Source organism: Streptomyces sp. TRM49041 (genome assembly GCF_008271805.1).
GTDB lineage: Bacteria > Actinomycetota > Actinomycetes > Streptomycetales > Streptomycetaceae > Streptomyces.
The window spans coordinates 1-56717 of record NZ_VSRY01000040.1 but is presented as its reverse complement, the minus strand read 5'-3'; the positions used below and the strand labels follow the sequence as shown (position 1 = coordinate 56717).

Annotated in this window: 50 protein-coding genes (1 of these 50 running past the window's edge); 8 read left to right on the top strand and 42 right to left on the bottom strand. The window is 72.3% G+C overall.

Annotated features, from left to right (window positions below; genetic code table 11):
* Positions 1-1355 carry the 3' portion of an NADH-quinone oxidoreductase subunit N gene (locus FVS66_RS02070; protein WP_149179215.1) on the top strand. Its footprint begins 70 nt before the window's first position, so 1355 of the gene's 1425 nt are visible here — the last part of the coding sequence; the start codon falls outside the window, past its left edge; its stop codon occupies positions 1353-1355.
* Between the two features lie 9 nt (positions 1356-1364).
* Here the strand turns inward: FVS66_RS02070 and FVS66_RS02065 are convergent, their stop codons facing one another.
* Complete coding sequence (locus tag FVS66_RS02065; protein WP_399224682.1) at positions 1365-2012, bottom strand: maleylpyruvate isomerase family mycothiol-dependent enzyme; 648 nt, start codon at positions 2010-2012, stop codon at positions 1365-1367.
* Positions 2013-2254: 242 nt separating this feature from the next.
* Here FVS66_RS02065 and FVS66_RS02060 point away from each other — a divergent pair, with 242 nt between their 5' ends.
* Entirely contained in the window at positions 2255-2755 is a 501-nt protein-coding gene (locus FVS66_RS02060; RefSeq protein ID WP_149179214.1) for a hypothetical protein, read from the top strand.
* A gap of 127 nt (positions 2756-2882) precedes the next feature.
* Here FVS66_RS02060 and FVS66_RS02055 read toward each other — a convergent pair whose 3' ends face one another.
* The 14 genes from FVS66_RS02055 to FVS66_RS01990 form a co-directional block, all read right to left on the bottom strand.
* Positions 2883-3872: a cytochrome d ubiquinol oxidase subunit II gene (locus FVS66_RS02055; RefSeq protein WP_149179213.1), complete on the bottom strand. Its 990-nt coding sequence runs from the start codon at positions 3870-3872 to the stop codon at positions 2883-2885.
* A gap of 45 nt (positions 3873-3917) precedes the next feature.
* Positions 3918-5285: a cytochrome ubiquinol oxidase subunit I gene (locus FVS66_RS02050; protein ID WP_149179212.1), complete on the bottom strand. Its 1368-nt coding sequence runs from the start codon at positions 5283-5285 to the stop codon at positions 3918-3920.
* Between the two features lie 62 nt (positions 5286-5347).
* The gene (locus FVS66_RS02045) at positions 5348-6229 is read right to left on the bottom strand and encodes a LysR family transcriptional regulator (protein WP_149179211.1); all 882 of its coding nucleotides are present in this window, start codon (positions 6227-6229) and stop codon (positions 5348-5350) included.
* A gap of 100 nt (positions 6230-6329) precedes the next feature.
* The gene (locus FVS66_RS02040) at positions 6330-8084 is read right to left on the bottom strand and encodes a fatty acyl-AMP ligase (protein WP_149179210.1); all 1755 of its coding nucleotides are present in this window, start codon (positions 8082-8084) and stop codon (positions 6330-6332) included.
* Positions 8081-9340, bottom strand: coding sequence for a crotonyl-CoA carboxylase/reductase (gene ccrA, locus FVS66_RS02035; protein WP_149179209.1), 1260 nt, complete (start codon positions 9338-9340; stop codon positions 8081-8083). The genes FVS66_RS02040 and ccrA overlap by 4 nt, the downstream gene beginning before the upstream one ends.
* 24 nt (positions 9341-9364) lie before the next feature.
* Positions 9365-11857 (bottom strand): type I polyketide synthase, encoded by a 2493-nt coding sequence (locus FVS66_RS02030; protein ID WP_149179208.1) that lies wholly within the window; start codon positions 11855-11857, stop codon positions 9365-9367.
* Between the two features lie 51 nt (positions 11858-11908).
* On the bottom strand, positions 11909-12964 hold the full coding sequence (locus FVS66_RS02025) for an aldo/keto reductase (protein WP_149179207.1): 1056 nt from the start codon (positions 12962-12964) through the stop codon (positions 11909-11911).
* 13 nt (positions 12965-12977) lie between these two features.
* Positions 12978-13751, bottom strand: a complete 774-nt coding sequence (locus FVS66_RS02020) for a thioesterase II family protein (protein WP_149179206.1) — start codon at positions 13749-13751, stop codon at positions 12978-12980.
* Positions 13748-16624 (bottom strand): type I polyketide synthase, encoded by a 2877-nt coding sequence (locus FVS66_RS02015; RefSeq protein ID WP_149179205.1) that lies wholly within the window; start codon positions 16622-16624, stop codon positions 13748-13750. The genes FVS66_RS02020 and FVS66_RS02015 overlap by 4 nt, the downstream gene beginning before the upstream one ends.
* Entirely contained in the window at positions 16617-16982 is a 366-nt protein-coding gene (locus FVS66_RS02010) for a phosphopantetheine-binding protein (protein ID WP_149179204.1), read from the bottom strand. The genes FVS66_RS02015 and FVS66_RS02010 overlap by 8 nt, the downstream gene beginning before the upstream one ends.
* A gap of 129 nt (positions 16983-17111) precedes the next feature.
* Positions 17112-18002 carry a methylenetetrahydrofolate reductase [NAD(P)H] gene (gene metF / locus FVS66_RS02005; RefSeq protein WP_149179203.1) on the bottom strand — a complete coding sequence of 297 codons (891 nt, stop codon included), beginning with the start codon at positions 18000-18002 and terminating at the stop codon, positions 17112-17114.
* A complete protein-coding gene (locus FVS66_RS34755; protein WP_187645348.1) occupies positions 17989-18516 on the bottom strand; it encodes a PfkB family carbohydrate kinase in 528 nt (175 codons plus the stop codon). Before FVS66_RS34755 ends, metF begins: the two co-directional genes overlap by 14 nt.
* 42 nt (positions 18517-18558) lie before the next feature.
* Positions 18559-19932: an aldehyde dehydrogenase family protein gene (locus tag FVS66_RS01995; protein WP_149179202.1), complete on the bottom strand. Its 1374-nt coding sequence runs from the start codon at positions 19930-19932 to the stop codon at positions 18559-18561.
* Positions 19932-21032, bottom strand: a complete 1101-nt coding sequence (locus FVS66_RS01990; RefSeq protein WP_187645347.1) for a phenazine antibiotic biosynthesis protein — start codon at positions 21030-21032, stop codon at positions 19932-19934. The genes FVS66_RS01995 and FVS66_RS01990 overlap by 1 nt, the downstream gene beginning before the upstream one ends.
* Positions 21033-21204: 172 nt before the next feature.
* On the opposite strand from FVS66_RS01990, the gene FVS66_RS01985 reads away from it, so the two are divergent.
* Positions 21205-21549: a hypothetical protein gene (locus tag FVS66_RS01985; protein WP_149179200.1), complete on the top strand. Its 345-nt coding sequence runs from the start codon at positions 21205-21207 to the stop codon at positions 21547-21549.
* 82 nt (positions 21550-21631) lie between these two features.
* Here FVS66_RS01985 and FVS66_RS01980 read toward each other — a convergent pair whose 3' ends face one another.
* From FVS66_RS01980 to FVS66_RS01945, 8 genes are all read right to left on the bottom strand, one after another.
* Positions 21632-23008 (bottom strand): FAD-binding oxidoreductase, encoded by a 1377-nt coding sequence (locus FVS66_RS01980; protein ID WP_149179199.1) that lies wholly within the window; start codon positions 23006-23008, stop codon positions 21632-21634.
* 76 nt (positions 23009-23084) lie between these two features.
* Entirely contained in the window at positions 23085-24704 is a 1620-nt protein-coding gene (locus FVS66_RS01975) for an amino acid adenylation domain-containing protein (RefSeq protein WP_149179198.1), read from the bottom strand.
* Between the two features lie 65 nt (positions 24705-24769).
* Positions 24770-25420 carry a phenazine biosynthesis FMN-dependent oxidase PhzG gene (gene phzG, locus FVS66_RS01970; protein WP_149179197.1) on the bottom strand — a complete coding sequence of 217 codons (651 nt, stop codon included), beginning with the start codon at positions 25418-25420 and terminating at the stop codon, positions 24770-24772.
* 54 nt (positions 25421-25474) lie between these two features.
* Positions 25475-26338: a PhzF family phenazine biosynthesis isomerase gene (locus FVS66_RS01965; protein ID WP_316248159.1), complete on the bottom strand. Its 864-nt coding sequence runs from the start codon at positions 26336-26338 to the stop codon at positions 25475-25477.
* Complete coding sequence (locus FVS66_RS01960; RefSeq protein WP_149179196.1) at positions 26335-28323, bottom strand: anthranilate synthase family protein; 1989 nt, start codon at positions 28321-28323, stop codon at positions 26335-26337. The genes FVS66_RS01965 and FVS66_RS01960 overlap by 4 nt, the downstream gene beginning before the upstream one ends.
* Entirely contained in the window at positions 28320-28943 is a 624-nt protein-coding gene (locus FVS66_RS01955) for an isochorismatase family protein (RefSeq protein ID WP_149179195.1), read from the bottom strand. Before FVS66_RS01955 ends, FVS66_RS01960 begins: the two co-directional genes overlap by 4 nt.
* Before the next feature lie 46 nt (positions 28944-28989).
* Entirely contained in the window at positions 28990-30165 is a 1176-nt protein-coding gene (locus FVS66_RS01950) for a 3-deoxy-7-phosphoheptulonate synthase (protein ID WP_149179194.1), read from the bottom strand.
* Between the two features lie 35 nt (positions 30166-30200).
* The gene (locus FVS66_RS01945; protein WP_149179193.1) at positions 30201-30686 is read right to left on the bottom strand and encodes a PhzA/PhzB family protein; all 486 of its coding nucleotides are present in this window, start codon (positions 30684-30686) and stop codon (positions 30201-30203) included.
* 453 nt (positions 30687-31139) lie between these two features.
* Between FVS66_RS01945 and FVS66_RS01940 the strand changes: the two genes are divergently transcribed.
* The 3 genes from FVS66_RS01940 (at position 31140) to FVS66_RS01930 (ending at position 34648) form a co-directional block, all read left to right on the top strand.
* Positions 31140-32321: a nucleotide disphospho-sugar-binding domain-containing protein gene (locus FVS66_RS01940; protein ID WP_187645346.1), complete on the top strand. Its 1182-nt coding sequence runs from the start codon at positions 31140-31142 to the stop codon at positions 32319-32321.
* A gap of 138 nt (positions 32322-32459) precedes the next feature.
* Positions 32460-33098 (top strand): SDR family oxidoreductase, encoded by a 639-nt coding sequence (locus FVS66_RS01935; RefSeq protein ID WP_149179191.1) that lies wholly within the window; start codon positions 32460-32462, stop codon positions 33096-33098.
* A gap of 155 nt (positions 33099-33253) precedes the next feature.
* Positions 33254-34648, top strand: coding sequence for an MFS transporter (locus tag FVS66_RS01930; protein WP_149179224.1), 1395 nt, complete (start codon positions 33254-33256; stop codon positions 34646-34648).
* Here FVS66_RS01930 and FVS66_RS01925 read toward each other — a convergent pair.
* The 18 genes from FVS66_RS01925 to FVS66_RS01840 form a co-directional block, all read right to left on the bottom strand.
* On the bottom strand, positions 34597-35544 hold the full coding sequence (locus FVS66_RS01925; protein WP_149179190.1) for an alpha/beta fold hydrolase: 948 nt from the start codon (positions 35542-35544) through the stop codon (positions 34597-34599). The genes FVS66_RS01930 and FVS66_RS01925 overlap by 52 nt on opposite strands.
* A 32-nt stretch (positions 35545-35576) precedes the next feature.
* Complete coding sequence (locus FVS66_RS01920; protein ID WP_149179189.1) at positions 35577-36974, bottom strand: NDP-hexose 2,3-dehydratase family protein; 1398 nt, start codon at positions 36972-36974, stop codon at positions 35577-35579.
* Complete coding sequence (locus FVS66_RS01915) at positions 36971-38011, bottom strand: NAD-dependent epimerase/dehydratase (RefSeq protein WP_262386753.1); 1041 nt, start codon at positions 38009-38011, stop codon at positions 36971-36973. Before FVS66_RS01915 ends, FVS66_RS01920 begins: the two co-directional genes overlap by 4 nt.
* Entirely contained in the window at positions 38002-38613 is a 612-nt protein-coding gene (locus FVS66_RS01910) for a dTDP-4-dehydrorhamnose 3,5-epimerase family protein (protein WP_316248158.1), read from the bottom strand. The genes FVS66_RS01915 and FVS66_RS01910 overlap by 10 nt, the downstream gene beginning before the upstream one ends.
* Complete coding sequence (locus tag FVS66_RS01905) at positions 38610-39737, bottom strand: DegT/DnrJ/EryC1/StrS family aminotransferase (RefSeq protein ID WP_149179187.1); 1128 nt, start codon at positions 39735-39737, stop codon at positions 38610-38612. Before FVS66_RS01905 ends, FVS66_RS01910 begins: the two co-directional genes overlap by 4 nt.
* A 53-nt stretch (positions 39738-39790) precedes the next feature.
* Positions 39791-41275: an FAD-dependent monooxygenase gene (locus FVS66_RS01900; RefSeq protein ID WP_149179186.1), complete on the bottom strand. Its 1485-nt coding sequence runs from the start codon at positions 41273-41275 to the stop codon at positions 39791-39793.
* Positions 41276-41301: 26 nt separating this feature from the next.
* Entirely contained in the window at positions 41302-42258 is a 957-nt protein-coding gene (rfbB, locus tag FVS66_RS01895; RefSeq protein WP_149179185.1) for a dTDP-glucose 4,6-dehydratase, read from the bottom strand.
* On the bottom strand, positions 42255-43142 hold the full coding sequence (gene rfbA, locus FVS66_RS01890) for a glucose-1-phosphate thymidylyltransferase RfbA (protein ID WP_149179184.1): 888 nt from the start codon (positions 43140-43142) through the stop codon (positions 42255-42257). Before rfbA ends, rfbB begins: the two co-directional genes overlap by 4 nt.
* Positions 43139-44713, bottom strand: a complete 1575-nt coding sequence (locus tag FVS66_RS01885; RefSeq protein ID WP_262386752.1) for an FAD-dependent monooxygenase — start codon at positions 44711-44713, stop codon at positions 43139-43141. The genes rfbA and FVS66_RS01885 overlap by 4 nt, the downstream gene beginning before the upstream one ends.
* A 2-nt stretch (positions 44714-44715) precedes the next feature.
* A complete protein-coding gene (locus tag FVS66_RS01880) occupies positions 44716-45663 on the bottom strand; it encodes an aromatase/cyclase (protein ID WP_149179183.1) in 948 nt (315 codons plus the stop codon).
* Positions 45664-45697: 34 nt separating this feature from the next.
* Positions 45698-46483: a 3-oxoacyl-ACP reductase FabG gene (gene fabG / locus FVS66_RS01875; protein ID WP_149179182.1), complete on the bottom strand. Its 786-nt coding sequence runs from the start codon at positions 46481-46483 to the stop codon at positions 45698-45700.
* 105 nt (positions 46484-46588) lie between these two features.
* Complete coding sequence (locus FVS66_RS01870) at positions 46589-46852, bottom strand: acyl carrier protein (protein ID WP_149179181.1); 264 nt, start codon at positions 46850-46852, stop codon at positions 46589-46591.
* A 151-nt stretch (positions 46853-47003) separates the two neighbouring features.
* A complete protein-coding gene (locus FVS66_RS01865) occupies positions 47004-48215 on the bottom strand; it encodes a ketosynthase chain-length factor (RefSeq protein ID WP_149179180.1) in 1212 nt (403 codons plus the stop codon).
* The gene (locus tag FVS66_RS01860) at positions 48212-49492 is read right to left on the bottom strand and encodes a beta-ketoacyl-[acyl-carrier-protein] synthase family protein (RefSeq protein WP_149179179.1); all 1281 of its coding nucleotides are present in this window, start codon (positions 49490-49492) and stop codon (positions 48212-48214) included. Before FVS66_RS01860 ends, FVS66_RS01865 begins: the two co-directional genes overlap by 4 nt.
* Positions 49489-49818, bottom strand: coding sequence for a TcmI family type II polyketide cyclase (locus tag FVS66_RS01855; protein WP_149179178.1), 330 nt, complete (start codon positions 49816-49818; stop codon positions 49489-49491). The genes FVS66_RS01860 and FVS66_RS01855 overlap by 4 nt, the downstream gene beginning before the upstream one ends.
* Positions 49819-50141: 323 nt before the next feature.
* Entirely contained in the window at positions 50142-50855 is a 714-nt protein-coding gene (locus FVS66_RS01850) for a response regulator transcription factor (RefSeq protein WP_149179177.1), read from the bottom strand.
* Positions 50856-51290: 435 nt separating this feature from the next.
* On the bottom strand, positions 51291-52916 hold the full coding sequence (locus FVS66_RS01845; RefSeq protein WP_262386751.1) for an FAD-dependent monooxygenase: 1626 nt from the start codon (positions 52914-52916) through the stop codon (positions 51291-51293).
* Position 52917: 1 nt separating this feature from the next.
* A complete protein-coding gene (locus FVS66_RS01840; RefSeq protein ID WP_262386750.1) occupies positions 52918-53523 on the bottom strand; it encodes a flavin reductase family protein in 606 nt (201 codons plus the stop codon).
* A gap of 422 nt (positions 53524-53945) precedes the next feature.
* Here FVS66_RS01840 and FVS66_RS01835 point away from each other — a divergent pair, with 422 nt between their 5' ends.
* Both FVS66_RS01835 and FVS66_RS01830 read left to right on the top strand, forming a co-directional pair.
* Entirely contained in the window at positions 53946-54977 is a 1032-nt protein-coding gene (locus FVS66_RS01835) for a ketoacyl-ACP synthase III family protein (protein WP_149179176.1), read from the top strand.
* A 31-nt stretch (positions 54978-55008) separates the two neighbouring features.
* On the top strand, positions 55009-55254 hold the full coding sequence (locus FVS66_RS01830; RefSeq protein ID WP_149179175.1) for a phosphopantetheine-binding protein: 246 nt from the start codon (positions 55009-55011) through the stop codon (positions 55252-55254).
* Between the two features lie 121 nt (positions 55255-55375).
* On the opposite strand, the gene FVS66_RS01825 is transcribed toward FVS66_RS01830, so the two are convergent.
* Positions 55376-56717, bottom strand: a 1342-nt coding sequence (locus FVS66_RS01825; RefSeq protein ID WP_149179174.1) for a helix-turn-helix transcriptional regulator, incomplete at its 5' end; no start/stop codon positions are given.

The window sequence follows — 56717 nt, the reverse complement described above, 5'->3', positions numbered from 1 at the left end:
CGGGCTCGTGGCTGCCGCGTGGCCGTCAGTGGGCCGTCGGCGTCCTGGCGGCCGCCGCCTGTGCGACCGGCCTTGCCGCCACGGCGGTCACGCTCGCCACCGGCCGGGAACGTGCGGTCTTCTCCGACGCCTTCACCGTGGACACCGCGACGAGCGTGGGGCGCCTCGTCGTGCTGGGGGCACTGCTGTTCGTCCTGGCCATGTCGGTGGAGACGGTACGCGGCGACCGGCGGGAGACCGAGTACTACGTACTGCTGCTCCTGACCGGCCTCGGCACTCTCGCCATGATCGGCGCGAACGATCTGCTGACGCTCTTCGCCGGTTACCTCCTCGCCAGTGTGCCCGCGTACGCCCTGGCCGGCTTCGCCAAGGACGCGGCGGGCACCGAGGCGGCCCTGAAGTACTACCTGATGGGTGCGCTGCTGGGCGTCGTCCTGCTCGCCGGCACGGCGATCCTGTACGGCGCGGGCGGCGCCACCCTGTACGGGGAGCTCCGCGCCACGCTGCCGGACGCCCCGTACGGGCTCGTCGCGGTCGGGCTCGTCGCGGTCCTGGCGGGGCTGCTGTTCAAGGTCGGCGGAGTGCCGGCGCACTACTGGGTGCCGGATGTCACCGACGGTGCGACAGCGCCCGTGGCGGCGTACGTCACCACGCTGCCGAAGGTCGGCGGACTGATCGCCGCGTACCGTCTGCTGCACCAGGCCCTCCCCGCGAGCGACGTCGACTGGCCGCTGCTGGTGGCGGTCCTCGCGGCCGCGTCCATGACGCTGGGGAACCTGGCGGCCTTCTTCCAGACGTCGGTGAAACGACTCCTGGCGTACTCCACCATCAGCCAGGTCGGCTATCTGCTGATGGCCGTGGCCGTCGCCACGCGCGCCGAACTGGCCCAGAGCGGACTGCTGTTCTACCTCGCGGCGTACGCGGTCACCAACCTCGGCGCGTTCGCCGTCGTCACCGAACTCCCGCACGCCCGGACCCTGGACGACTACCGGGGTCTCGCCGCGCGCCGCCCCGCCCTGGCGGCCGTCCTGGTGGTCTGCCTGCTCGGTCTGGTCGGTACGCCGCCCACCGGGGTCTTCCTCGGCAAGCTGCTGGTCTTCAGCGCCGCGATCGACGGGGGTTACGGCTGGCTGGCCGCGCTCGCCGTCGTCAACACGGTCGCGTCGCTCTTCTACTACCTGCGCTGGCTCGGGCCCCTCTTCCGGACGGCGCCCGCCGGACCGCCCGCCGTGGCCCACACGGTGCTCGGGACGTGGTCGGCCGCCACCGCCTGCACCGCCGCGGCCGTGTCGCTCCTGCTGGGCGTGGCGGGCGGGGCGGTCCTGCCGCTGACCGCCGGGGCCCTGCTGCCGTGACGCCGCCGGTCAGCGCAGTGTGAAGCGTGTCTGGTGCTCGCCCTCGAGGTGGCCGGCGGGGAGGCGGCGGCCGTAGGCCAGCAGGAGCAGGTCCTGGGCCGTGCCGGACAGCGGCGCTCCGGTGCCGTACGACCAGTCGAGGTCGGTGGCGCGGAGCCGGACACCGCCGAGGTCAGCCTTGAAGAACCTGGCCGTGCGGGGAGTGACCGTGCCGAGCAGGACGCGCAACCGGTCTTCGGGCACCCGGCGGTCCATGCCCAGCGCGACCGTGATGTCCAGGCCGTGGATGACGTCGTGCCCCAGCGCCGCGGCGATGCCGCCGACCGGTGGCTTCCACGGGTGGTGGGCGTTGTCCCGCAGGAAGGCGGCCAGTTCGGCCGTCGAGTGGGCCGCGGCGTCCGCGCGTGCGCAGTGGTCCGTCATGCGGTCGAGGCTGCCGCGCGCCCTGACCAGTTCGCGGGCCATCTTGGGCAGGGAGTAGCGGAATCCCATCGTCATGTGGGCGGCGACCTCGCGGACCCGCCAGCCGCCGCAGAGCGAGGGGGCGTCCCACTTTTCGGCGGGCAGAGCGTCCAGCAGCTCCGCGAACTCACGCCGCTCGGCGGCGATCGCCGCCCTGACCTGATCCGTGCTGTGCCGATCCGCCGTGTTGGACATGATCCCCATCATGTCGCGGCGGGACCACGAGTCCAAGTGGTGTCGGTTCCCGTGTCCGGAAACGATCGCCACGGATTGTGCCGCTCTCGGACCGGAGGGTCCGAATCCGCTGCATTCCTCTGTCCTCCACCTTGCATTTCCCGACATTCCTGCGGGGAATTCTGACGGAGTTTTTCAGGACAGCCGTCGTACGATCCTGTGGCCCCGGACGGGGGCCGGAGACGGAAATTCAAGGGGGAGACATGGAACTGACCTCTGCGCACAGGAAGCTGGGGGCAGCCGTGTGGAGACGGGGTCTCGGGGCGGCCACGGCGGCCGCACTGGCGGTCGTACCGATGGCAGGCGTCGCGGTGGCACGGGAGGGGGCCGGCGCGCAGCCGCAGCGCGCCACGCCGATCGCCGCCGCGCCGACCGCGGTGGGGACCTGGTCGGTGCGCGCGACGGGTGACGACGGCAACGTCATCGACTCGGTCCTGACGGTCGCCGCGGACGGCACGCTGGCCAACAACGTCGGCGGCACGGGCACATGGACGGCCACCGGGCGGACCACGTTCACGTTCCGCATGACGGAGCGGTTCCACGACGCCGACGGCAATCTGGTGGCCCGCATCGAGATCGGCCAGAAGGCCGTCCTGTGCCACGGCGGCAGGACGTTCACCAGCTCGGGCACCGCCGTCACCTACGACGGCGCGGGTCTCCTGGTGGCGACCAACCAGGTGTCGGCCACCGGCACACGCGGCTGACACGGCATCCCGGGCGGCGGGACGGGCGCCGAAGCCCGCGCCGCCGCCCGGGAGCGCCTCGCCCGGAGCGCCTCACCCGGGGGCACCCGGCCCGGGAGGCGCCTCGCCCAGCGGCTCCCCGCCGCCGCTACGGCGTCCGCTGCCGCACCTGCGGCCGTACGAAGACGCGCCACATCCACACCTGTCCGAAGGCCACCGCGATCAGCGCGGGGAGCACCGTCATCGACAGCAGCGTCAGCGAGGCCGGGTCGGCGACCGCGTCGGACAGTACGAGCGCGCCCTCCCCGGAACGGGTGGCCAGCACGGTGGTGCCGTTGGCCAGGCCCACCGTCACCGGCAGGGCGAGCAGCGGGGCGGCCCCCAGCAGCAGGGCGGTGCCCGGCCGGCCGGCCGCCGCGGAGCGCTCGGAGGCGTACACCCCGGCGGCCGCGAGGACACCGACGAGCAGTACGGTCACCGGGGCGTCGGTGACACCGGCCGCCCGTACGGCGGCGAGGAGGACCAGCCCGAGCAGACACCGGGTGAGCGGCCGGGAGAACCGGTTCAGCCGGCCGAGGAGGGGGCTGTCGTGCGGCAGACGCCGGGCGGTGAAGAGGGTGCCCTGGCGCAGGCAGGCCGCCACCACCAAGGCCGCGCCGAGAAGCGCGAGCGGGTGCGCCACATCGCCGGCGGCGGCGACCGCGTGACCGTGGCCGTCCGTGGAGAGCCCGCGGATCAGCGCGGCGAGGACGGCGCCCCACCCGGCGGCGAGCACCAGACTCGCGGCGGGCAGCACCACGTCCCAGGTACGCCGCCAGCCCGCCCCCGGATGCGCGGTGCGGAACCACAGGGCGGCGTCGCGCAGGTACCAGGCGCTCAGCAGCAGGACGACGGGCGTGCGCAGGGCGTGCAGCAGCTCGCCCTCCAGCAGCGGGAGCGCCCCGAACAGCAGGCCCACGGTGGCGACCAGCCACACCTCGTTCGCGAGGAACAGCGGTACGACGCCGCGGCGCAGCCGCTCGCGGTCCCGCTCCTCGCGGGCGAGGAGGAAGAGCAGGCCCACGCCGAAGTCGATGCTTTCCAGGGCCAGATAGCCGGTGAAGAGCAGCCCGATCAGGGCGTACCAGAAGATGTCCACAGCGGAGTCCTGTCGAGTCCTGTCGGCTGTGCGCGGTCGGCCGGGTCAGTAGGAGAACGGAGCGTCGGCGTCGTCGGTGGGGTCGTCGGTGCGGTCGTCGGTGCGGTCGTCGGTGGGGTCGGCCGCCCGGGCGCGGTCCGGGTCCGGCTGCTGCTCCGGGCCGGGGAACATGCCGGGGTCGCCGATGAATCCGCTGTCCGGTCCCAGGCGGGCGAAGCGGGAGATCAGCGTCCAGTCGACGACTGCGAGGGTGAGCAGGACGGCTGTGAAGGCGATGAAGGACAGCAGCATCCCGCCGGTGGAGACGTCGCTGACGGCCTTCTCCACGGTGAGCTCGCCGGTCACCATCCACGGCTGGCGTCCGACCTCACGGCTGAGCCAGCCGAGGACCAGGGCGGCGAACCCGAACGGCAGCAGGACCATGGCCAGCCGGAGCCGGAAGCGTTTCCGGGACAGCGGTACACCCTTCCCGCCCGCCGCGGCGGTCGCCGGGATCCAGGCCAGCAGGAGCAGGAACACGCCGATGGCGAGCATGGCCAGGGAGGCGATGCCCACCCAGGCCGGCGGCAGCCACTCCCCCGGGCCGTACCGGGCCGCCGCGGCGGCCCTGGCCGCGTCCAGCCGCGCACCGGACTCGCCCATCAGCACGGCGTACTTCTCGGGCTGGTAGTCCTTCAGCGCGACGAGGTGGGCGCCGCCCGCGGTCACGGTGACGAACGCGCCGATACCCGCCACCACCGATCCCTGCGCCAGCGTGGGCTGGAAGAAGGCGACCTCCTGGTCGCGGCGGAGGTGGTACGCGCTGACCGCGGCGAGGAACATGCCGGCGAGCAGGGCCACGGCGCCGGCGATGTGCACGACCGCGTACCAGGTCGCCTCGTTGGCGAAGACCGCGCCCCAGTCGACGACGCGGGCGACCCCACCGGTCGTCTCGTAGCCGACCGGCTTCTGCATGAAGCCGTTGACCACCATGATCAGGAACGTGGAGGCGTAGGCGGTGAGGGTGACCAGCCAGATCAGCACGAGGTGTGCGCGGGCGGGGATGCGGTGGAAGCCGAAGGCCCACATGCCGAGGAACGTGGACTCCAGGAAGAACGCGACGATGGTCTCGATGGCCAGCGGTGCGCCGACGATGTTGCCCATGACGTGCGAGAGTCCGGACCAGTTGAGCCCGAACTGGAACTCCTGGGCGAGCCCGCTGACGATACCCAGCGCGTAGTTGATGACATAGAGCCCGCCCCAGAAGCGGACGCGGCGCATCCGTGTCGCCTTCGTCTCCGGGTCACGGGTCCGTACGGCCCGGGTCTGCATCAGTACGACGACCGTGACCAGCCCGAGGGTGAGGGCGACGAAGAGGAAGTGCAGCGTCGCCGTGGTGGCGAACTGGAGCCGGGCGAGGTCGACTGCGTTCACGGTCGCTTTCCAGGGTGAGGTGTACGGGGAGCGCGGAGGCGCGTGTCCGTGCCGGACACGACCTAGGCCAGCACCGAGCGCGCGTGCGCCACCAGGGCCCGGGCGGCCGGGCCGATCCGGTCGCCGGACCGCCAGGCGAGTGCCAGCCGTCCGCGCAGCCGCGGGCTGAGGATCTCGACCGGGTGCAGCCGGCCCGCGTGGCCGCGGACGAACCGCTCGGGAAGGATCGCCACGCCGAGGCCGCGCGAGGCGAGCTGTGCCAGCACGCGTGGGTCGCCCGCCTCGAACGCGATCCGGGGCCGGACGCCGGCGGCTGCCCATGCCGCGTCGGCGGCGGCCCGCAGACCGCTGCCGACGGGCAGGCACATCAGGGCGTGGCACTCCAGGTCCTCGAGAGGAACGCTGGTCCGCCGTGCCAGAGGGTGGTCGTGGCTGACCGCGCCGATGAGGGACTCGTCGGCGATGACCTGGGTCTCCAGTCCGGCCGGGGGTTCGGCGGAGACGCCGATGATCGCGACGTCGGTCCGCCCGGCCCGTACGGAGTCCGCCAGCTGGTCGGTGGTCCCTTCGGAGAGAGAGATCTCCACCGCCGGGTATTTCTCGCTGAAGTCGGCTATGAGTTCGGGGAGTTCCACGGAGAGGGACGAGGCGACCGAGCCGATGACGACCTGCCCTCGGACGAGTCCGGTGAAGTCGTCCACGGCATTGCGGACACCGTCCATCGCCGCGAGTACGGCGCGGGCGTGGGGCAGGGCCGCGGCACCGACCTCCGTCAGCTGTACCGTCCGGCCGCCGCGGTCGAGCAAGTCCTGTCCGAGTTCTCGCTCAAGCCGCCTTATCTGAGCACTCACACAGGGCTGCGTCACGAATACGCGGGCGGCGGCTTTGGTGAAGCTCGCCTCTTCGGCGACGGCCACGAGGTACTCCAACTGGCGTAACTCCATGTGCCTCATCGTACCGGCGTAGAACGTCAACATCCCTTCGCGAGCGGACAATTGGCGGTCATTTACGGCAGCGTTCCTTCACGTTCGTGTCCGGTGGACGTCAAATCCGCGTGAGGTGCGCGAGCGACCCCGATTCGTACCGTTCCCGGCAGCTGCGGCGGCGCACCTTTCCGCTCGTGGTCTTCGGCAGCGTGCCGCGGCGGATCAGCACCACCTCCTCGACGTCGACGCGGTGGTCGCGGCGTACGGCGTCGCGGACGGCCGCCGTGACCTCCTCCGCGCCGGCGTAGCGCAGCAGCCGGCTGTCGCCCTCCACCACGACGACCAGCGCCTCGCGTTCGCCGGTGTCCACCGCGAACGCGGCGGCGGACGAAGTGCGCAGGAGGGGGTGACTGGTCTCCACGGTGTACTCGAGGTCCTGCGGGTAGTGGTTGCGGCCCTTGACGACGATGAGGTCCTTCAGCCGCCCGGTGACGTACACCTGGCCGTCCCGGACGAAACCCATGTCGCCGGTCCGCAGGTGGGGCCCGGACGCCTCGTCGCCGGCGACGCGGGCGCGGAAGGTGCCCTCGGTCTCGTCCTCGCGTCCGATGTACCCGGCCGTCACACACGGCCCCGACACCCAGATCTCGCCCACCTCGTCGGGGCCGACGGCCCTCCGGGTACGCGGGTCCACGATGCGTACCCGGGTGTCTCCCACCGTGCCGCCGCAGCTCATCACCGTGGCGGCGCCTGCGGTGTCTTCACGGTCCTCGGGGAGCCGGACGACCCTGCCGCGGCCCAGCTCGGCGGCGTCCAGCAGGAGCGCCGCCGGTTCGGTGCCGCCGGGGCTGCCGCTGACCTTCAGGGTGTTCTCGGCGAGTCCGTAGGCCGGTGAGACCGCGCGCGGGTCGAGGCCGTGCGGAGCGAACTTCCCGATGAAGTCGCGCACCGTGTGTGTGCGCACCGGCTCGGCGCCGTTGATGGCCACACGCCACCGCGACAGGTCGAGCGGGCCGCGGACACCGTCCCCGCGGACGCACAGGTCGTAGGCGAAGTTGGGGGCGGACGAGTGGGTTCCGCCGTACCGGGACAGGGCCTCCAGCCAGCGGGCCGGGCGGCGGATGAATGCCTCGGGGCCCATCAGACAGGCGGGGCGGCGGGCCCAGAGCGGCAGGACCACGCCGAGCATGAGGCCCATGTCGTGGAAGAACGGCAGCCACGAGACGATGGTGCCGTCGTCGCCGAGCGGCCACAGTTCGTCGGTCTCCCGGGCGTTGGCCCAGAAGTTGGCGTGGGTGACCATGACGCCCTTGGGCGAGCCGGTGGAGCCGGACGTGTACTGGAGCAGCGCCACGTCCGAGAGGCGGGTCTCGGGCAGCGGGGTGCCGGGGGCCGTGTCGGCCGGGAGTTCGTCGCTGGCGACGAGGTCGAGCCCGGCCAGCTCGGGGAGGCCGCCGAAGTCGGCGAGCACCTGGTCGCGGACCTCCCCGGTGGTGAGCACCAGGGTGGTGCCCGCGTCGTCGGCGACGGTGCGCAGGCGGCGCACGGCGTGCCGGCGCGTGGGTACCTGGAGGGGGGCTCCCATGATCCCGGCGGTGGTGCAGGCCAGCCAGCTCCGGACGAACTCCAGGCCGTTGGGGTACAGCAGCACGGCGCTGCGGGCGCCGGCGGCCGCCCGGGCGAGCGCCGTCCCCCGGGTCCGGACGTCGGTGTGGAGCCTGGCGTACGTGGTCCGCTCGCCGACTTCCTCGCCGTTGCGGAGGTAGACGTACGCGACCTGGTGCGGGGTCTCCTCGGCGTGTCGGGCGAGCAGGGCGGGCAGGGTCGACGGGCGTCGTTGCGCATCGCCCGGAGGCCGTGGCGCGGTGCTCATGGCCGGCCGTCCGTCTCCAGGGTGGTGAGCCCGGGCCGGGGGGCGTTGACGAGGGCCGCCATGTTGCCGGGCGGCTGGTCGTTCTCGTGCATCAGCTGGTGGGCCTCCCCTATCTCGTCGAAGGTGAACATCCGGGAGAGGCAGGGGTCGACGAGTCCGGAGGCGACGAGCTTGATGATCGCGCGGCACTGGGCGGGGTTGAAGCCGTGGGAGCCTTGGAGCCGCTTCTGGCGCATCCACAGGAAGCGCAGGTCGACGTCGGCGGCGTATCCGGAGGTGCCTCCGCAGATGGTGACCATGCCGCCGGTGTCGCAGAGATACATCGAGGTGGGGATGGTGTCCTGGCCGCTGTGCTCGAAGACGATCTTCGGTGCGCGTCGTGCCCCCACGGCTTCCCAGAAGCTGCGGCCGAAGGCGCGGACCTGCGCCATCCAGGCGGCGTAGGCGGCGGGGTCGCCGAGGTCGGGCATACGGCCCCAGTGGGTGAAGTCACGGCGGTTGATCACGCCCGCGGCGCCCAGGCGACGGCAGTACTCCCCCCGTTCCTCGCTGGAGACGACGGCGACGGGAATGCCGCCCGCGTTGCGCACCAGCTGGATCGCCATGGAGCCGAGGCCGCCCGCGCCGCCCCAGATCAGCACCGGGTCACCGGGCTGGACGGTGTTGGGCGCCCAGCCGAACAGCTGGCGGTACGCGGTGGCGCCGGTGAGGATGAAGGCGGCCGCGGCCTCCCACGTCAGGTTCTCGGGCTTGGGGTGGCACTGGAAGTCCTGGACCAGGGCGAACTGTGCGAAGGAGCCGTAGTTCGACTCGTACCCCCAGGCCTGGAGGCTGGAGGCGAAGGTCGGGTCGCCGCCGAGGCGGATGTCCTCGGAGTGCTCGTCCCACTGGCCGCCGGAGAGCATGACCTCGTCGCCCACGGACACCCCTGAGACGCCCTCGCCGACGGCGAACACGACTCCGGAGCCCTCCGACCCGCCGATGTGGAAGTCCTCCGTCTCGCCGCGCTTCTGCCGGGCGGCGATGACGTCGAGCGGGAAGCCGAGACCGGCCCATACGTTGTTGTAGTTGATGCCGGCGGCCATCACCCAGACCAGGACCTGGCCGCGGCCGGGCCTGGGCGTGTCGATGACCTCCGTGGCGAACGCCCTGCGGGGTTCGCCGAACCGCTCCCGGCGGATCAGGCTGGCGTACATCTTCTCCGGCACGGAGCCGAGGGGCGGCATCTCGCCCAGTTCGTACAGCGTCTTCCCCATGGTCACTGGTCTCCTGGTCTCTCGTCAGTTCGCGGGCAGGGGGAACTGGGCGCGCTGGAGGGGGTGTCCCGGCAGGCCGGTCCTCCGGGGCGTCCCATCCGTGGGGAGCGCGGCCCAGGTCACGTCGGCTCCGGCCGCCCACAGCGCGCCCAGAGCGGACAGCAGGATCTTCATGTCGGGCGTCGGGTCGGTCGGGTGGGGCAGCGCCTGCAGGATGGCGTGCCGGCCGTGCCGCAGCCCCCCGTGGCGCCGGGCGAGGGCGGTGAGCGTGGTACCGGGGCCGACCTCGAGCAGGGCGCAGCGCTCGTAGGCGCTCAGGGTCTCCAGCACGTCGTGGTAGCGGACGGTCCTGCGCATGTGGGCGCACCAGTACGCGGGGGTGGTGATCTCGTCGGGGCTCGCCCAGGTGCCGGTGGTGTCGGAGATCACCGGGATGCGCGGCGCGTGGAACTCCACGGTCTCCAGGAAGGCGGCGAAGTCGCCGAGGAGCGGTTCGACGAGGGACGAGTGTCCGGCTCCGGGGATCTTCAGGAGCCGCGCTTCGAGACCCTCGGCGGTCGCCTCCTCGACGAACCGCTCCACCGGGGTGCGCGGTCCGGAGATGGTGACCTGGTCGGGCCCGCTGATCGCGCCGATGTCGACGCCCGCCGGCAGCAGCGGCAGCAGTTCCTCCTCGGGCATGCGTACGGCCGCCATGGCTCCGGGGGCGAGGCTCAGCAGCAGCCGGGTGCGGCGTACGACCATCCGTAGGGCGTCCGGGAAGGAGAAGACACCGGCGACGCAGGCGGCCGCGTAGCCGCCGAGGCTGTGGCCCACGACCGCCGCCGGCCGCACCCCCCAGCGGATGAACGCGCGGGCGAGCGCGTGCTCCAGGACGAACACGGCGAGCTGGGCGACGGCCCCGTCGGACAGCGCGTGCCGCGCCTGCTCCTCGGCCTTCTCGCCCTCCGGGTCGAGTACGGCCCGCAGGTCCAGGCCCGCCTCGGCCCTCGCATGCCGGGCGCCGGCGTCGACGTCCGCCCGGAACAGCGGGTCGGTGCGGTAGAGCTGCCGGGCCATGCCCATGTGCTGGCCGCCGTGCCCGGGGAAGGTGAAGACCACGGGGGGCGCGTCGCGGCCGGGGTCATGCGCGCTCCGCTCCTTGATCTTCAGGCCGGCGAGCGCTTCGGCGGCCTCGGCGGCGTCACGCGCCACGACCCAGGCCCGGTGGGCGTGCGCGGTGCGTCCGGTCTGCAGGGTCCGGGCCACGTCGCGCAGCGGGGCGCCGCCTCGCCGGGGGTCCTGGAGGTGGTGTGCCAGGCGCGCCGCCGTGTCCGCGAGGGCGGTGGGGGTCTTGGCGGAGAGCGGCAGCAGCTGCCATGCCGCGCCGCGCTCCGGGGACTCCTCCGGCTCCGGCGGGGACGGGTAGCTCCGCGGGGCGGGGGGCTGTTCGACGACGACGTGGGCGTGGAGGCCGAAGGGGGCGGAGACGCTCAGCCCTGCCCGCCGCGGACGGCCCGCGCCCGACCGGCCGGTGTCGGACCCGTCCGCCTCCGACCCCTCCGCGTCCGACCCCTCCGCGTCCGACCCCTCCGCGTCCGACCCCTCCGCGTCCGACCCTTCCGCGTCCGACCGGTCGGCGTCCGGCGGTGGTGTGCCGTCCGCCGGTGGTGTGCCGTCCTGTACGCAGAGCACGGCGCGTACGAAGGCGGCCATGGCGGGTGCGACGTCCGTGACCCCGTCGCCGGGTGGTGTGTCGACGGCGGCGACCGTCCCCGGTGCCACGTCGCCCACGCGCCGGGCGTCCCGGGCGATCCGGGCGCGCCCGTCCGGGCCGGACTCCCCAGGGCGGGACCTGCCGACGGCGGTACCGCGCACGACGGCGTGGATCCGGTCGCCGTCCTCCAGGGCATCCGCCAGTGGCTTGAGCACGACGACGGCGCAGCCTCCGGTGGCGCCCCGGGCGTCGGCGTCCGCGCGTACGGTGACGGCTCCGGCCAGCGCGACATCGCACTCGCCGCCGAGCAGGGCCTGCACGGCGGTGTGCACCGCCACGAGCGCGGTCGCCCCCGCGGCCTGCACGGACACGGCCGGTCCCGTCAGGCCCAGCTTGTAGGCGGCCCGGGCGGCCAGGAAGTCGGCGCCGGTCGCGGCCCGCACCTGGCGGTCGTCGACATGCGCGAGCAGGTCGGCCCGCTCCCGCAGGAGCGCCGCGTGGGAGGTGGTGCTGCCGCCCGCGTAGATCCCGACGACCTGGTCCTCGCGCGACGGGTCGTGCGCGGCGTCCTCCAGCGCGTGGTGCGCGCACTCCAGCAGGACCCGCTGCTGCGGGTCCAGGACCGTGGCCTCGCGCGGCGAGATGCCGAAGAACCGGCTGTCGAACGCGTAGGGGTCGGCCAGCGGCCGGCGGGTGTCCGCGCCGCCGGGTGTGCGCAGCTGTTCCCGGTACGCATCGGGACCGGCGGCTTCTCCGAACCGCACCGCCATCCCGATGACGGCGACATGGGCCTCGCCGTCGGCCGGTTCCGTCGCGGTCATGCCGCTCCGCCCCTCCTGTTCACGGTCGACTCCTCGTACTCGGTGGTGGGTTCACGCCACAGGTGTGGCCGGGTGGACGAAGCGGTCCGCCACGCCGCCCAGCGCCGCGTCGCGGTGTCCGGCGATCAGCTCGTACGGCTGGCCAAGGCGGATGGCGCTGGCCTTGTCGAGCCGGGCCACCTGCTCGTCGTCGAGGGTGAGTTCGAGGGCGGCGAGGTAGTCGTCCAGCTGGTCGACGGTGCGCGGCCCGATGACGGGGACCATCGCCGTGGCGGAGCGGGCGGCGCGGGCACGGAGCCAGGCGATCGCGACGCGGGCGGCGGACACTCCGGTCTCCTCGGCGACGGCGAGCAGCGTGTCGAGGATCTCGGTGCGCTGCTCGCTGTCCTCCACGCGGATGGCGAGGCCGTCCCAGTCGCTGAGTCTGCCGCGGCGGCTCTGCCGGTACTTGCCGGTGAGGAGCCCGCCGCCCAGCGGCGACCACAGGGCCGTGCCCAGGCCCAGGCCCTCGGCCATGGGCAGCAGTTCACGGTCGGCGCCCCGCTCGGCGAGGCTGTACTCGAACTGGACGCCCACCAGCCGGGTGAGGCCCCGCAGTTCGGCGGTCGTCACCGCGCGGGAGGTCCGCCAGGCGGGGAAGTTCGACAGCCCGGCGTAGAGGATCTTGCCGCTGTGGACGAGGTCGTCCAGTGCCTCCAGGATCTCCTCGACGGGGGTGACGCCGTCGGGGAGGTGGGCCCAGTACACGTCGATGTAGTCGGTGCGCAGCCGCTTGAGGCTGGCTTCGACGGAGCCGCGGATGTTCTTGCGGCTGTTGCCGGTGCCGGAGACCCGGGGGCGGCCCGCGCCGAGCGAGAACTTGGTGGTGACGACATACTGGTCGCGGTCGGCGGCGATGAACTCGCCGAGGAGCCGTTCCGATTCGCCGATCTGGTAGTTGTCGGCCGTGTCTATGAGGGTGCCGCCGGCCTCCGAGAAGCGCTCGAAGATCCTGCGGGCCTCGTCCCGCTTGGCTCCGCCGCCCCACAGCGTGCCGAAGTTGGCGGTGCCGAGCGCGTACTCGGAGACGCGCAGGCCGGTGTTGCGGCCGAAGGTCGTGTAACGCACAGCTCGGTCTCCCTCACTTCTCCGCGCTCAGCGCGCGGCCGATGAGACGCAGCAGTTCGCGCTGCTGCTCCGGGTCGCGGAAGTAGAAGTGGCCGCCACGCAGGACGTGGGTGTCGCACTCCGCCCGGGTGTGGACGTGCCAGCCGAGCTGGTCGCGGTCCTCCTGGTCGCCGGCGAACACGGTGACGGGGACGTCCAGCGGATCCTCGGGCACGTACGCGTACGTCTCCGCGAGTTCGGCGTCGGCGCGGAAGTAGCCGAGGACGATCTCCCTCAGCTCCGGGTCGTCGTGGATGGCCCGCGGCAGGGCGCCCCAGCGGCGTTCCACCTCGGCGAGCAGCTCGTCGCCGGGCAGCCGGTGTGCGGCCTGCCGGGTGGTGATGGGCGGCGGCTGCATGGAGGAGAGCAGCAGCCGGCTCGGCTGTCGGCGGCCGGCCCTGCGCAGGGCACGGGCGGCCTCGAAGGCCACCAGGGCGCCGAGGCTGTGGCCGAAGAAGGCGAAGTCCCTGCGGCCGAACTCGACCTGTGCCACGAGGTCGTCGACCAGGGCGGTCATCCGGGTGTAAGGCGGCTCGTCCTGGCGCGGGGCGCGGCCGGGCAGCTTCACCGCCCAGAGCCGTACGCCGGGCAGGCCGCCGGACCAGCGCAGGAACTCGCCGGCCGATCCGCCCGCGTGGGCGAAGCAGAACAGATCCAGTGCGGTGTCCGTCTTCTGGCGTCGGCTGGAGAGCCAGCGGCTCTCGGGGGTCTTCACCGCGTCGGACGCCGGGTCCGGGGTGTCCGTCATGAAGGCTCCTCGTCCGTGCCGGTCCCCCGGTCGGGGTCGGCGAGCTGCCGCTCGATCAGTGCGGCGAGGTCGGCGGCCGTGGCGGACGAGAAGAGCGACCGCATCCTGATCTCCACGGGGTACGTCTCGCGGATCTGTGCCAGCAGCCTGGCCGCGATCAGTGAGTCCCCGCCGAGTTCGAAGAAGCTCTCGTCCGGTTCGATGTCCGGCAGTCCGAGGGCGTCCCCGAAGAGGCGCAGGACCAGGGCCAGGGGCGTGTCGTCGGCCGGTCCGGCGTCCGGGCGGGATGTGTCGTCCGCCGCCGGGCCGCCGCTCGTCGGCGGCTCACCACCGGCGGTTTCCGTCCCGGTGACCTCACCGTGCCCCGCCGTGGCGGCGGGCGTCGCGCCGCCGAGGGGCCGCGGGTCCGGGGCTGTGGCGGTCGCGGTCCGGGACCCCATGGCGCGGGCCGTCTCGTCGTCCGCTTCGTCGGGGTGCCGCAGCAGGAAGGGCAGGCGCTCGAACGGGTAGGCGGGCAGCGGCACTTTGGCGCGGTGCTCGCCGTCGTGGACGCCTTCCCAGGAGACGGCCGTGCCCGCGGTCCACAGCCGCCCGAGGGCGCTGTACAGGGCGGGCAGTACGTCGGCGCCGTCCTCCTCCAGGTCCGGGAGGGTGCCGAGCAGGAGGTGGCGGCCGGTGTGGGCGGGCTGCCGCCGGGCCAGTGACGTCAGGCTCGTACCGGCGCCGACCTCCAGCAGGATGCGGTCGGGCCCGGCCAGGACGGTGCCGAGCGCGGCGTCCGCCGGCGGCCGCCCGCGCAGGGCCCGCCACCAGCGTGCGGCGCCGAGGACCGTACCGGTGTCGTGCCATGTGCCGTCGTCGGGAAGGACGACCGGAACCTGGAGCGGCTGCGGCGTGGTGCCGTCGAGCTGCTCCACGGGCGCGGCCCGTTCCGCGTCCGCTCCGGCGCGGGCGCGCTCGGCCACCAGGCGCAGCGCGTCCGGCACGGTGTACGCCCCGGCGACCGCGGCCGCGGCCAGTGTCCCCGCCCCGGTGCCGAGGACGGCGGCGGGGCGGATCCCCCAGCGCCGCCACAGGGCCGCGAGGGAGTATTCGAGGGCGAAGACGTATGTGTCGTGCACGACAGGGTCGTTGGGCGAGGCGAGGCCGCGTGCGACGTCCTTCACGGACTTGGCGGTCCGGGGCTCCAGGGCCGCCGTGCACGCCTGGAACGCCTCCTGGAAAGCGGGTTCGGTGGAGTGCAGCCGCCATGCCCCGGCGGGGCCGACCTGCCCGGGGAAGAGGAACACCACGGGCCGCTCACGGGCGGGAGCGACGCCGGAGAGGACCGGCTGTGCCGCGCCCTCCTCTGCCGGTGTTCCGTCCGGCCCCACGACCTGGAAGGCGCGGTAGGCGTGCTCGCGGCGCCCGGTCTGCAGGGTCCAGGCGACGTCGGCCGGCGCGAGCGCCGGGTCGCGGACCAGATGCTCCGCCAGGCGGCGGACCCGGGCGCGGAGCGCGGACTCGGTCCGCGCCGAGTGGATGTACAGCTGGGCGGACCGGTCGCTGTCCTGTGCCCGGCGGGCGGGCGCCTCTTCGAGGACGAGGTGGGCGTTGACGCCGCCGACCGCGAAGGAGCTGACCCCGGCGCGCCGTGGGGTGCCCTCGGGCCGCCAGTCGCGTAACCGGGTGGCGACCCGGAACGGGCCGGACTCGAAGTCGATCCGGGGGTTGGGCTCGGTGTGGTGGAGGCTGGGCGGGATCTCGCCGTGCTCCAGCGCCAGGACGGTCTTGATGAGTCCGGCGGCTCCGGCGGCGGCGTCGGCGTGGCCGATGTTGCTCTTCACGGAGCCGATGGCGCAGAAGCCCCGGTTGTCGGTGTCCTCACGGAACGCCTCGGTCAGGGCGGCGATCTCGATGGGGTCGCCCAGCGGGGTCGCCGTGCCGTGCGTCTCGACATAGGTGATGGTCCTGGCGTCCGTGCCGGCGGCCAGCTGCGCCTCGCGGACGGCGGCCGCCTGGCCCCGCACGCTGGGCGCGGTGAAGCCGATCCGGGCGGCGCCGTCGTTGGTGACGGCCGATCCGCGCAGTACGGCACGGATGTGGTCGCCGTCGGAGCGGGCGTCGGCCAGCCGTTTCAGGACGACGACGCCGACACCGTTGCTCGCCACGGTGCCCTCGCCGCGCGCGTCGAACGGGCGGCAGGTGCCGTCGGGCGCGAGGGTGCCGTCCGCACCGGTCCAGGTGATCTTCTTCGGCGGGACGTGGACGGCCACTCCGCCCGCGAGTGCCATGTCGCAGTCGCCGGACAGGAGGGCCCGGGCTGCCGTGTGGACGGCCACGAGCGCGGTTGCGCAGGCGGACTGCACGGCGACCGCGGGGCCGTGCAGGCCCAGGCGCTCGGCGGTGCGGGAGGCGAGGAAGTCAGGTGATGTGGCGAGCAGGACGTCGTCCTCGGTGAGGTCGCCGAGCCATGGCCGCTGGGCCAGCAGGGTCCGTGCGTAGGGCGTCTCGGTGGAGCCGCCGTAGACGCCGACGGCCCCGGGGAAGCGGTCCGGGTCCTGTCCCGCGTTCTCCAGCGCCTCGACCGCGCACTCCAGGAAGACCCGGTGCTGCGGGTCGATGAGCAGGGCCTCCCTCGCGGAGTACGCGAAGTAGCCGGCGTCGAACCACTCGGGCCGGTCCAGGAGCCCCCGGGCGGGGACATGGGTCTGGTCGGAGCCGTCGGGAGCGCCGCCCGGGAAGAGCTGAGGGGTGCCGCGGGTGACGGTGTCGCGCCCCTCGGTCAGATTGCTCCAGAACGCGTCGGTGTCCGGGGCACCGGGGAAGCGTCCCGCCATACCGATGACGGCTATGAACGCGCTGTCGTCGGTGCGGTCGTCGAAGTCACTCACCGAAGTCTCCTCGGGCCTGCGAGCCGTTGCCGCCGAGCCGTGCCCGGCGGCTGCCCAGGCGGTTGGCCCGTCCGCCCGCCCGGCGCCCACTCCGCGGGCCGCCACTGTCCGTCCCGCCGCCCGTCCCGCTGTCGAGGTGGCGGGCGAGCGTCCGCACGGTGGGGTGGTTGAACAGTTCGATGAGTGCGACGTCCTTTCCGGTGCGCTCGGCGACACGGCTCTGGACCAGCTGCAGCAGAATGGAATGCCCGCCGAGATCGAAGAAATTGTCGTCGGGCCCCACTTCGGAGAGCTCCAGAACATCGCGCCAGATTTCTGCGACCATGTCCGCGGTGGCCGAATCCGCTGCGTAGTCCACTCCGTTCCTCCCCCTCGGGCTCGCCTTGCGCGCCTTTCGCCGCGACTTTCCGGCGGCTTCCCGAGAATCATCTGCCTCCCCTCCGGGAGGCGTCCAATAAAAACCCTCCCCGGTGGGCAGAAGCGTTGTTTATGACGCGGCCGTCGCGTACCGCGAGGCCAGCACGGCGCGGTGGATGTCCCGGGTCGCCGTGGACCGGTTGAGGGTGATGTAGTGCAGCCCGGGAGCGCCCTCGGAGAGGAGCCGTTCGGCCATGGCGGTCGCGTACTCCACGCCGATGCGGTGGCTGTCGGCCGGTCTGTCGCGGGCCGCGTCGAGCCGCCGGGCGAGCGCCTCGGGGAAGGCGGCGTCGCTGAGTTCGGCGAAGCGGCGGATCTGGCGTACGTCCGTGGCGGGCATGATCTCGGGGATGATCGGGATGGCGCAGCCCGCGGCCGCCACCCTGTCGCGCAGCCGCAGATAGTCCTCGACGTGGAAGAACATCTGCGTGACGGCGTAGTCGGCGCCGGCCCGGCACTTGTCGACGAAGTGGCGGATCTCGCTGTCCCAGTCGGGTGAGCGGGGGTGTCGCTCCGGGAAGGCCGCCACACCGACGCTGAAGTCGCCCATGGCCCGTACCAGTGAGACGAGTTCATGGGCGTATGCGAAGCCCTCGGGGTGCGGCACCCACGGGCCCCGCGGGTCTCCGGGCGGGTCGCCGCGCAGTACGAGGACGTCCCGGACGCCCGCGTCCGCGTACTGGCCGATGATGTGGCGGAGTTCGGCGGCCGAGTGGCCGACGGCGGTCAGATGGGCCACGGGGCACAGGGTGGTGTCCGCCGCGATGCGCTTGGTGAGGCCGACCGTGCGGTCCCGCGAGGAGCCGCCGGCGCCGTAGGTGACGGAGACGAAGGTGGGTGCCAGGGCCTCGATACGGCGTACGGCGTCCCACAGAGTGCGCTCGCCCTTCTCCGTCCGTGGCGGGAAGAACTCGAAGGAGAAGGAGGGGGTGCCGGTGGCGAGTACGTCACGCAGGCTCATGTACGGCCTCCAGGGCCGGCGCGAGCTGGGCGGCCGCCTCCGCGCCGTATGTCTCCCGTACGCTCGCGCGCAGTCGCGCCGGGTCCGCCGGGTAGCCCTGCGTGCCGACGGTGTCCAGCACGGAGGAGGCGAGGGCGCAGCCGAGCCGGGCGGCCGGGGTGAGGGGCAGGCCGTGGGCGACGGCGGCGAGGAACCCGGCGCGGAAGGCGTCGCCGGCACCGGTCGGATCGGTGACCCGCTCGCGTGGCACGGCGGGCACGAGCAGTTCCGGCCGCCCGTGCCGTTCGACGCGGACGCCGCGCTCCCCGAGGGTGGTCACCGAGGTGCCGACGCCGGCGAGGATGTCCTCGCGCGCGCGACCGGTGCGCTCGGCCGGCAGGGCGGCCTCGTACTCGTTGGCGGGAGGTCGGTCCTCCCGCAGCAGCGCGTCGAGAACGGTGTCGCTGATCTGGTCAGCGATCTTGTCGGGGTGACCCTGGGTCACGGACTCCGATGTGAAGAGACGACGGGACACAACGCTCCCCGGGGTTGCAGCGGCTGCTGGCTGACGGTGGACTCAGCGACGGAAGACGGTCTTGCTGCGCATCAGGAACTCGCCCAGGTGGCCGTCGTGCGGCAGTCCGGGGCGGTGCCAGTGCGTGGGGTGGCCGCCCACGTGCAGATTGCTGATCGTCGGTTCGGCGACGAGCGCGTCGACGAGGGCGTCGTCCTGGGTGACGGCCGTGAGCACCAGCGTGTCGCGGAGCGGCTCGATGCCGTCGTCGCGGCTCCACGGCGCGACCCAGACGCAGGGGAAGGGGACCTCGACGCCGATCTGCGGGGCGTCCGCGGCCGCGGTCTGGTGGACGGCGGGGCGCAGGACGGCGCTGCCGTCGCCGAGTTCGTCGACGAAACCGGTGCCGCCGAGCCAGGCCCGTGTACCCCGCGCCCGGTCGAGTACGAACCGCTCCAGCGCGCGTGCCGCCTTGAAGTGCTGCACGGGCAGGCATGCCTTCTCGTCGTGGGGCGGCAGACTCGGCAGCGTGGCCAGCCGCTCGGCGACGGCTCCGGCCAGAGGTGCCGGGTCACCCTCGACGAGGACGGCCGTGACGTTGACGCAGCCGCTCCCGCCGTGCCGGACCGCAGAATCGACGATCATGTCGAGGTGGTCGCGCCAGTCGGTGTCGGCGGTGAGGAGGATCTTGGATCGGCCGGGGCGCAGCGAGAGCACGTCCGGGTCGTCGGCGTAGCCACGGATGATCTCGTCGCCGCCGTAGGCGAGGTCGGCATTGCGGACGATGGCGTCGGCGGCCTCGTGCCCGCACGGCAGCAGCACCACATGGTCGGCTCCGAACCCGGCCTCGCGCAGCGCCAGGACCAGCCGGTGGGCGGTGAACGGCTCCCGGGCGGACGGGCGCACCGCGACGCGGTAACCGAGGGCGAGCGCCTCCGGCCAGAAGCCGTGGGTGCCGGGGTGGTTGCCCGGTACGTGCACCGCCAGCACCTCGCCGCGCCGGCTCCACACGGCCTGCCCGGTACGGGCCAGCGGGTCGCGCCAGTCGCTCACGGCGCCCGAGGGGCGGGCCTGCTGGACGCTGCGGTAGGACTGGCCGACCCGTTCGGCGCAGGTCCTGGTGGCGGTCCGGACGACGGAGACGGGGAGCCCGGACACCCGCGTGACCGCCTGCTCGTACTCCCGTACGGTCAGCCCGCCGAGCGTGGCGGACCGGAACAGCTCGGCCGCGCGGGCCAGCGCGGCGGACCGTTCGGCGGCCGGGAGCGGCGCCGCCGCGTGCAGGGCCTTCATGGCGCGGTTGACGAACAGCACGGGCGCGAGGCTCATCCCGGCCATGACGGCGCCGGTGACGTCGGTGATCTCCTGGCGGGTGTGGGTGCGGTACGGGCCGGAGGGGCCCAGTGCGTCCAGGACCGGAAGTCCGGGGTCGCCCATCAGTAGACCCCCTCGATGACGGTCTCGTCGTCGAAGCGGGCCACGGGGGCGATGCCCGCCGCCGAGTCCCCGATCGCCCCGTCGGGCGCGGGCACGCGGACCGCGGTGTCGCGCTCCAGGTTGTTGGGCAGCAGCAGCGCCTTGCTGACATGGTGCATCACGACCTGGCCGCGCCGGCCGTAGGCGACGGGGTCACCGGTCCCGGGGTCCACGACCTGGAAGGTGATGTACGGCGAGAAGGTGTCGAAGACGCACGGCTCGCCCGGCGGGGTGCCGTGCCGCTCGCCCGCGATGCCGAGGATCATCGTGCTGCCGTAGTGGCCGTAGAGAGTGGCCCCGGGAAAGATGTCGGTGCGGTACAACTGGGCGGTGTCGGGGTCCATCTGGGTGCCTCCCCAGCGGATCGCCCGGACCTTGGCGTTGACGAGGTCGACCAGTTCCTCGCGCTGGGCGATGCGTTCCAGCAGGGGCGGGGTCACCGTCATCACCCCGATGTCCTGGGTGCGCAGGATGTGCGCGGCCTGGTCGACGACGTGCTCGGCGTACGCGTCGGCCTGGGCGCCCTTGCCCTCGGAGATCAGGCGCTTGACCCAGCGCGGGTCGAGGTCGACCTGGAAGCCGTGGCGGCCGTGGGTGTGGGCGGAGCGGCGGAAGATCTCCCCCACGATGTGCGGGCCGGAGGGCGTGATGCCGAGCCAGTCGGCACCGCGCGGGAAGCCGTGCACGTCCAGGTTGGCATTGCTCCAGGCGACGAGCCGCTCCAGCCAGTCGCGCGGGCAGACGACGCGTTTGGGGGCGCCGGTGGTGCCGCCGCTCTCGTAGACGCCGACGATGTCGAAGTGTGCGCCGTAGCCGCGCGGGACCAGGTCGGCCGCGGGCACGTCGCGCAGTTCGTTGGCGACGTTCGGGAAGAGCTTCAGGTCCGCGTGTCCCTTGACGTCGGACAGGGGGTCGAAGTCCAGCGTCGCCATACGGCGCAGCCAGAACGGGGAACCGGTCTCGGGGCTGAAGTGCCATTCCATCGCGGCCCGGACGACGTCGTCGGGGTCAGGACTCGCATCATGGGGCAGGTCCAGGATCGACAGCTCTGCACGGGCCACGCGTCCTCCCATTCGCTCACGGGCTCGGGGCTGAATTGAGTGTGTACAGGGCATTCGATCAAGGGAATCGCCAGGGACGCCTGAGTAACGACTACTCAATTCCATTGCGCCGCAGGGTTTTTGAGAGAGAGGGTCTGGCGGTCGAATCACCCCTTGTTCGTACACTGACGCGATGAGGGCAATGATCGCTTGGTGGGACCTGACCGATTCCGCGCACACGGCCGAAACGCTGCGGGATTTCCTGCGTGAGGAGGCCGAGCAGTCGTGGTCGGACATTCCGGGTCTGCTGTTGAAGGTCTGGGTGTCCGATCCGGAGAGGAACCGCTGGGGAGCGGTGTTCCTGTGGGAGTCCGCGGAGGCCGCCGCCGCGGCGAAGCTGCCGCGCAGCGCCGCCGAACTGATCGGGTACCCGCTGGAGTTCCGTGAGTGGTTCGACATCGAGGCGACCGTCGAGGGCGGGCACGGGCTGTCGTCGCTCGCCGGGCTCGGGCTCGCACTTCAGCCGCCGGCCGCATAGGGGCCTGGGGGCAGAGCTGGGCTGAGACGCGGAACGGCGCCCCGGGTTCCTGGGGCGCCGTGGACGGGCTCGGGGCGATGCGTCAGGTGCGGCGGACCGGGGGGATGTTGCGGTTGCAGCGGAAGAGGTTGGCCGGGTCGACGCGGGCCTTCAGCTCCGCCAGCCGCCGGTGGTCGGCCGGCTCCCAGAAGTCGTCGGCGGGTCCCGGGACACTCTCCCCGTACACCAGGTTCTGGCACCGGCCGCCCACTGAGTGGCAGGCGACGGTGTCGAGTACGCGGCGCTGGGCGGCGCGTGCCTCGTCCGGGGTCACGCCCATGAGCGGTGTCAGCACCCGCAGGAGGTACCGCGCGTCGCGGTGGCCCACCGCGTTCGGCACCTCCGGCGGGCGGCCGAGGGCTCCGCCGAGGTGGCGTACGTCGACCACGCACGGCACCGGCGCGCCGGGCCCGGCCAGTTCGGTCACCGTCGCCGCCTGGGCCGGGCCGACGGCCCGTACGAGGACATTGTCGCCGAGGTACGCGTGCGGTACCGGCGGGTCGTCGTAGATGCTCCCGCACTCGGTGTAGGGCATCTCCGCGAGGGTGTCGGAGAGCAGCGGCCCGGCCGAGCGCAGCGGCGCGGCCAGCCGCTCCCCCGTACGGCAGTCCCCGGTGTACGCGACGCGTACGTGGCCCGCGTACCTGCCGCGCAGGTACGCGGGGAACACCGGCAGGTCGGGGTAGGCGACGAGCGACACCGAGGACGTCAGCTCCTCGGGGAGCGTCTCGGTCCAGCGCAGGTACAGCTCCAGGAGCCCCGGGGTGCGGTCGAGATCGAAGACGAGCTCGCCGCCGTAGATACGGCTGACCGGGACCAGGGCGATCTCCAGGGCGGTGACCGCGCCGAAGTTGGCGCCGGCGCCGCGCAGCGCCCAGAACAGCTCGGGGTCGGAGGCGGCCGTCACCCGGCGGGCACGCGCGTCGGGCGTGACGAGCTCGACGGCCCTCACATGGTCGGCGGCGTAGCCGAACTCGCGTCCCAGCAGGCCCAGTCCGCCGCCGAGTACGTAGCCGACGGCGCCCACGCCCGGCGACGAGCCGTTCAGCGGGGCGAGGCCGTAGCGGGCGGCGGCGTCGACGACGTCCCCGAACCGGGTGCCGGCCGCGACACGCGCGGTACGGGCCGGGGCGTCCACGGTCACGCCCTTCAGCGTGCCGGTGTCGACGAGGACACCGCCGTCGAGGGCGGCCGACAGGCCGTGGCCGGTCGCCTGGACGGCCACGGGCAGTGTGTGGCGGGCGGCGTGGTCGACGGCCGCCACGACGTCGTCGGGCCCGGCGGGCCGTAACAGCACGGACGGCTTGTGACGGTAGGCGGTCTGGAAGCCCGCGCAGCGGGCGTCGAACCCGTCGTCGCCCGGCAGCAGCACCGCACCGCGCACCTGGTCCGTCAGGGACCGCTCAGCCGCAGTGTTCATGGAGGGGGAGCACCTTTCTGGTGTATCCGGTGTATCCGGTGTATCCGGTGTATCCGGTGTTGCGCGTACGGGCGGGTCAGAGCGGGAAGGGTGCGAGCTCTCCGGAGGTCACCCGCGCGCGCAGCGCGTTGCGGTCGACCTTGCCGTTGGAGTTCAGCGGGAAGGTGTCGAGCGTGTGGTAGGTCAGCGGGATCATGTACGGCGGCAGCGAGTCGCGCAGCCCGTCGTCGACCGCGGGGATGTCCAGGCCGTCGCCGGACAGGACCGCGGCGAGGACCGTCACCCCGTCCTCGTCGCCCGGCACGGGCAGGACCACGGCCTCGGCCACGCCCCGCTGCCGGAGGAGGTGGGCCTCGACCTCGCCGGTCTCGACGCGGTGGCCGAGGATCTTCACCTGGGTGTCCAGCCGCCCCAGGTAGCCGTACTCCCCGTCGGCGGCCCTGCGGACGAGGTCGCCCGTGCGGTACCACCGGCCGGGCGCGCCGCCGTACGGGGCCGCGGTGTGGAAGGCGCTCTCGGTCTGTCCGGGAGCGTCGAGGTAGCCGTCGAAGACCTGCGCCCCGGAGAGGCACAGCTCGCCCACCTCGCCGTCGGCGACCGGGCGGCCGTCCTCGGCGAGCACGGCGGCCGCCATGCCCGGGTAGGGCGTCCCGATCGGCACGATGCCGTTGACGGCCCGCTCCGGCGAGGAACGCGGGTCCCAGCGGTGCGCCATGCAGGCGATGGTCGCCTCGGTGGGGCCGTACAGGTTCTCCAGTACGGAGCCGGGCGCGGCCTCCTGCCATGCCTCGGCCACCGTCGCGGGCAGCGCCTCGCCGCAGAAGAGGCTCCAGCGCAGGGACGGCAGGGACCCGGGCTTCAGCCGGCCCCTGCGGTGCTGGAGCACGGCCACGGACGGGACCGAGAACCAGACGGTGACGGCGTGGTCGCGGACGAAGTCGAGCGGCGCCATGAGGTCCGCGTTGTCCAGGGGCACCAGACATCCGCCGCTGCCCCACGCCATGAAAAGGTCGAAGACGGAGAGATCGAAGGTCTGGTCGAAGGTGTTGGTGAAGCGGTCGTCCGCCGTGAAGCCGTACCGCTCGGTGTTGACCCGCAGGAACGCGGACACGTTCGCGTGCGAGACCGGCACGCCCTTGGGCCGGCCGGTCGAGCCGGAGGTGAACAGGAGGTAGGCGCTGTCGCCGGGGTCCGGGAACTCCCGCCCCGTGAGGGGTTCGGTGGCCGCCACGTCGCCCCGGGCGAGGACGCGGACACCGCGGTCCGGCAGACCGGCGGGTGCCTCGTCGGTCTCCGGGAGCACCACGGCGGGAACCTCCCCGAGACCGTCGAGGAGGCCGCGCCGCAGCTGGGCGGCCCCTCCCCGGTCGGCCAGGAGCACCTCGGCGCGGGCCCTGCAGAGGATGTCCCTGTTGCGGGCCGCCGGGTACTTGGTGTGCAGCGGCACCACCGTAGCCCCGGTGTACAGGGCGGCCAGGAATCCGGCGTATGTGACGATGCTGCGGTGCCCGAGGACGGCGACCCGCCGGGGGCGGCCGCGCACCGCGGTGAGCGCGGCGGCCCAGCGCCGGGCGAGGTGGTCCAGCTCCGCGTAGGTCCAGGTGCGGCCGTCCAGGGTCAGTGCGGGGCGGTCCGGGTGGCGCCGCGCGGAGGAGTGGAAGCCGGCGTGGAGGAAGGGCGGGACAGATCCCTGCATGGTGTTCTCGCGTTCCGCTTCGAGGGTCTCGTGGGAGGGGGAGGCCGGGCCGTGGCCGGCCCCCGTCAGGGCTGGAGGCGGCTGACGCGCCAGCGGGCGTCGCCGTCGCGGTCGTAACGCAGCCGCTCGTGCAGCCGGTCCGTGCCGTCGGCCCAGAACTCCACACTTTCGAATCGGAGTTCGTAGGCGACGAAGGTGTCGGGGCAGTCCAGCGGCTGTCCGCCCTCCCCCAGCCGCCCGGCCCGCTCGCGCAGCGCCTCCGCGTCCTCGATGCTCTCCAGCGGCTCGCTCTGGCGGGAGGCCGTCGTCATGGCGTGGGTGAACACCGGCCTGGCGTACCACAGGGCTTCGGTGTCGGGCCTCGGCAGCCGCGCCACGGGGCCGGCGACGACGAGCTGCCGGCTGGTCTCGCGCCAGTACAGGACGCCGGACGCCCACGGGTTGCGGCTGATGTCGCGGCCCTTCTGGCTGCCGTCGTGGCTGAGGAACACGAACCCGTGGTCGGTGACCTGGTTGACGACGACCATCCGGGAGGAGGACCGGCCGCGCGCGTCGGCGGTGGCGAGGGCCAGGGCGCGGGGTTCGCGGACCTGGTGGGCCACCGCCTCGTCGAGCCACTCCCCTACCAGCCCGATCGGCTCGGCAGGGGGCTCCGCGTACTGCGGGAAGGTGACCCGCACGGTCCCGGTGAGCGATTCCGACCTGGTGCTGCTCATATGTGTTCTCCGTCTACCGGGGGTGTGGAAGGGGTTGCCGGGGCGCGCCGGCCGTCACAGCCGCAGGGTTCCTTCGAGTACGACGACGCCGTGGCCGCCCACCTCGACCGAGAACACCTCGTCGTCGGTGCCGTGGGCGATGGTGTGCATCGGTGAGGGCCTGCCCATCTCGACGCCCTGGGTGATCACGATGTGCTGCCCGTACTCGATCAGTCCGTGCCGGGCGAGGTGGATCGCGATGGGTCCGGCCGCCGAGCCGGTGGCCGCGTCCTCGACCACGCCGTACGCCGGTGAGAACATCCTGCTGCGCCACTCGGTGCCCGACCCGGCGAAGCAGTTGGCCGCCATGTCGGGGAACCGGGAGAGGGCCCGGTGGTCGGGGTCGAGCGCCGAGAGCTCCTCGACTCCGGGCAGACAGACCAGGACGTGGCGCGGGCCGTTGCGGTAGATGTCCACCGGCAGCACGGTGTCGCGCAGGCCCAGGGCGGCGAGCAGTTCGTCCCGCTGCTCGTAGGGTTCCCAGAGGGGCACCGGCTGCTGCATCCAGGCCGCCGTGGTCACGTCGCCGTCCCGGACGAGCTCGAAGGGGATGGTGCCCATGGCCGTCTCCAGCTTCAGCTGTCGCACGGGAAGGCGGTTGCCGAGGGCGATGGCGGTGCCGAGCAGCGGGTGGCCGGCGAAGGGCAGTTCGTTGACGGGAGTGAAGACGCGGATGTGCGCGTCGCCGCCCGCCTTGGGGCGAAGCACGAACGTCGTCTCGGACAGGTTCATCTCGCGGGCGATCCGCTGCATCTGGCCGGCGGTCAGGTCGTCACCGTCGAAGTAGACGGCGACCGGGTTGCCCTTGAGGGGCTCGGTGGCGAAGGCGTCGACCACTACGTAGGAGTGCATGGGGTTGTCTCGCTGTTCTGTGGTCATGCGCCGAGCGCGTCCCGCACAGCGGAGGCGAGGATCCGCGGACCGCCCTGGGTGAGCACCGACTCGGCGTGGAACTGCATGGACGCGAAGCGCGGGCCGCGCAGAGCGTGCACTTCTCCGGTGTGCGGGTCGCGGCTGACCTCCACCACGCCGACGCCTTCGACGTCCCGCTTGTCCTCCGGGCCGCGGGCGGCGAAGGTGTTGTAGAAGCCGACGCGTTCGGGTGTCCCGAAGAGGTCGATCTCCTTCTGCATGCCCTGGTGGGGGGTCCGCAGCCGGGTGACGGCGAAGCCGAGCTCGCGGCAGAGGATCTGGTGACTCAGGCACACGGCGACGAACGGCAGGCCCTGCCGCAGCAGGGTCCGTACGGCCGCACGCAGGTGCGCGATCCTGGGGTGGCCGGTGTCGCCCGGATCGCCCGGTCCCGGCCCCATGAACACGAGGTCGTACTCGTCGAAGGCGTACGGCTCGTCGAAGCGGCGTACGGTCACCCGCGGTCCGAGCGAGCGGAGCTGGTGGGCGATCATCGAGGTGAAGGTGTCCTCGGCGTCGACGATCAGTACCCGGGTGCCGTCGAGGCCGCCGACGGCGGGCCGCCGCTCGGGGGTGTCGTGCAGCCAGAAGCCGGCGACGGTGTCGTTGCGCCGGGCGAGAGCGGCCCGTACGTCGGGGTGGGCGGCGAAGCCGCGGGCGCCGCCGGACTCCAGGGCGGCGACGAGGCCGGCCGCTTTGGCGCGGGTCTCCGCGGCCTCGGACGCCGGGTCGGAGTGGCGTACCAGCGTGGCGCCGACGCCGATGCTCACCCGGCCGGTGCGGTCGATGTCCGCGGTGCGGATGAGGATGGCGGAGTCCAGCGTCCGCGCGCCGTGCGCGTCGCGCCCGATGAGGGCGGCCACCCCGCTGTAGTAGCCGCGTCCGCCCGGCTCGAACGCGTCGATGACGCGGCAGGCGCTCTCCAGCGGGGAACCGGTGACGGTCGGGGCGAACATGGTCTCGCGGAGGATCTCGCGCACATCGCGCCGGGTGCGTCCCTCGATGAAGTACTCGGTGTGCGCGAGGCGGGCCATCTCCTTGAGGTACGGGCCGCGGACGCGGCCGCCCGTCTCGCAGATGCGGGCCATCATCTTCAGTTCCTCGTCGACGACCATGTACAGCTCGTCGGCCTCCTTGCGGTCGGCGAGGAAGTCCATGACCTCGGGGAGGGCGGGGCCGCCGGCCGGGTAGCGGTAGGTGCCGCTGATGGGGTTCATCACGGCGGTGCGGCCGTCGACGCTGATGTGCCGTTCGGGCGACGCGCCGACGAACGTGCGGTCCCCGGTGTGGATCAGGAACGTCCAGTAGGCGCCCACCTCCTGCTCCGCGAGGCGGGCGAAGAACGACAGGGCGCTGTGCTCACCGTAGTCGGTGATGTCCGCGACGAAGGAGCGCTTGATGACGAAGTTCGCGCCCTCGCCGGTGCCGATCGCCTCGTCGACGACCCTGCGCACAGTGTCCTGGTAGGTGTCGTCCGGCACGTCGAAGTGGGCGCCCTTCAGCGCCGTGGGGACCTGCGGGATGCGCGCGAGGGCGTCCGCGAGCGGCGTCCGCTGCTGTTCGGTGACGGTGAGCGCGATCAGCGGGGCGCCGTCGTCGCGTGCCGCGTAGCCGCGCTCGGCGATCTGGCGGTACGGGACGAGGGCGAGGACCTCGTGGCGGGGACCCTCGACTCCTGCCGTGTCTCGTCCGGCCGCGTCGGGTCCGGCCGGTCCGTCCGGCAGGGGAATGCCGGCGAGCGTCGCGGGCGTCGTGATCTCGCCGACGAGGACGTCGAGAACCCGGGCGGCGCCGAAGGCCCCGGGTGTGCCGGGTGCGCCGGGTGCGCCGGGGGTGCCGGGGGTGCCGGAGGCGTCGCCGCCGCTCGCGGCCTCCGGCCGGTGCAGCAGGGCGTAGGCGGCCGGGCGGTCGGTCAGGATCCGGTCGAGCAGGTCACCGGGGCGCTCGCTCATGCGAGGACCTCCTTCGCCGTGACGACCCTCGCGCACCGCTCGGCGGCGTAGGTGAGGGCGAGCCGGTGGTAGTGGGCTGAGAAGTCGGCGACGGCGTCGGCGACGAGGAACGGCTGGATGTCGTGGGCGAACGCGTCCACGGCCGTCATCAGGACGCCGACGTGGGCGTAGACCCCGCAGACGACGAGCTGGTCGCGGCCCGAGTCCCGCATGCGCTCCAGGAGCGACGAGTGGTGGAAGGCGCTGTAGCGCCACTTGGTCAGCTGCCAGTCGCCGTCCGACGGGGCGAGTTCGTCGACCACCGCCCGGTCGCCGGGTTCGCGGCGCATGCCAGGGCCCCAGAAGTCCTTCAGCAGGCCGCGTTCCTCCTCGGTCATGCTGCCCGGCTGTGCGGTGTACGCCACGGGCACACCGGCGGCGGCGCACCGCTCGCGGAGGTCGGCGGCGTTGCGTAAGAGCTCTTCGCGGAGGGTGTCGGGGAACCGCGCCAGGAAGTAGCGCTGCATGTCGTGGACGAGGAGGACCGCGCGGTCCGGGTCGGGTGTCCAGCGGGCGGTGTTGGCGGGCAGGTCGCCCGCGGTCGGTAACGCATAGGGCTCGATGAGGGGTATGCCGGCCATGGCCTTGCCTTCCAGTGACTGACTCGGGGCCTCTGACACGTCCGGGTCACGCGTTCCAGGCGGCGGCCACCGACAGGGCCTGCCGCGGATTGAGTCTCGGGTCGCAGAACGTCGTGTACTTGTCGCCGACCCGGCCGAGTCCGGTCTCGTGGGAGACGCATTCGGTGACGTCGTTCGGCGTGGTCTCCAGATGCAGTCCTCCGCACACCCCGCCCGCGGTGGCCACGGCCTCCTGAAAGTCCGTCACTTCGCGGATGACGGTGTCCACGTGCCGTGTCTTGTTGCCGTCGGGTGCGGTGACGGTGTTGCCGTGCATGGGGTCGGTGAGCCAGATCGCCGGGTGGCCGGCCGCGCGGACGGCCTCCACCAGCGGAGGCAGCCGGTCGGCCACGAGGTCGGCGCCCATCCGGGCGATCAGGGTGAGCCTGCCCGGCTCCCGGTCCGGGTCGAGGCGTTCGCACAGCGCGAGCAGTTCGGCGGGCTCCGTCGACGGGCCCGCCTTGCAGGCCACGGGGTTGCTCACCTCGGCCAGCAGCGCGACGTGCGCGCCCTCCGGCCGGCGGGTGCGTTCCCCGATCCAGGGCCAGTGCGTCGATCCGAGGTAGGTCCTGCCGCGGTCGTCGGCGCGGAGCATGGGTATCTCGTAGTCCAGCAGCAGCGCCTCGTGGCTCGTCCAGACCAGGGGTGCGACGGGGTCCGGTCCGGCCGCGCCGCGAGGCCAGCCCAGGTGCTCCATGATGTCGGCCGCGGCCATGTAGCCGGTGAGGATGCGCAACGGGTCGGGGCGCCGGGCGTCCGGGTCCGGCTCGGGGCCGTTGACCATGTGCCCGCGGAACACGGGTAGCACGGTGTGGCCGACGGTCTCGGTCGCGCGGGAGCGAGGCTTGGTGAACTGGCCGGCCATGCGCCCCACGCGGATGACCGGCTTGTGCGCGTTCATGCGCAGGGTGCCGGCGAGCAGGTCGAGGAGCGCGGCCTTGCGCGAGACGTCCCCGGCGGTGCACTCGGCCGGGTCCTCCGCGCAGTCGCCGGCCTGCACGACCAGGGCCTCGCCTGCGGCCACCCGGGCGAGCGCGGCACGGAGCCGGCGCACGTCGTCCGGCCGTACGAGCGCGGGTCTCGAGGCCAGCGCGTCCCCCACCCGTTCCATCTGCGGCAGGTCGGGCCAGTCGGGCTGCTGCAGGGCCTCACGGTCCCTGATGTCGCGCAGGACTTCGTCCACAGGGTGTCTCCAAGGTGGCGACGAGGGATTTCCGGTCAGGTGGGGATGCCGGCGCGCTTGATCTCCGGAACGGGAATGCCCAGGGCACGCAGCTGATCGAAGGGGTTCATGAACTCCCGCTGCAGCTTGATCTTTCCGTTCTCGAACTCGAACGAGTGCAGGAAGTGGTTCTGGTAATAGCCCTCGGGATAGTCCGCGAAGAGAATCTTGCCGCGGCCGTCGCACTCGACCCAGAAGCGGTTCGGGTCCTGCGTCTCGAAGATCTCGACGTTGTACCACTCCCAGTCCGGGAAGGTCTTCAGGGACCACACGGCGTGCTCACCGAGCCGATCGCGTCCGTTGATGCTGATCGGGGCGCCGGTGTCGGTGGTCCAGAGACCGCCGCGGCCGTCCTCCGTGAACAGCAGATGGCGCCGGAGGCGGTCCTCGCCCCTGGCGGCCATGTACTTCTCCACCGTCGCGCGGTTGGCCCGACGGACCTCTGCCTCGTCGGTGAAACCGTGCGGAGCGGATTCGGACATGCCTGTCTCCCAACTCTGTGACGTGCGAGGGAAAGGACGGCTCTCTCGGCGTGCGCCCGGACCGGACAGGGTGGCGGGGCCGGCGGGAACGGCGCACCGGGCCGTTTCCACAAGTCTGGCCGCTCGCCGAGGTGTCGGACAAGGAAGAGAGTTTCAGCGGGACGTCAGACTCGGTCACGTTCACCGAGGCTTCCGCAAGGCGGGGCCCGGATTGTCAGACGAGCGTCAATTCACCGCCAAATCGCGTACAGACGGCGCCTGGTGCACCCGACATCACCGAAGCTTTACCCGACAGGTGGCAACAGCAACGGGTCCGGCTCTTCACGTACGTCCCGTACGTCCTGTGTTCCTCCCGCACTCCTACCGCACTCCTCCGAACCTCTTCCGTACGACTCGACGTGCCGCCCCCGTGCGGGGTCGCGTCGGTCCCGCATGAAAGGCACGTCGGCGAGCATGCGCTTCCTGTTCACCACCACGCCCGGCTTCTCACACACCGTTCCCCTCGTCCCGCTGGCCCACGCGGCCCGCCTCGCCGGCCACCAGGTGCTCTTCGCCGCCGGCGGCCCGGCCCTGCGCGCGGCGACCGAGGCGGGCCTGTCCGCCGTCGACGCGGCTCCGGGCCAGGACCTCACGGCGCCCTATGTGCGGCTCGCGTCGACCGCCATCGGCGACGACCTGTCCGTCGAGTTCGTCATGGAGCAGGTCTTCGGCGCGTTCGGTGAGATCGGCGGCATGATGCTGCCCGGCCTGGTGCGCACAGCCCGGGACTGGCGCGCCGATGTGGTGCTGTATCCGCCGATGCTCCCCGTGGGGCTGCCGGCGGCGCGCGCGGCCGGCGCCCTGGCCGTCGAGCATGGCATCGGTCTGCGCCACCCGATGTTCCCGCTGCTCACCGAGGCGGTGCCGGCGGTCCTCGCGGAAGCCGGGGTGACCGAGCTGCCGCGCCGCCCCGACGCGGAGCTGAGCCTGGGTCCCGAGTCCCTCGAGAAGATCAACCCGACCGCGCCCCGCGAGCCCGTGCCGTACGACCTTCTGACGATGCGCCCCAGCTCGTACAACGGCGGCGGCCGGGTGCCCGACTGGGCGCTGAGGGCCCCGGAAGGCCGACCGCGTGTCCTGGTCACGCTCGGGTCGGTGCCCGCGCACAACGACACCCAGGTCGATGTGCTGCGCGAGGTCGTCCGCGGCGCCGAGGCCCTGGACGCCGAGGCGGTCGTCACCTCCGGCGGCTCCGATCTGACGGAGAAGCTGGGCGTACTGTCCGGGCGCGTCCGTCTGATGAACGAGTTCCTGCCTCTCGGCGCGGTCCTGCCGACCTGTGCCGCCGTGGTCCACCACGGTGGCATGAGCACGATGTTCTCCGCCCTCGCCGCCGGCGTCCCGCAGGTGGTCGTCCCGACGACGAAGGGCGACGCGCTGACGAACGCCCAGGTCGTCGAGGAGCGCGGCGCAGGGGTGACCGTCGACCCGGCCGTGTGCACCGCGGCCACGGTCGGCGAGGCGCTCCGCAGGGTCGTACGGGAGCCGGGCTTCCGCGCGGTCAGCGAGGACGTCGCCGCGGAACTGGCGGCCATGCCCGACCCCCTCGCGGTCGCCGGGCGGCTCGCCGAACGCGCCCGTACCCGCCGGGGCTAGGGAGTGTCCGGCGGATCACGCCCGGCCGCGGGGCCCGGCCCGGAATCGGGGCCCGGCCGCGGGGCCCGGCCCCGATTCCGCCGTGCAGCCGCCGGACACTCCTCGGCCATCACCTCCGACACCGGAAGTCAGAGGATCATGCACCTCACCGTCTTCGGCGCCACCGGCGGCACCGGCCGGCTCGTCGTCGAGCAGGCCATCGACGCCGGTCACGAGGTGCGGGCGGTCGTCCGCACCCCCGCCAAGCTTCCCCTGGAGCACCCGCGGCTGCGGAAACTCCAGGCGGACCTGTTCGCCCCGGACACGCTGAAGCCCGCCCTCACGGGCGCCGACGCCGTCGTTTCGGCGCTCGGCGCCCCGAGCCGCAAGGACACCGGTCAGATCTGCGCGAACGGTGTGCGGAGCATTCTGACGGCGATGGAGGCCACCGGTGTGCGGCGCATCGCGGCGATCAGCGCACAGCCGGTGCTGCGCTCCGGCGCGGGCGAGCCGTTCTGGTTCCGGACGACCGTGACGCCGATCGTCCGGGCGGTCTACCGGAACAACTACGCCGACCTGGAGCTGATGGAGCGAATCCTCGCGGAGAGCTCCGCCGACTGGACCGTGCTGCGGCCCCCGTATCTCACCGACAAGCCGGGCACCGGCCGGTACCGCACCGCGTTGGAGGCCAATGTCAGCGGCTCCGCTCTGACCCGCGCGGATCTCGCGAAGGCGCTGCTCGACGTGGTGGACGACCTGGCCACGGTCGGCCACGCGATCGGCGTCGCGGGCCTGTGACAACTCGCACCTGACCGACCTCCTGAGGAGAAGCACCCGTGTCCCGACCCGACATCCGTCCGGACGCCGCCTCCGCCGGCACCTCCGCCGACGCGGCCCCGGACGGCACCCGCCCGGCCGACGGCCGGCGCTGGTGGGCGCTGGTCTTCATCGGCATGGCCCAGCTGATGGTCGTGCTCGACGCGACGATCGTGAACATCGCCCTGCCGTCGGCGCAGTCTGCCCTCGACTTCACCGACGGCGACCGGCAGTGGATCCTGACCGCGTACGCGCTGCCGTTCGGCAGCCTGCTGCTGCTCGGCGGGCGTCTCGCCGACCTGTTCGGCCGCCGGCGTGCCTTCCTGACCGGGCTGATCGGCTTCGCCGCCGCGTCGGTGGCCGGCGGCGCGGCGGTCAGCTTCGAGATGCTGGTGGCGGCGCGAGCGGGCCAGGGCATCTTCGGGGCGCTGCTGGCGCCCGCCGCGCTGTCGCTGCTGACCACGACGTTCACCGATCCCGGTGAGCGCGCCAAGGCGTTCAGCGTGTTCGGTGTCATCGCGGGCGCCGGCGGAGCGATCGGCCTGCTGCTCGGCGGTGTACTCACCGAGTACGTGGACTGGCGCTGGTGCCTGTACGTCAATGTGGTCTTCGCTCTCACCGCGTTCGCCGGGGGCCTCTTGGCGCTGCCCCGGCCCGGGCCCGGCGGGTCGCGGCCGCGGCTGGACCTGCCCGGCACGGTGGCGGTCTCCGCCGGGGTGTTCAGTCTGGTCTTCGGCTCGGCGAACGCCGAGCGCAGCGGGTGGGGCGCGGTGTCGGCCTGGGGCTATCTGGTGGCCGGTACCGCCTTGCTGGTGGTCTTCCTGGGGTGGCAGGTCCGGGCGTCGGATCCGCTGCTGCCGCCGCGCATCCTGCTGGACCGGAACCGGGGCGCGTCGTTCCTCGCCATCCTGGTCGTCGGCTGCGGCCTGATGGGCGTTTTCCTCTTCCTGACGTACTACCTCCAGCTGAGCCTCGGCTACTCGGCGCTCAACACCGGTCTGGCGTTCCTTCCGATGATCGGCGCCATGGGTGTGGCACCGATCGTGGCAGCGGGCCTGGTCCCGAAGATCGGGCCGCGCCCCGTGATCCCGGTGGGGATGGCCGTGACCGCGGCGGGACTCGTCTGGCTGACGACGCTCGACCTGGGCAGCGGCTACGTGACCGGTGTGCTGCCGCCGCTGGTCGTCGTGGGCGCGGGACTCGGCGGCGCGATGGCTCCGGCCATCAACCTGGCCGTGTACGGCGTGGCCGCCCGCGACTCCGGTGTCGCGTCGGCGACCGTCAACATGGTGCTCCAGGTGGGTGGTTCGGGCGCTCTCGCGGTGCTGAACACGGTGGCCACCGCCACCGCGACCGACCGGCTGGCAGGCCGGGAAGCCACCGCGCAGGCCGTACGGGAGGCCGCGCTGCGCGGTTACGCGACGGCCTACTGGTGGTCGGCGGCGCTCTTCCTCGTGGGGGCCGTGGTGTGCTTCGCGCTCTACCGCCCCGGCAAGGTCGACATCGACCCGAACGGCCCCGTACCGGTGTGAGGCCGCCCGGCGGCGGACCGGGCGGGCGCGGTGGCGACGCCGAGCGCGCACTCCTCGGCGAAGGCCAGTACCCGCAGGTGGTGGGCGCGGGCCGTCCAGCCGAGGCTGATGTTGTGCCCGGCGGCGCTCTGCCGGTCCACCTGGACGCGGGGCGCCGCGGCGAGGAGTTCGATCATCTCCCCGATCGCCTCCTCGTCGTGGCGCCACCACCCCTCGTACTCGGCGAAGGTCAGCCGGACCGGGACCCGCACCCGTGCGGCCACCTCCGGGAAGGCGTCGGGCCAGCGCACGGCCTCGGCCCGCTCCCGGGGCGGGAGCGGGCACACGACAGGGGCGACGGTGGAGAACGTACGCGGCGGATACAGGCGCAGGGGCCCCCAGTGCCGCATGCGGTCGCTGCCTGCCGGGCCCGCCTCCGGCAGGGACGGCGGCCCGTCGGCGTACCGGTGGCCGCAGCCGTTGACGTCCACGCCGAGCAGCCGTTCGTGCACCTCTTCCGCGGCGGCGGCCAGGGCGACCTTGCCGCCGAAGGAGTGGCCGAGCAGCACGACACCGGCGCCGGCCGGATACCGCGAGGTGAAGTCGGCGAGCGCGGCACGGACCGCCTCGACCTGGTCGGCGAGATACCGGCCGTCGGGCAGGTCCTCGGCGGAGCGGCCGTAGCCGGGGCGGTCCAGGGCGAGCACGGTGTGACCGAGGCCCGCGCCGAGGGTGAGCAGGGAGACGCTCGGGTCCGCCTGTCCGTCGAAGTAGCCGGCGTTCATGCCTCCGCCGTGCAGGGCGACGACCAGGGCGCGCGGCTCGCCCGCCGGCTCGGCGAGCAGAGCGGACAGCGCCGTACCGGCAGCGTCCAGGGTGATGCGGCGGACGCCGCCGGACAGTGGCGCGGGCTCCATGACTCCTCCTCGGGAAGCGGCTCACGGCCGGGCTACAGCCGCACCGCGCGGGCGTTGAGGCAGGCGAGCAGGGTCCTGGCCTGGACGTTGACGTAGTGCCCGTGCGCGGTCAGCGCGTTCAGCTGGTCCACGGTCGCCCACTGGTAGCCGGGCGGGACGGCCGTCGCCTCCTCGGCGGCGCCCTGGCTGTCCGCCTCGACGAAAAGGTAACGGATGCTCGCGTTCAGGAACCTGCCGCCTTCCTCCGAATGGACGGCCTCGTAACGGATCCGCTCCGGAGCGGCGGCCAGCACCGCGTCGAGGAACGGCGGCCGGTCCTCGGGCGGCAGGTGCTCCCAGTTGCCGGGGGTGGCCTGGACGGTCGGGGCCAGTTCGATCGTGTCCAGGTACCCGGCCTCCACCTTGGCGTTGACGAGTACGTGCGGTACGCCGCCCAGGCGCCGGAACACGAACGCGGCGACGCCGGTTCCGCATGGTTCGATCAGTGGCTGGGACCAGCCGGTGACTTCCCGGTTGCCGGCTTCGACGGTGACCCCGGTGACGCGGAAGTACCGCCCGTCGGGCCGCCCGATGCCGCCCTCCGCGTCCCGCTGCCAGCCGTCGGCCCGGGCGAGGGGGATGAGGCGTGCGTCGATGTCGTGGCGGGCCCGCTCGGCGGTGAACCAGGACAACAGCTCGGTGTCGGAGTGCAGGGCCCCCGGCTCGGGCACCGCCATCGGAAAGCAGGACAGGACCGTACGGGCGTCCATGTTGACCACATGGTCGAGCCGGAGCAGTTCGCCGATCTGCCCGAGGGTCAGCCAGCAGAAGTCGTCGTGGCGGGGTGTCTCCGCGTCGGTCTCGACCAGTATGTTCCGGTTGGCCTTGCGGTAGAACCAGGAGCCGTGTTCCGACTGGAGCGAGTCGGCCAGCACCTGGCCGCGCGAGGGGTCGGCGAAGTGCTCCAGGTATTTCACACCGGCGCCTTCGTGGACGCGCTGGTAGTTGCTGCGGGTAGCCTGGACGGTGGGTGACAGCTGGAGGAGATTGGGGTTCCCGGGCTCCATCTTGGCCTGCATGAGGAAGTGCAGGACCCCGTCGAACTCCTTGGCCAGGATGCCGAGTATCCCCACCTCGGGCTGGTGGATGATCGGCTGCCGCCAGCTGCCGAACGGCCCCTCGTCGACCGTTGCGGCCAGTCCCCTCACGGAGAAGAACCGGCCGCTGTGGTGGACGAGGTCGCCGGTGCCCGGCGCGAAGGACCAGCCGTCGAGCCGGTCGAGCGGCACCTTTCGTACGGCGAACCGGTGGGCTCGGGCCCGCTCGGCGAGCCATCCGGGGACGTCGGCGGTACGGAGGTGGTGGCCGTGGCCGACAGCAGCCGCCGACCGGGCCAGCCGCGCCGCCAGGTCCTGGGCGGTGCGGGGGCGCAGGAGCGCGGCGGCGGTCATGCCGGGCCTCCGCTTCCTGTGCTCTTGCTGCTGCCCTGTTCCCGTTCCGCCTCGTCGGCGAGGTAGGTGACGGTGCGGCGCAGGGCCTGGTGCAGTGGCGTCCGGGGTTGCCAGCCGGTGACGGTGTGGAAGGCGGAGGCGTCGATGGTGACGCTGGTGAAGTCTCCGGCTTCGGCGTGGGCGGGCGGCTCCACGGACACGACGGGTACGGGTGGCTTGCCGGTGCGCTCGGCCACGAGGCCGGCGACCTGTTCGAAGACGGGGCCGAGGGGTTGGCCTTGGCCGGTGCCCAGGAGCCAGTGGCGCCCGGCGAGGGCGTCGGTGTGGTCGATGGCGGCGACGACGGCGCGGGCGAGGTCGTCGATGTAGAGCAGGTCGCGGCGGACGGTGCCGTCGTGCCACATCGTGATCGGGTCCCCGGCCAGCGCGCGGCGGGCCATGGCGGAGACGATGCCCCGGTCGCGGGCGGTGGAGTGCGGGTTGTAGCCGAAGACGGTGGGCAGTCGCAGCGACGCCGCGCGCAGCACGCCGCGGCCGTCGGCATGGAGGAGGTGGCGTTCGGCGGCGAGTTTCTGCCGGTCGTACTCACCCGCCGGATGGTCTTCCTCGGTGCCGTCGAGGACCTGCTTGCCGGTCGGGCCGACCTGGGAGGCGGCTCCGGTGAAGACGACCTTCGGCGGTGGCCCGCCGGTGCGCTCGGCGAGGGTGTGGACGAGGTCGCGGGCCAGGCCGACGTTGACGCGTTCGGCGGCCGTGTCACCGTCCTCGATACGCCATGTGGAGGTCGCCGCGCTGTACAGGGTGGCGAGGACGATGACGTCGGCGCCGGCGACCGCGGCCGCCATCGCGCCCGGCTCCGTCAGGTCCGCCGTATGGACGTCGATCTCGGCGCGGCCGTCAGCGGGTATCGCCGCGGGGCGGCGTGAGACGGCGCGTAACCGTACGGGCCGGGCGGCGAGTTCGCGCAGGACGGCGGAGCCGACGAAGCCGGTGGCGCCGAGCAGCGCGATCCGGTGGGGTGGGGGGTTCACTGCCACAGCGCCGCCTCCACCTTCCGGCATGTCTCGTACTCCGGCAGCAGGCCCAGCTCGCGTGCCTCGGCCAGCGTGGGCGCGGCCTTGTCCCTCTCGGACTGCGCCAGATCGAAGCCGTCCGGGATCGTCAGACCGAGCTGCGGGTCGAGGGGGGAGACGGCGAGCTCGTTGGCGGCGACATATCCCTCGGACATCACGTAGACGACCATCGAATCGTCCTGCACGGAGAGGAAGGCGTGCCCCACACCGACCGGGATGTACAGCGCCTGGCAGGTGTCACCACCGAGCTCGGTGGACTCCCACCGCCCGAACGTCGGCGACCCCACCCTCAGGTCCACCAGATAGTCCCGCACACGGCCATAAGGGCAGTAGACATACTTGGCCCGTCCCGGCGGAGTCGTCGTGTAATGGATGCCCCGCAGCACCCCCCGCGCCGACAGATTGTGGCTGATGTCCTTCACCGGGAAGAGCGACCTGCCACGGGCTCCCGCGAAAGGCGTGTCCTGATACGGCGAGGTGAACAGCCCACGGTCGTCCCGGTACACGGGCGGAGTGAACATGAACGCGCCCTCGATACCCAGCTTCTGCACCTTCACCGCACTCACTTACCCTCCGCCGTGAGGACGTCGCGCAGGGCGTGGATGACGCGGTCCTGCACCGCCTCGGGCAGCGAGGGATACATCGGCAGGGAGAAGACCTCCCCGGCCAGCCGCTCCGTCACCGGCAACGACCCCGCCTCCCAGCCCAGATGAGCAAACCCCGACATCGTGTGCACCGGCCACGGATAGCTGACGTTGAGATGGATGTCGTAGGCCTTCAGAGCCTCCACAATCGCGTCACGGCGCGGATGCCGGACCACATACACGTAATAGACATGGCTGTTCCCCGCACCGGTCACCGGCAGCCGAAGCCCACCCGGACCGGCCAGATCCCCCAGACCCTCCTCATACCGGCGGGCCACCGCGTTCCGGCCCTCGATATAGGAGTCGAGACGGGTCAGCTTGCGGCGCAGGATCTCCGCCTGCACCTCGTCCAGACGCGCGTTGTGCCCCGGCGTACGGACGACGTAATACACCCGGTCCATGCCGTAGTAGCGCAGCTGTCGCATCGCCGCATCGGTCCCGGCGTCCGAGGTCAGCACCGCACCACCGTCACCGTAGGCGCCCAGCACCTTCGTCGGATAGAACGAGAACGCCGCCGCATCCCCCATCGTCCCCGCCGGCCGCCCATGATGACGCGCCCCATGCGCCTGGGCACAGTCCTCCAACACCTTCAGCCCATGCCGCTCCGCGATACGGAGCAACGGCTCCATGTCGGCACACTGCCCGTACAGATGAACCGGCAGCAGCACCTTCGTCCGCTCCGTCACCGCCGCCTCCACCCCGGCGGGATCGATCAGGAAGTCCTCCTCACGGACATCGACGAACACCGGCGTCGCCCCTGTCGACACGATCGCCACCACCGTCGGCGCCGCCGTGTTCGAGACCGTGATCACCTCATCGCCCGGACCCACACCCAGCGCCTCCAACGCCAGCTTCAACGCGTTGGTCCCGTTGTCCACCCCCGTACACAGACCGCCACCGTGATATGCCGCGAACTCCTCCTCGAAACCCTTCACACTCTCACCCAGCACAAGACGACCCGACGCGAACACCTTCCCCACCGCGTCGAGGATGTCGTCCTTCTCCTTCTCGTACTCCGGCAGGTAATCCCAGACGTGGGTGCTCACAGGGGTGCTCCTCTTGTTCGTCGTGTCGGGGGCGGCGGGAATCGTGGCGGCGCTCAAGGCGCCACCGGTGCACCGAACCAGCGGTGCAGGGCCTCGGACAGGCCGGTGGTGCCGGTGCCGGCCCAGGCGACATGGCCGTCGGGTCGGACAAGGAGTGCCTCGGGGCGGGCGAGGGCGTCGTCGGGCGCCGTCTCGCCGAGCCGGGCCGTAACTGTCAGGACGCGGTCCTTCCACGCGCCCGCGACTGCGGCGACCCCGGCGTCGTCGCCGAGGTCGAGCAGTACGCCCTGAGCGGGGTGCAATAGACCGGTGGTGGTGATCCGACCCGCGGCGGTGTCCAGCGGGCGCGGGGGCAGACGCCGTCCCAGCAGGGGGTGGGTACCGTCCTCCCCCAGGTCGTCGTACCGGATGTCCAGGCCGCTGACGACACCGGCGAGGTGGCGTTTGACGTCGTCGTACTCGATGAGTTCGGCGAACAGCGCGCGCAGCGGGTCGTGCTCCTCGCCGCCGAGGTAGAGGGCTCCCTGGGCCCGGGTGTTCATCAGCAGCCGGGAGCCGACGGGGTGCCGTTCGCCGTGGTAGGTGTCGAGCAGGCCGGGCGGTGCCCAGCCCTGGACGGTGGCGGCGAGCTTCCAGCCCAGGTTGGCGGCGTCCTGCACACCGGTGCTCAGCCCCTGGCCGCCGGCGGGAAGATGGATGTGCGCGGCGTCCCCGGCGAGCAGGATCCGGCCGCGCCGGTACTCGGAGACCTGGCGGGCGGCGTCGGTGAAGGAGCTGACCCAGTCGGCGGTGCCGCCGCTGATGTCCTCGCCGGTGATGCCCTGCCAGGCGGCCGCGACCTCGGCGAAGTCGGGCTGCTCGGACCGTTCGCTCGCCGGATCGCCGGCCGGGCAGACGATGATGCGGTCCACGCCCTCGCCGAGGGGGGCGGCCATCACCATGCCGGCTTGGTTGCGCTCGCCGAGGAAGCGCGGCCGGATGGCGCAGCCGACCACGTCGGCCAGGTACATCCGGCGGGTAGCCGGGAAGCCGGGGAAGTCGAAGCCGGCCATGGTGCGCACCGCGCTGCGTCCGCCGTCGCACCCGACCAGGTAGGAGGCGCGTAACCGCCGGCCGCCGCCCTGGCCGTCGACCACATCGATCTCGACGGCGTCGCCGCGGTCCGTGAGTCCGGTCAGTTCCCAGCCTCGCTGGATGTCCGCGCCCAGACCCCGTGCCCATGTCTCCAGGACCGCCTCGGTCCGCGACTGCGGTATGCCGCGTGCTCCGAAGTGGCCGTCGCGGAGCACGGAGTAGTCGAAGAGGATGCCGCCGAAGTGTCCTTGGGGGCTGGTTTCCAGGTCGGGGCCGAATCCTTCGAGCAGCCCCCGCTGGTCGAACACCTCCATGGCCCGGGCGGTGAATCCGAGGCCGCGTGACTGACCTGTCGGCTCCGGCAGTTGCTCCACGACGACGACGCGTGCGCCGCCCAGGCGCAGTTCGCCGGCGAGCATCAGCCCCGTCGGCCCCGCGCCGACGACGATGACGTCCGTGTCCATGGGTGTCTCCTTGCTCTTGCTGTCAGTCAGGCGGTCTTCCACCACTCGGGGTTGTCGCGGTACCAGGCGACGGTCGCCGCCAGACCCTCGTCGAGCGTGTGGCGCGGTGTGTAGCCGAGCTGGGTGCGGATCTTGTGATCGCTGAGGGAGTAGCGCAGGTCGTGGCCCTTGCGGTCGGGTACGTGGCGGATCATCGAGGTGTCCGCGCCGCACAGGGTCAGGATGCGCCGGGTGAGCTGGAGGTTGGTGAGTTCGTCGCCGCCGCCGATGTTGTAGATCTCGCCCGGACGGCCCCGGGTGAGGACCAGGTGGACGGCGCGGCAGTGGTCGTCGACGTGGAGCCATTCGCGCCGGTTGCTTCCGTCGCCGTAGAGGGGGACCGGGTCGCCTCGCAGGAGGTGGGTGACGAACCGGGGGATGAGTTTCTCGGGGTGCTGGTAGGGGCCGTAGTTGTTGCAGCACCGTGTCACCGACACATCCAGCCCGTGCGTGCGCCAGTACGCGCGTGCCACCAGATCCGCACCCGCCTTCGAGGCCGCGTAGGGGGAGTTGGGCAGCAGCGGCGAGGTCTCCGTCCACGAGCCGGTGTCGATCGACCCGTACACCTCGTCCGTCGAGACATGCACCACCCGCTCGACCCCGGACCGGACGGCCGCCTCCAGGAGTGTCTGCGTGCCCACCACGTTCGTACGGGCGAAGTCGCCGCCGCCGTCGATCGAGCGGTCGACATGCGACTCGGCCGCGAAATGCACCACCGCCTCATGCCCCGGCAGCACCTCCGCCAGCAGACGCGCGTCACACACATCACCCTCCACGAAGGTGAGCCGGCCGTGAACGGCCGGAAGGTTGTCACGGTTGCCCGCATAGGTGAGCCTGTCCAGCACCGTCACCCCCACCTCACCGGGGCCGTAGGCGCCCTCCAGCAGACACCGCACGTAGTGCGAGCCGATGAACCCCGCCCCGCCCGTCACCAGAACCCTCATATGCCCTCCCCGTGCCGCGGATCACCGGTGATCTCCATCAAGTACCGCCCGTAGGGCGACTTCGACAACGCCAGCCCCATCCGGAAGCAACTGTCGCGGTCGATATAGCCCATCCGCCAGGCGATCTCTTCGATACAGCCGATTCGCACCCCCTGTCGGCGCGAAAGGATCTGCACATACTGCCCCGCCTCCGTCAACGCGTCGTGCGTCCCCGTGTCCAGCCACACAAACCCCCGCCCCAACTGCACCAACGCCGCCCGGCCTCGCTCCAGATACACCCGGTTGACATCCGTGATCTCCAGCTCCCCCCGCTCCGAAGGACGCAGACCACGGGCGATCTCCACCACCTCGTTGTCGTAGAGGTACAAACCCGTGATGGCCAGATTCGATCGCGGTTTCGCCGGCTTCTCCTCCAGCCGCACCAGCCGCCCCTCCCCGTCGACCTCCCCCACGCCGTACCGCTCCGGATCGCTCACCGGATACCCGAACAGCACACACCCCTCCACGTCCCGCGCACTGGACCGCAGAATCTCCCCGAACCCCGGCCCGTGGAACAGGTTGTCGCCCAGGATCAGCGCCACCGAGTCGTCCCCGATGTGCTCCGCACCCAGCACGAACGCGTCCGCCAGCCCCCGCGGCCTGTCCTGCTCCGCATACGTCAGCGACAGACCCAGCGCGGAACCGTCCCCCAGCAGCCGCTGGAAGCCCGGCACTTCACCCGGCGCCGCGATCACCTGGATCTCCGTCACACCCGCCAGCATCAACACCGACAACGGGTAATAGATCATCGGTTTGTCGTACACCGGCAGCAACTGCTTCGAAACCCCCAGCGTGATCGGATGCAACCGCGTCCCATGACCACCGGCCAGAATGATCCCCTTCATCCTCCGGTCCCTTCCGGTGTCGGTGCGGGGTCGCCGAACCAGCGACGCAGCGCGGCGAGCGGCGCCTGCCCGTACGCCTCCGCACGGGGCGCGGCCCAGGCGACGTGTCCGTCCGGGCGTACGAGGACGGCGCCGGTTCCGTCCGGCAGGCCGGTCGGGTACCGCTCGGTGGGCGCCGGCGCGCGCGTGGGCGTGGCCGCGACCGCCCGTACCCGTGATGCCCAGGGCGCGGCGGCCCGGAGCAGTGCGCCGCCGTCGCCTCCGCCGAAGTCCAGCAGGACGCCCCGGCCGGCGCGTAACAGGGCGAAGGTGCTGCCGGCTCCGCTGTCCTTGCCCTCGTCCGTACGCAGTGCCGCGTAGGGCAGGCGCGTCCCGACCAGGGGGTTCGCGGGGGCTTCGGCGTCGTCGGCGTCGTCGGCGGGGTAGCGGATGTCGAGGCCCGAGATCATTCCGGCGAGGTGTAGGCGTACGGGTTCGAGCGGCATCAGCTCGGCGAGCAGCGCCCGCTGCGGCTCGGACTCGGGGCCGCCGAAGAGGACTCCCGCCTGGGTCTCGATGCTGTCGAGCACCCGTCGCCCGACGGCATGCCGTTCGGTGTGGTAGCTGTCGAGGAGGCCGGGTGGTGCCCAGCCGTCGACGGTGGCGGCGAGTTTCCAGCCGAGGTTGACGGCGTCCTGCAGGCCGAGGTTGAGGGCCTGCCCGCCGATCGGCGGCTGTCGGTGCGCGGCGTCGCCGGCGAAGAGCAGCCGGCCGTGACGGTATTGGGTGAGCTGTCGGCACGCGTCGCCGAAAGCGTTGCGCCACAGGGGGGTGCCGTCCCCGATGTCCTCGCCGGTGACGCGCCGCCACACCGCGGCGATCTCGCCGAACTCGGGCGCGCCGGGGCGCTGCCGGGGCGTGGAGCCGAACTCGTGGACCATCACGCGGGTGACGCCGTCGGCGCGGCGCGCGGCGATGGCGAGGCCGTGTGGCAGGCGCTCGAAGCGCCGGTCCGGGATGTCGATACCGGCCACGTCGGCGCGGAGCAGCTCACGGCGGGCGTCGTGCCCGGGGAAGGCGGCGCCGGTGAGACGGCGTACGGTGCTGTCCTCGCCGTCGCAGGCCACGGCGTACTCGGCGCGGACACGGACCGGGCCGTCGGGCCCGGTGGTGCCGGCCTCGACGTGGTCGTCCCGCACGGTCAGGCGATGGAGTTCGTGGCGGCGGGCGATCACGGCGCCGAGCGAGCGCGCCCAGTCCTCAAGCAGCTCCTCGGTGCGGGTCTGCGGCACCTTCCACTGCCCGGCGTGGGGGCCGGGCAGTTCGAGGGAGAGCGGTATGCCTCCGAAGTGGCCGAGCGGTTCGCGCGGCGGGGTGCCGAGCGCGCCGAGCAGCCCGCGGGAGTCCAGGATCTCCATGGTCCTGGCGTGCAGGGTGGAGGCCCGCGACTCGGTCGTCGGGGCGTCGCGCCGCTCGACGACCAGAACGTCGGCGCCGCCCAGGCGGAGTTCACCGGCGAGCATCAGCCCCACGGGGCCGCCGCCGACGACGAGAACCTGCGGGGTGAGGGTACGGGTGGTCTCGGCCGTCACGGTCAGCGCCCGCTCTCCGCGTGGTCCTTGGCGTGGCCCAGGGTGGCGAGGCTGTTGGTGCTGAGCGCGGTGTGCACATACGCGCGGGCGTCGGCGACGGTCGCCTCGGCGCCGAGGACCTTCGCGATGTTCTCGGTGTTGAGGACGACGGTGTGCTGGGAGGACGCGGCGACCCGGCCGTCCGGGGTCTCGCGGAACGTCCAGCAGCCGGTGTGCAGCGACATCAGCGCCGGCAGGGTGACCTGCTTGTAGGCGATCTTGTGGTGCGGGACGCAGACGCGGTACGAGTGGGTGGTGTGTGTGGAGCCGTCCTTGGCGCGGGTGTCCATGCGGAGGCTCTGCAGTCCTGGGGTGTCCTCCGTGAGCTGTACGGACGCCACGTGCGGGAGCCGCTCGGGCCACAGGTGGGCCTCGTTGACGAAGTCGTACAGGTCCTTGGCCTGGCCGTCGACGAGCACGGCGTCCTCGAAGGAGAACGTCAGCTCCTCCTCCGTGCGGACGCGTTCCACGTTGGTCCTCAGGGCGGCGAGTTCGGAGCGTGAGTTGCGGTCGACGGCCTGGTCGATCCATGCCAGCCCGGCCGGATCGTCGTCCACGGCACGGTAGTCGTGCAGCAGCCGGATGCGGCAGCTGGACGCGGTGAGCGGTTCGACGATCCAGGCGCCGCCCATCGCGGCGACCGGGGGTGCGGAGACCTCCTGCCGGAAGTCGACGCGGAGCGCGGCCGCGTCGAGTGTGCGGCGCGACGTCCAGTTCTTGGCCTCGCCGTTGGCGGTTGCCCATATCCGGATTCGCTCCTGGTCGCCGTCGCGTTCCAGGTGGTCGACGTGGATGGTGGGCGGGAAGATCCGCGGCCAGTTCTCCACTTCGGCGATCAGCCGGTACACGGTCTCGGCCGGGGCGTCGACCGTGATCTCGTGTGCCACCTCGCGCGGGCCGTTCGCTGTCATTGCTGCTCTCTCCCGGGTGGTCGGTCGGTGCGGCTCAGAAGTTGCCCAGGCCGCCGCAGACGTTGAGCGCCTGGGACGTGATGGACGCGGCTGTGTCGGAGGCGAGATAGCCGACCAGGCCGGCCACTTCCTCCGGGGTGGAGTAGCGGCCGAGCGGGATCTTCGCCTGGAACTTCTCGAGGATGGCCTCCTCGGTGGTGTCGTAGGCGGCGGCGTATCCCTGTCGGACGCGCTGCGCCATCGGTGTCTCGACATAGCCGGGGCATACGGCGTTGACCGTGATGCCGTTGGGGGCGAGCTCGTTGCCGAGGGCCTTGGTGAATCCGACCACGCCGTGTTTGGAGGCCGAGTAGGGGGCGCCGAGCACCACGCCCTGCTTGCCGGCCGTGGAGGCGATGTTGATGACGCGGCCGCGGTCCTTGTTGCGCATGCCGCCGGTGGTGAGGACCTCGCGGGTCATCCGGAACACGCTGTTGAGGTTGGTGTCGATGACGTCGTGCCACAGCTCGTCGGCGATGTCCGCGGTCACTCCGCCGCCGCTGCGTCCGGCGTTGTTGACGAGGACGTCGACGGTGCCGAACCGGTCGACGGCGGCCTGTACGAACGCCTTCACGTCGGTGTCGCGGCGCACGTCCAGGGTGGTTCCGTCGGCCTCGTACCCCTCCTCGCGCAGTTGCTTGACGGTCGTGGCGACGTTCTCCGCACCGCGCGCGCCGATGAACACCCGGTGGCCGGCGGCGGCGAGGTTCCGTGCGACGGCGAGGCCGATACCGCTGGTGGCGCCGGTGATGAGGGCGACCCGCTGTTCCCGCTCGGGCATGCTCGTGTTTTCCCTTCACATGACGTGCGACATGCGATGTGTGACATGTCGCGGGGGCTGGGTGGTGCGGGGGTGGTGCTGGGGCGTGGGTGGGTGGTGTGGCGGTCAGGCCGCGGCGGTCAGCTGCCCGTTGACCGCGTCGATCAGCTCACGCGGGGTCGCGCCGTCCGCCAGGGCCGTGTCGTCAAGGCCGACGCCGTACTCGCGCTCGATGCGGCCGACGGTCTCCAGCAGGGCCAGCGACTCGTAGCCGAGCTGTTCGAAGGGGCGGTCGAGGATGTCGCCGTCGAGGTCGGTCTCCTCGTCGCTGCCCGCGCTCTCCAGGAGGATCCGCTTGAGGTCGGCCAGGGTGAACTCGGTGGTGGGCATGTCGTTTCCTTCCATGCGTGTGTTCCGTTCGAGGGTCTGGGGCGCGTCGTGCGTCCGTGTGTGTCCGGGGTACGGCGACGCGGGTCTGGTCCGGCAGCGCCCCGGGCCGTGCGGGGGGGATGTCGTCCGGGGCGCTGCCGCTCGGGGGGCGCTATGCGGCGCGCACGACCATGGCGGAGTTGAACCCGCCGTGGCCTCGGGCCAGCACGAGCGCGGTGCGGACCTGGGCTGGGCGCGGCTGGGCGACGACCAGGTCCAGTGCGTAGCGGGGCGAGGGGGTGACGTTGACGGTGGGCGGGATGAGGCCGTCGCGGATCGACAGCAGGGCCGCCGTCAGGTCCAGCGGGGCTCCCCCGGAGTTCAGGCGGCCCGTCATCGTCTTGGGCGCGGTGACGGGAACGCCGCGGGGCCCGAAGAGCGCGCCGATCGCCTCGGCCTCGATCCTGTCCGGTTCGGGCACGCCCGCCGCGTCGGCGAAGACCACGTCGATCTCGGACGGCGCCATGCCGGCCTCGGCGAGGGCCAGTTCTGCGGCCCTGCGCAGGCCGGGCGAGCGCCCGCTGCCCGGCCGGGGGTCGAAAGTCGCGCCGTACCCGGCGATCTCCCCGAGGGCGGTGGCGCCGCGGGCGCGGGCGGCCTCGGCGTCCTCCAGGACGAGGATGGCGCCGCCCTCGCCCGGCACATGGCCGCTCGCCTCGTCGTCGAACGGGAGGTAGGCGCGGGAGGGTTGGTCGCTGGTGCTGAGCCGTCCGCCGGTCATCTGGGCGACCCAGCCCCAGGGACAGACCGAGGCGTCGACGGCGCCGGTGACGATCAGCGGCGTGCCCTTGCGGATCTGCCGGCGCGCCTGGGCGACCGCGTCGAGGCCGCCGGCCTGGTCGCTGACGACGACCCCGCTGGGGCCCTTCATGCCGTTGCGTATGGAGATCTGACCGCTGTTGACGGCGTAGAACCAGGCGAAGGACTGGTAGGCGCTTACGTAGCAGCTGCCTCGGTTCCACAGGTTGCGGAGCTCGCCCTGGCCGAATTCGAAGCCGCCGGACGAGCCGGCGGTGATGACGCCCATGTCGTACGCGGGGAGTTGCCCGGGATCGGCGCCGGCGTCGGCGAGCGCCCAGTCCGCAGCGGCGAGCGCCATCCGGGTCATCCGGTCGGTCTGCGGCAGCAGCCGGCCGGGCAGATGGTCCTCGGCCACGAAACCGGGGACCTCCCCGGCCAGCCGCGACGGGTACGAGGCCGGGTCGAAGCGGGTGATCCGGCCGATGCCGCTCTTGCCGGCCCGTGCGGCGGCCCAGAAGTCCTGGGTGCCCAGCCCGTTGGGCGCCACCACACCGAGGCCGGTCACGACAGGTCCGGTACTCATGCGGCCGCCCTCCCCGGCCGGTCGGGCCGGGCCAGCACCATGGCGCTCTGGAAGCCGCCGAAGCCGCTGCCCACCGTGAGCACGGCATCCGTGGTCTGTTCGCGTGCGGTCAGGGGTACGTAGTCCAAGTCGCACTCCGGGTCGGGGCTGGTCAGATTCGCCGTCGGCGGTACGACGCCGTGTTCCATGGCGAGGGCGCTGGCGGCGATCTCGAGGGAGCCGATGGCGCCCAGCGAGTGCCCGACCATCGACTTGATGGAGCTGACCGGGGTCCGGTACGCGTGGTCGCCGAGGCTCTTCTTGAACGCGGCGGTCTCGTGGCGGTCGTTCTGCTTGGTGCCGGAGCCGTGCGCGTTGACGTAGTGGATGTCCTCGGCGTCGAGCGCGGCCTCGTCCAGCGCGGACCGGATGGCCTCCGCCATCTCGGCGCCGTCCGGGCGCAGTCCGGTCATGTGGTAGGCGTTGCTGCGGGTGGCGTAGCCGGCGATCTCCGCGTAGACGTGGGCGCCGCGCCGTCGGGCGCTCTCCAGCTCCTCCAGGACGAAGACGGCGCAGCCCTCGCCGAGGACGAAGCCGTTGCGGGTCGCGTCGAAGGGTCGGGAGGCCCGTTCGGGTTCGTCGTCGCGGGGTGTGGTCGCCTTGATGGCGTCGAAGCAGGCCATGGTGATCGGTGAGATGGGGGCGTCGGAGGAGCCGGCGATCATGATGTCGGCGGTGCCCTCGCGGATCAGCTCGACGGCGTACCCGACCGAGTCGATGCCGGAGGTGCAGCCGGTGGACACCATGGCGGCGGGGCCCTCGGCGCCGACGGCCCAGGCCACTTCGGCGACGAAGGAGCTGGGCACCATGGCGTCGAAGAGGTGCGGCACGGCGTAGGTGTGGTCGACCAGGTCGAGCCGGCCGCCGTCGCTGACGACGCGGTACTCCCGGTCCAGGCTCATGGTGGCGCCGACGGCGCTGCCGACGGTGACCCCGACACGGCACGGATCGAGTCCGTCCAGGTCGATGCCGCTGTCGGTGACCGCGGCGCGGGCCGCGACCACGGCGAACTGCGCGGCCCGGTCCATGCGGCGGATCTCCTGCGGTGTCAGCCCGTGGGCCTCCGGGTCGAAGTCCATCTCCGCGGCGACCCGGGAGCGGAACGGCGCGGGGTCGAAGAAGGTGATGCCGCGGGTCGCGGTGCGGCCCTCGCTGAGCAGGTTCCAGAACCGTTCGACGCCGATACCACCGGGAGCGAGGACCTCCATCCCGGTGATGGCGACGCGCCGGCCGCTCATGCTCCGGCCTCCCAGTGGTAGAAGCGGGTCGCCATGGCGTCGGCGGGCGAGCGCCAGGTCTGGGGGTCGTATGCCTCGATGTAGGGCTTGAGGTCCTCGCTGACGCGCACGAAACGGGGGTCCGTCTTGGCCTCCTCGATCCGCTCGCCGCCGTTGTCGGAGTCGAAGTCCTGGAGGTGGAAGTACAGCCCCCGGTACGAGAAGAGCTGGCGGCGGCGCGTTCCCATGCGGTGCGGCATCACCGTGGCGTCGAAGTCGGCGAACAGCCCGGCGACGTCGTCGCTCGCGGCGGGCTGCATCCGCGCCACGATCAGAGTGCTGTGCAAGGTCTCTCTCCTTCTGAGCTCACGTCGAAAGCGCCGTGGAAGAGCGCGCCGGAACCTGTCCACAAGGTTCGCCGGTCAGGGACCCGGGGACAAGGAAATCTCATTCAGAGCAAGGTCAGGTTCCGTCATATCCAGGGCCGTCCACGCGCGGGATTCGGGGGCCCGTCATGCCTGTGTCAGAGTTCCGTCAAACGGCCCCTGCGGGCAAAGTCAAAGCTTTAGAAAAACGACGGAACCGGCCCCCGAGGACGCACCTCGGGGGCCGGTATCAACACGGGGGACGCACATCACGACCACGTCCCGGAGGTTTTGTGAATATCCGTTCACCCGCCGCCGAGCTGGAAGCCGATACCGCGCACCGTCAGTATCCAGTCACTCGCGCCGAGTTTGTTGCGGAGGCTGCTGACATGGGTATCGATGGTGCGACGGGACCAGACGTCGCCCCAGACCTCCTTCATGATCCGCTTGCGGGGGACGACCGTGTCGGGCTGGGAGGCGAGAAGGTAGAGCAGATCGAACTCTTTGCGAGTGACATCGATCCGACGGCCGTCGAGGCTGACCTGGCGAGCGGCCGCGTCGATCCGCAGAGCACCGTGCGAGATGACCGGCGGAGCGACGGTGTGCGCCTGCACGCGCCGCATGACGGCGTCCATACGGGCCAGGAGTTCCCGGAAGCCGTAGGGCTTGACGAGATAGTCGTCGGCTCCCGCCTGCAGCCCGAGCACACGGTCGAGTTCGGCCCCTCGGGCGGTGACCGCGATGACCGGGGTGGTGCCGGCCGAGCGGACCCGGCGACAGACCTCCAGACCGTCCAGGTCGGGCAGCTCCAGGTCGAGCAGCACGATGTCGGCGTTGTCGTACGCGCGCAGTGCGGCGATCCCCGTCTCCACCCGGCGGACCTCGTGACCGTGCCGCTGTAAACCCTTCACCAGGGACTCGGCGTCCTCCGTGTCGCTCTCCACGACGAGCACCCGCCAGACGGCGGGTGATGTGGGCACCGCCTGTCGGCGCGGCGCCTTCACCTCCTCTTCGGTCATGCCTGACCTCCCCGTACCGGACATTACCGGCAGATGAGAATTCATCAGGTCAGAGCCACTCATCTTCTCCCCCTTTTTCGGTAGTCCGCATAGCGCACTGAGGACCGACGGGGAGCGCATACGCTGGAATCATGGATTCCAGGCCAGCCTGGATGGATGACATTCACACGGGGCGGATCAGCCTCGAGTGATGTGCACGCTTCCCCCGCATCACAATTCCGCAGCATAACAAACGCTCATATCAGCGCTTCAAGCCAGAATGACATCGAGGCGACACACCCTCAGCACGTCACCGACCAGCGGCCCACCGGCCCGCGGAAGCGATTTCAAGGCACTGGTTGAACGCTAAATCGATACTGCCGGAGCGTAAGCGCGCAATCGGCCGGAAAGTCCCTACGCGGCGCCCGTGTGATGCGGTAGAAGCATCCTCCGGTGCTAGGAGAACAGCGGCCTGATGTGCTCCGGCGCCTCCTCCCGGCCCCACTCGGCCGTCTTGCGCATGAGGTCGGGGGTCGCCTCGAAGCAGCGGTTGTCGGGGTCGCCCAGGGCGAACGGCGCGGGCAGCGCGTCGGTCTGCCGGATTCGGGCGAACACGCTCAACGCGGCCTCACCGGGAGGCAGCGCACCCGACTCCACCTCCTCGCAGAGCTGGCGCGTGTAGCTCAGCAACCCGCCGACGTCATGGCCCACGGGGTCCGGCAGGCCCGGGGTCGTACGCGTCTCCAGCTCGCGCAGCACGTCGTCGTCCCGGGTCTCGACGAAGGTGCGGTAGGCACGCTCCAGCGTCATCGTGGGCAGGATGCTCGTCGCCTTCCACACCCGCGACACCGCGTTCCACAGGTCGTAGTGCCGGAAGCCGACGAACGAGCTGTAGACCAGGTCGTCGTGCACGTCGAACAGCCCCTGCTGGAGGCTGTCGATGTACATGAACCGCTCCGTGGACCAGTCGCCGTCCCGCGATGCCTCGATCAGCCGCCAGGCAAGGGAGTTGACGACCTCGAGCGTGTTGGTCAGCCCGCGCGAGTACAGCGCGTCGATGAACCCGGCCGCGTGCGCGGTGAGGCAGTACCGCTCCCCCACGGTGCGCGTCGCGGAGTACTGCAGCCGTCCCGTGGCCACCCAGGGGCGCACCGCCCTGGCGTCGGTGAACTGCTCGGCGATCTGCGGGAACCGGCGCAGGAACGCGTCGAACTCCTCCTGCGGTGGCATGTCGGGCTTCGGGAAGACCCGCTCGTCCAGGGTGAGCCCCACGCTGCACAGCGGGCTCATCGCGTCCTCGTGGTTGTCGAACGGTATGACCCACAACCAGCCGCCGTCGAACACGTGGTGGAGCGTGCCGTGGTGCCAGGGACTGGGCTGCTTGTGCGCCGAGGCCGCCTCGGTGTCGTCGAAGGGCGTGACATTCACCATGTGGGTGAAGAGCGTGCGGGAGTGGTGCCGTGCGCGGGTGGGCTCCTCCCGCAGCCCGAAGGCGTCCGCGACAGGCGAGCGGAAGCCGCTGCAGTCCACCAGGTACTCCGCGTGGAACTCCTCGCCCCGGTCCGAGCGGAGCAGGACGCCGTCCTCGCCGGTCTCGATGTCCTGAATCCGGGTGGCGAGCCTCGGCTCGGCGCCGTACACCGCCGCCAGGTGGAACAGATACGCGTCGATGTCCTGCCGGAACAGATGACTCTCGGTGCGCTGCCACTCGGGGACGACCAGCTGGTTGACCTTCTCCGGGTCCTGGGGCCGGCCTTCCTGGTGGTACACGAACCCGAAGTTCTGCTTCCGGCCGCTCATCGGCGAGACCTTTTCCTGGATGCCGCGGAAGCCGGCGAGCGGCGCGATCTCGGGAACGTCGTACCGCTCGGCGATGATCCTGGTGAGGGTCGAGGTGTACGGGATGGTGGACTCGCCCACCGCGAAGCGTGGATGCACCCCGGCGTCGATGAGCAGCACCTTCACACCGTTTCGGGCGAGCACCGCGCCGAGCGTTCCGCCGGCCATGCCCGCGCCGAGGACGGCCACGTCGTAGCGCTCGCCGCGCGTGTCGTGCTGCGGTTCCCTGCTGATGGAGTTCACGTCAGAACCTTTCGGTGGTGGACAGGTGGCGGTGAAGCGGGCCCAGCTCCCCGCGGAAGAAGACCAGGGGCTCCTCGTCGGCGCCGGGCACGCCGAGCTCGACGACCTCGCCGACGAAGACCGTGTGGTCGCCGGCCTCGACGGTGTTGACCAGGTGGCAGGAGAGATAGCCGACGACGCCGCCGAGTACGGGCACTCCGGTCCGCGCCGAGTGGTGCGGCGTCTCGTCCAGCGAGGCCGTGGCCCGGCCGGCGAACGCCCTGGCCAACGGCTCCTGCTCGGCGGCCAGCAGATTCACGGCGTACGCCCGCGACTCCTCCACGACCGCGCGGAGCCGGGAGGCGCGGTGCAGGCAGAACAGCACCAGGGCCGGGTCCAGGGACACCGAGGTGAAGGAGTTGACCGTGGTGCCGGCCGCCCGTTCGCCCAGGCCGCTGGTGACCACGGTCACGCCCGTCACGAAGTGCCCGCACACCCGGCGCAGCGACTCCGTGTCGACCGGCGTGCGGGGCGGCGTGTGCCGCGGCCCCTGCGACGGCGGTTCCGGCGCCGTATGCGGATCGGACGACGACAAGGGGGACATGTGCAGACCTGGGGGCGGAGCCATGGTCCTGCCTCTCTCGCGGCGGAAGTCGCGCGGACGGGTGCGGATGGGAACCGGTGCGTGCGTATGCCGGAATGGGCCGGATCTGATCGGTCCGCATCGAGGCCGCGGAGCCGTGGGACGAGGCCAGAGGCCCGCGCCGGCGCCGGAGGTGCCCCCCCGCGCTCACCGCCGGGGGCAGCTCGTCGGCCAAAAGCTTGTTCTCTGCCGGTTTCGCTTTCAACCCACGTCGGCTCAGAGCTTGGTCAGGTTTGTGCACGCGCCCGTCAGCCGAGCGTCAAACCGGCCGTGCGGCCCGTCGGCGGCCGCGTTGATGAGTACCGGCTACTCAGGCCGGACGCCGGGATTCCGTGGTCGGGTGGCATCCGGCGGTGGGCCGAGCGGCCACGCCGGTACCCGTGCGATGCGTCGGAGGGAAATCGACGATGAAGATGGAGAGCGTCTATCTGGCCGGCCTGGGCACCTATGTGCCGGATCTGGTGACGACCGAGCAGGCGGTGCGGTCCGGCTGGTACGACGCGGCCGCCCGGGAGGCTTCCGGGCTGGAGTCCGTCGCGATCGCCGGCTCGCTGTCGGCCCCGGACATGGCGGTGCGCGCGGCGGAGGTCGCCGTGGCACGCTCGGGCCGCGCGCCCGAGGACTTCGGCGCGCTGCTGCACAGCTCCGCGTACCACCAGGGCCCCGACGGCTGGTCGCCTCCGCACTACATCCTGGCGAACACGTTGGGCACACCCATCACGGCGATGGAGGTGAAGCAGGGCTGTCAGGGGATGCTCTCGTCCCTCGCCGTCGCCGGCCACCGCCTCGCCGGGGAACCGCGGAAGTCGGCGGTCCTGCTGACCGCCGCGGACAACTACTCCGCCCCCCTGGTCGACCGGTGGACCACGTCGCGGCTCTCCGTCTTCGGCGACGGAGCCGCCGCCGCCGTGGTCTGCCGCGACCGGGGCTTCGCCGAGGTGCTGTCGGTCGGCACATACTCCGCGCCCGCGATGGAGGCGCTGCACCGGGGTGCCGAGCCAGTCTTCCCGCCCGCCGTGACGGTCGGCCGGGAGCTGGACTACGAGGCCCGTGTCACGTTCTGGATGGACGAGTGGGCCAAGGGCAACACCCCGCCGATGGCGCACCCCGGCGAGGTGCTGCAGACGGCCCTGGACGAGGCGCTCGAGGACGCCGGACTGACCGCCGACGACATCACGCGGGTCTGCCACCCGAGCGCCACCCTGGAGGCGCTGCGCGACCAGTGGCTCGACCCGCTCGGCTTCTCGCTGGAGCGCGGCATCTGGGAGCACACCAAGAAGGTCGGCCACATCAGCGCGGCCGACGTCTTCATCGGCCTGGAGTACCTGTGGACCACCCGGCAGGTGGGCCCCGGCGACAAGGTCCTGCTGTTCACCGGCAGCCCCGGCTTCGAAGCCGGGTGCGCGATCGTCGAGATCGTCTCCGGACCCGCCGAGTGACCGGCCGCGCGCCAGAGAGGACGAAGAGGACATGACGGGCGAGGAACTGCGGTCGGCGCTGGCCGAACTGATCGGCATAGCCCCCGAGGACATCGACGACGACGCCAACCTCATCCGCCTGGGACTCGGGTCGCTGCAGATGATGCGCCTGATCACCAGGTGGCGTCGCGAGGGCCTGGCGGTGACCTTCGGGGAGCTGGCCGAGAACCCGACGTTCGCCTCGTGGGACGAGCGGCTCACGCGTGAAGTGACGGCGAAGGCGGACAGCTCCGCCTGAGGGGTGGCGACGGTGGCCCGGGCCACCGGGCCCGGGCCCGACGGTGGGCGGTGACGCCGGCGACCGGATTGCCGATCACCTCGTCGACCCGTCGACGTCGCAGCGGCCGCACGTCCGGGTGTCAGGCGATCCGGTGGGCCTGAAGGGCGGCCGTGCTGCCCAGGCGTTGGGGCAGCTCCGCCCGCGTGGTGACGCCGAGCTTCCCGTACGCGCGGTAGAGGTGGTTCTCCACGGTGCGCACGGACACGACGAGCCGGTCGGCGATCTCCTGGTTGGACAGTTGTGCCGCCGCCAGGACGGCGACCTCCCGTTCCCTGCTGGTCAGCCGGGGCCCGACGGGAGCGGGGCGGCCCTGGCCGTCCGGCACGGCCCAGTCGGGCGGGCGGACGTCGCAGCGGGCCGACAGCTCCGTGCCGGCGGCCTGCGAGGCGCGGGCCCTGCGGCGGTCGCGGCCCTCCCGGTGAGCCCGGGACGCCTGCCCGGCGGCTTCCGCCGCAAGGGGCAGCAGGCCCAGCGAGGCGAAGTCCTCCGATACATGGTCGAGGGCGTCGCCGTCGTGGTCCGCGAGGGCGCGGATGTGACGCGCCGTCACCGCGTCGGCAGCCGAACCGGCCGCCCGGCCGGAGAGCACCAGCATCGCGGCCCGAGCGGCGGACCCCGCGCGCGCGGCGAGATGCAGCGCTGTGAGCGCCTGTGTGGTCCTGCCCGCCCGGGCGGCGCGCTCCGCGACGTCGAGGGCACGTCGCGCCGCCGTCGTACGGTCGCCGAGGCACGCTTCGACGAGCGCGTGCTGCAGGGCGACGGCGTCCGCCGCCAAGGGGGTCACCCACTCCTCGTCCCGCACCGCGCGAGCCTCGTCGAGCACGCCCAGCGCCTGCGCCGCATCTCCGCGCTCGGCGAGCACCCCCGCGAGCTGGGCGAGCCGCCACGCCCTGGGCGCGAACCACTCGCCGGGCACATGGGCGGTGGCGGCCTCCCGGAACAGTGCGACCGCCCGCGCCGCCCGCCCGGCGGCCCGGTGGACCCGCGCCTCCAGCAGGGCAAGGTGCATCCGGTGCCGCGGTCCGCCGTCCCCGCCGTACTCACGCAGCCCTGCCACCACCGCGGCGGCCTCACCCGCGCCACGGGCGTGCAAGGTGATCCACCCCGTGGCGACCAGATGCCCCAGCGACGCTTCGCCGTCGTCGACCCAGGCCGTCAAGGCCGGGCAGGCGTCATCCAGGAGAGCCAGCGCGGACTCGCTGTCGCCGCGCTCATGCCGGACGTACGCGAGTACGGGCAGGGCCGGGCGCGGTGCGGTCGAGGGCGGTCGTGGGCCGGGCGGGCCGACGTGGGCAACGGGGCGGAACGCCTGCCCGCCAGGCGGGGCGGCGTCGGCTGCGGGCGGAGAGGTGGCGCGGGCGGCCGTCGGGCCGGTGCGGGGGCCGTGCGAGGCGGCGTGGGCCTCGGCCTGGGCCGCATGC

Coding starts and splice junctions, on each gene's coding strand:
- FVS66_RS02065 (WP_399224682.1), bottom strand. CDS start 2,012: ATGTCCAACACGGCGGATCGGCACAGCACGGATCAGGTCAGGGCGGCG.
- FVS66_RS02060 (WP_149179214.1), top strand. CDS start 2,255: ATGGAACTGACCTCTGCGCACAGGAAGCTGGGGGCAGCCGTGTGGAGA.
- FVS66_RS02045 (WP_149179211.1), bottom strand. CDS start 6,229: ATGGAGTTACGCCAGTTGGAGTACCTCGTGGCCGTCGCCGAAGAGGCG.
- FVS66_RS02040 (WP_149179210.1), bottom strand. CDS start 8,084: ATGAGCACCGCGCCACGGCCTCCGGGCGATGCGCAACGACGCCCGTCG.
- ccrA (WP_149179209.1), bottom strand. CDS start 9,340: ATGGGGAAGACGCTGTACGAACTGGGCGAGATGCCGCCCCTCGGCTCC.
- FVS66_RS02030 (WP_149179208.1), bottom strand. CDS start 11,857: ATGACCGCGACGGAACCGGCCGACGGCGAGGCCCATGTCGCCGTCATC.
- FVS66_RS02020 (WP_149179206.1), bottom strand. CDS start 13,751: ATGACGGACACCCCGGACCCGGCGTCCGACGCGGTGAAGACCCCCGAG.
- metF (WP_149179203.1), bottom strand. CDS start 18,002: ATGAGCCTGCGTGACGTACTCGCCACCGGCACCCCCTCCTTCTCCTTC.
- FVS66_RS01995 (WP_149179202.1), bottom strand. CDS start 19,932: ATGGGCGACCCCGGACTTCCGGTCCTGGACGCACTGGGCCCCTCCGGC.
- FVS66_RS01985 (WP_149179200.1), top strand. CDS start 21,205: ATGAGGGCAATGATCGCTTGGTGGGACCTGACCGATTCCGCGCACACG.
- FVS66_RS01980 (WP_149179199.1), bottom strand. CDS start 23,008: ATGAACACTGCGGCTGAGCGGTCCCTGACGGACCAGGTGCGCGGTGCG.
- FVS66_RS01975 (WP_149179198.1), bottom strand. CDS start 24,704: ATGCAGGGATCTGTCCCGCCCTTCCTCCACGCCGGCTTCCACTCCTCC.
- phzG (WP_149179197.1), bottom strand. CDS start 25,420: ATGAGCAGCACCAGGTCGGAATCGCTCACCGGGACCGTGCGGGTCACC.
- FVS66_RS01965 (WP_316248159.1), bottom strand. CDS start 26,338: ATGACCACAGAACAGCGAGACAACCCCATGCACTCCTACGTAGTGGTC.
- FVS66_RS01960 (WP_149179196.1), bottom strand. CDS start 28,323: ATGAGCGAGCGCCCCGGTGACCTGCTCGACCGGATCCTGACCGACCGC.
- FVS66_RS01955 (WP_149179195.1), bottom strand. CDS start 28,943: ATGGCCGGCATACCCCTCATCGAGCCCTATGCGTTACCGACCGCGGGC.
- FVS66_RS01945 (WP_149179193.1), bottom strand. CDS start 30,686: ATGTCCGAATCCGCTCCGCACGGTTTCACCGACGAGGCAGAGGTCCGT.
- FVS66_RS01940 (WP_187645346.1), top strand. CDS start 31,140: ATGCGCTTCCTGTTCACCACCACGCCCGGCTTCTCACACACCGTTCCC.
- FVS66_RS01935 (WP_149179191.1), top strand. CDS start 32,460: ATGCACCTCACCGTCTTCGGCGCCACCGGCGGCACCGGCCGGCTCGTC.
- FVS66_RS01930 (WP_149179224.1), top strand. CDS start 33,254: ATGGCCCAGCTGATGGTCGTGCTCGACGCGACGATCGTGAACATCGCC.
- FVS66_RS01925 (WP_149179190.1), bottom strand. CDS start 35,544: ATGGAGCCCGCGCCACTGTCCGGCGGCGTCCGCCGCATCACCCTGGAC.
- FVS66_RS01920 (WP_149179189.1), bottom strand. CDS start 36,974: ATGACCGCCGCCGCGCTCCTGCGCCCCCGCACCGCCCAGGACCTGGCG.
- FVS66_RS01900 (WP_149179186.1), bottom strand. CDS start 41,275: ATGGACACGGACGTCATCGTCGTCGGCGCGGGGCCGACGGGGCTGATG.
- rfbB (WP_149179185.1), bottom strand. CDS start 42,258: ATGAGGGTTCTGGTGACGGGCGGGGCGGGGTTCATCGGCTCGCACTAC.
- rfbA (WP_149179184.1), bottom strand. CDS start 43,142: ATGAAGGGGATCATTCTGGCCGGTGGTCATGGGACGCGGTTGCATCCG.
- FVS66_RS01880 (WP_149179183.1), bottom strand. CDS start 45,663: ATGACAGCGAACGGCCCGCGCGAGGTGGCACACGAGATCACGGTCGAC.
- fabG (WP_149179182.1), bottom strand. CDS start 46,483: ATGCCCGAGCGGGAACAGCGGGTCGCCCTCATCACCGGCGCCACCAGC.
- FVS66_RS01870 (WP_149179181.1), bottom strand. CDS start 46,852: ATGCCCACCACCGAGTTCACCCTGGCCGACCTCAAGCGGATCCTCCTG.
- FVS66_RS01865 (WP_149179180.1), bottom strand. CDS start 48,215: ATGAGTACCGGACCTGTCGTGACCGGCCTCGGTGTGGTGGCGCCCAAC.
- FVS66_RS01860 (WP_149179179.1), bottom strand. CDS start 49,492: ATGAGCGGCCGGCGCGTCGCCATCACCGGGATGGAGGTCCTCGCTCCC.
- FVS66_RS01850 (WP_149179177.1), bottom strand. CDS start 50,855: ATGACCGAAGAGGAGGTGAAGGCGCCGCGCCGACAGGCGGTGCCCACA.
- FVS66_RS01840 (WP_262386750.1), bottom strand. CDS start 53,523: ATGGCTCCGCCCCCAGGTCTGCACATGTCCCCCTTGTCGTCGTCCGAT.
- FVS66_RS01835 (WP_149179176.1), top strand. CDS start 53,946: ATGAAGATGGAGAGCGTCTATCTGGCCGGCCTGGGCACCTATGTGCCG.
- FVS66_RS01830 (WP_149179175.1), top strand. CDS start 55,009: ATGACGGGCGAGGAACTGCGGTCGGCGCTGGCCGAACTGATCGGCATA.